This is a genomic window from Hydrogenophaga sp., assembly GCF_019635465.1.
Lineage (GTDB): Bacteria > Pseudomonadota > Gammaproteobacteria > Burkholderiales > Burkholderiaceae_C > Hydrogenophaga.
This window is the reverse complement of sequence record NZ_JAHBZK010000007.1, coordinates 1-55,080: the sequence shown is the minus strand read 5'-3', so window position 1 is coordinate 55,080 and position 55,080 is coordinate 1. Positions and strand designations below refer to the sequence as shown.

The window sequence follows — 55,080 nt, the reverse complement described above, 5'->3', positions numbered from 1 at the left end:
GCGGGTGCGCGAGAGCGATCTGCTGATCGCGCTCGGCCCACGTCTGGGCGAAAGCACCACCGGCGGCTACACGCTCATCGAAGCGCCCCTGCCGCGCCAGAAGCTGGTGCACATCCACGCCAGCGCCGAAGAGCTGGGCCGCGTGTACCAGCCCACGCTGGCCATCCAGGCCAGCATGAACGCCGCGGCCCGCAGCCTGGAGGTGCTGACAGCACCTCCGACGCTGCCTTGGGGCCAGTGGACCGCCGGCTGCCACGCCGACTACCTGGCCAACATCGACCCGGCCAACGGAGGCGTGACGCTGCCCGGCCCGATCGATATGCCGGCCATCATCGCCACGCTGCAGCGCCTGTTGCCCGACGACGCGGTGCTCACCAACGGCGCCGGCAACTTCGCCAGCTGGCTGCATCGCTTCTACCGCTACCCGGGGCTGGCACGCGGCTTCAAGACCCAGCTGGCGCCCACCAACGGCGCCATGGGCTACGGCGTGCCGGCGGGCATTGGCGCTGCCATCGCCACCGGCCGCACCGCCTTCACCATTGCGGGCGACGGCGACTTCCTCATGAACGGGCAGGAGCTGGCCACGGCGGTGCAGCACGGCGCGCGCAGCATCGTGCTGCTGCTCGACAACGGCAGCTACGGCACCATCCGCATGCACCAGGAGCGCGAGTACCCCGCGCGTGTGAGCGGCTCGGCCCTCTCCAACCCCGACTTCTGCGCCCTGGCGCGCGCCTATGGTTACGCCGCCGAGCGTGTGCAGGCCACGGCGGAATTCGAGCCCGCCCTGCAACGCGCGCTGGCCCACGACGGCGGCACCGTCATCGTGGTGCCGCTCGACGCCGAGGTCATCACCACCCGCGGCACCCTGAGCGCCATTCGCGAGGCGGCACTCAAGCGGCGTTGAGCGTTGAGCGGCCAGGCGCGCGATGCCCTCCCGCCCAACGCCGTTGGTGAATAGATCACAAACTGCGCGTCATCACGACACATCGCGTCGCCGCTCAGAGGTGAACACTTCTGTCTCAACAGGAGGTTCACCATGTTGCAGGTTTCAGACAAGGTTTGGTCCAGTGGTCAGTTGGTACACGACGACGTGTCCGGCTTGAGCGAGGCGCATCTGCTGCGCGTGTTCGACGAGATCGACTACGGTCTGCTGCTGCTGGACGCGCAAGGTCGCATCCTGCACGCCAACCACCTGGCGCGCCACGAACTCGCCCAGCGCCGCCTGCTGCGCGCTTGCAGCGGCAGCCTCATGGGCAACACCCCCGAGCACAGCGAGCGCATCCAGCAAGCGCTGGACGCTGCGGTGCGCGGTCAGCGCCGGCTGGTGCTCATGCGCGAGGCCGAGCGCGACCTGTCGATGGCCTTCACCCCGCTGTCGCACCCGCTTGAAGACGACAAGCCCACCGTGCTGGTGGTGCTCTCGCGCCAGAACGTCTGCGACAACCTGGCCGTGCGCATGTTCGCCCGCGCGCTCAGCCTGAGCCCGACCGAAGAGGTGGTGCTGCTGGCGCTGTGCCGCGGCCTGGACATCAACGAGATCGCGCAGGAAAACGGCGTGGCCGTGTCCACCGTGCGCAGCCAGATCAAGACCCTGCGCGAAAAAGCCGGCGCTTCCAGCATCCGCCGTCTGCTGCAGCGGATCAACAGCCTGCCGCCCGTGGTGCCCGCCTTGCGCATCGTCACACCGGTCACGCAGAATTCGGGGTCCTACAACCACCCCTGATCTGCCCGGATGCCCCCAGCCAGCGCTTCCAACCTCGATTCGTACGACACCCAACACATTGAAGCGCTGGCGGCGCAGGGCGTGCACCGCCATTACCGACGTGGCGCCCTGTTGATTCAGGAGGGCGATACGGGCGACACGCTGTTCATCGTGCTCAAGGGCCGGCTTCGCGCCTTCGTGGCCGACGCCAGCGGCAAGGAGCTCACCCTGGGCCTGTACGGTCCGCTGGAATACGTGGGCGAAATGTCGCTCGACGGTGGCCCGCGCTCGGCCAACGTCGAAGCGGTCGACAACACCACCTGCTCGGTGGTCACCCGCCACGGTCTGCTCAGCTACATCGCCGAACACCCCGAGTTCGCGCTCGAACTCATGGCGCGGCTGATCCGCCGTGCCCGGCTGGCCACCGAAAGCGCGCGCAGTGTGGCCTTGATTGATGTTTATGGGCGTCTGGTCAAGCTGCTCACCGAATGGGCACACGAGCCCAACGAGCAGGGCGAGCGTCCGCTGCGTGAGCGCATCACCCACCAGCAGATCGCCCAGCACCTGGCGTGCTCGCGCGAGATGGTGAGCCGCCTGCTCAAGGACCTGGAGACTGGCGGCTTCATCGCCGTGCGCGAGCGCTGGATCTGGTTGATCAAGCCGTTGCCGGCACGCTGGTGAGCCGCGGCGCTATTCGAGCGCGTTGAGGCGGCGCCGCGCCTCCTGCGGGGCGGACGAACTGGTGCCGGCCAGTCGGGCGCTGCTGGCGCTCAAGGTGCCGGTGCTGCGCACACCCCACAAGGCGGGGTTGTCGTCGCTGGGCGCAAGCGTCTCGGGCACCAGTTTCACCCCCGGGCGCTGCGGCCGGGTGGGGTCGGGGTCCGGTCGCTGAGGCGAGTAGCGCGCAAACCGGGCCAGGGCTTGTGGCCCGTCGTCCGTCGCCCGCGTACCGCCCACACTCACCGTGGCCTGCCCGGTGGACAGGCTGTTGAAGGTGCCGCTGCGGCGGATCGGCGTTGGGTTGCTGGCGTGATCCACCCAGCCGTTGAGGTTACCCAGCGTGTCGTAGCTGCGGTCCTCAAAGAACGACTGCTTGGCGCCGGTGTTGACGCCCAGTGCCACGTCGTCGCGCTCCACGTAGGCGTCGAAGGTCACAGGCTGGGTGCCGTGGTTGTGCAGGCTGACGGTCCAGCGGCCAAACGGCGCCAGTGCGTGCCCGGCCTCGCGGTGAAAGCTCGGCTCCAGCGCGATCAGGGCACAGGTGCCGAGGCTGCCGAGTGCGCTCGTGTGCGGGTAGATGGCGCTCCAGCGAGGACGCCCGTCGCCACCCACCCACATGCCCGAAGCGCCCGGCGCCAGCGTCACCGCCTGATCGGGGCGATCGGGCGGCGAGATGCCGATGTTTACCTGCTGCGCGTTGGCCGGCAGCCAGATCTCCAGAAAACTCTGTGTCTGATCGTCGGGCAGGGTGGTCCAGTGCAGGTCGAGCGAGGTTCGCCGCGCCAGCGTGGCGTTGGCGTGGGTGCGGCTCTGGTAGGCATTGCCGGCCGGCACGGTGATCTGCAGTCTCCCGCCCAGCACCTGCACCAGCTCGTCCATGGCGGCTTCGAGCAGCGAGGTGCCGTCGTGCGGCCCGGCCAGCGTGCCCCAGCTGATGTTGGTCACGATGGCGGCGTCATCGGTGCAGCGCGAAACGATGTAGTGCAGGCCGTCGAGCACGCTCACGTTCATCGCACCGCCCGAGGTGTCGAGCACATTGGCCCAGTCGAGCTGCACCGCCACGATGGGGCAGCGGCTGGCGAAGTCGTTGCGCGCCGCATCGAGCAGGCCGCCGGGCGCGGTGGCCAGGCCAGTGACGTGGGTGCCGTGGTTGACCGGGTGCGACAGGTCGGGCAGCTGCAGGTGGCGGTACAGCGCCTCTTCGTTCAAGTGGCCACGCTGGGTGAAGCGGGCGATGTCGCGGTCGATCTGCGTGGCGTGCAGCTCGTGGCCGTAGCCCATGTCGTGCGGCATGGGGCCGGCGCGATGAGGGTCGAGCGGCACGCGGGCGTCGTTGATCGGGCCGGGCCAGACGCCACCGTAGAAGTTGTCCTGGCGCCAGAAGCGCAGGATGCGCGTGCGACCGCGACCGTCGCGAAACGCCGCGTTGGCCAGCGCAAGGCCACCGTCGATGACGCCCAGCACCGGGCCGTGCAGGCGGTCGCGCACCGGGCGCGGTTGCTTGTGCGGGTGGCAGAAGTGCGCCAGGGCGCGGGCATGGTGTTCCACCGGCAGGCCCAGTTCAAAGCGCTCGATGAGCGCGCGCACCGGGTGGTGGCGGCGCCAGGCCTTGAAGAAGTCGCGCGAGACGCGCGCGGTGCAGTGGCGCAGGCCCGGGGTCAGGAGATAGACCGTGGGCACCTGCAACCACTGCGTCGAGCTGGCGTCCACCAGCTGGCGCACATCGGCGCCCTCGCGCAGGCCGATGACGATGGGCAGCCAGTGGGGTTGATCGCGTCGACCAGGGGCGTGATAGCCCACGAAGCCATCGGCCTCGGCCCAGGCGAGGTAGGGGTCCATGCCATCGATGGCACCCGGCGCGGACCAGTCGATGCCGGTGAAACGGCCCTTGGGCAGCGGCCGCCAGCTCATCAGAACACCTCCGTGCTGCGCACTGCGGAACGATGAGCCTTGGGAGCGGCCCGGCGGCTCATGGCCACTCCTTGACGGCTTCGTTCCACAACCACGCCAGCAGCGGCGCTTCGGGCACGGTGCGGCCCTGGCGCGCCCGCGTGTAGGGGTGGCCGCTCGCGTGGTCCATGCTGTCTTCGAGCGAGAAGTCCTTGGGGCCGCCGTCCGGTTCACGGAACAGCTCGGCGTGAAAGCCGCGTTCGTGCACCTTGCCGCCGGTGGCGCGCGCCACGATGTACTCGGCCAGCGCCGTGCCCAGCAATCGGCCGCAGGCGCTGTCGATGGGGTAGTGCACACCGGCGACAGTGCGGTTGACGGCAATGCGCGCGGCCTGGCGTTGCAGCTGCTCGCGGCTGGCGGCGCCGTTGCCAGGGTGGCGCCCACGTGCCGGTGCGGCGGCGTCGAGCAGCTTCTCAAGCAAGGTGGCGATGAGGAAGGCCTCGGTGGCGTGGCCACTGGGCCAGGAGCCATGGCCCGGCGTCGGGATCATGGCCTGGATCTGCGGCGAGAACTCGTCGGCGCGTGTGATCGAGAAGATGAACTTGAAACGCTGCGTGAAGCTGGCGGTGAAGGCATAGGCCAGCTCGATGAGCTCCAGCGTCTTTTTGTGACGGTGCGTCGTCATGCCGATCACCGACGACCAGAACGCCACCGGATAGCCCATCTGGTCGACGATTTCGACGGCGCGGTCGGCGCGCAGGTTGGCATACGCGGCCACCAGGGGCAGTTGCTCCTTGATGAGGCGCTCGTCCGGGCCTTCGAGCATGACCAGGGTGTCGCTGCGGCCCCGGCGATCAAAGTGCAACTCGGCCCGGCGCCGGCGCGCATTGGTGTCGACACGCAGACCTTCCTGCAGCTCGTTGCCGATGGCCAGCAGGCGCGGTGTCGGCGCCCAGCGCTTGAGGTTGGCAGGGTCGTTGACTTGCGGCCACTTCACTTGAAGAACCGGGCCATCAAAGGGGCCAACGATGGCGGCGCGATTGGTGATCAGCGCGTCGGCCGATGCGACGGCGCCGCTGACGCCGCCACTCACCCCGCCGCTGACACCCCCACTCACCCCTCCGCTGACGCCACCGCTGACGCCACCGCTGACGCCACCGCTCACACCTCCGCTCATGATTGACCTCTCTGTTCTTCGGGCTCTCAGGAATCGGGCATGCCAAGAGCCGAAAAGGCATGCACGGCGCGCTTGCGCATCGGGCTGTCGCCCCCGGTCGATCGGTATTTCGCGATCGTGAGATCGGGCTGCACCTGTCGCAACATGTCGAAACTGCCCCGCGCGCCGGTGAGGTCGCCGGACTCGAACTGTGCGATCAGCACGGCGCGGATGGTGGGCGCGTGAAAGCGGTTTTTTTTCATCGATGCCTGGCCCAGCCGGATCGCGTCGCTCAAACGGTGCGTAGCGAGGTAGCAGTTGGCGAGCATCATTTCGAAGTAGTACTTCTGCGGATCCAGCGGCGACAGTCGCAGAGCCGTTTCGGCTTCGGCGACCGAATCGTCGGGCACCCCCCAGAGCGTTGACCACACGCTCAAGTAGAGCCACGCCATTGCATCGTTGGGGTTGATCTCGGTCGACTGAACGAGTAACTGCCTGGACAGATCCACATCGGCACCCAGGTGGCACAGCGCATGTCCCTTGATCGCCATGGCCAGCGAGCTGCTGGGCTCCAGATCGAGCGCGCGATCCGCCACGCCGATCGCTTCGCGGAACTCCCTGGACGGATCGGCCGCCAAGCCCTGCACCACCTGCATGATGTGCCACTTCGCCAGCCAGGCCCACGGTGTGGCCACGCGCTTGTGGCGGTCGACCACCGCCTCCAGCAGTTCGTGGCTGCGCTTGAGGTCGCGCGGCGTGGATCGGTGCATCAGCGTGATGCCGCCTAGCATCAGCGCATTGCTCTCCAGCTGCGGCACCGGCTGCACCAGGGTGCGCTGCACCAGGTGGTGCAGCACCGCGCTGGCGGTGGCTTCGCTCAGGCGGGTGATGAGTTCGCTCTCGGCCTGCAGCAGGTCCAGCGTGTCGCCTGACAGCCGATCGGCCCAGACGACTTCGTTGCGTCGGTTGTCGCTGAGCTCGGCGGTGATGACCACCTTGTCGCCAAAGCTCACGTAGCTGCCGCTGAGCGTGTAGGACGCTTCCAGTCGCTGGCCGATTTCGGCCGGCGTCGAGCCACGACCGCGAAAGGCGCTGGTGGACAGGCGCGAGATCACGCGCAGGTCCTGACTGCGCGAGAGCTGGGTGATCACGCCGTCGGCGATCAGCTCGCCAATGACGAAATGCTCCTGCGCATGCGTACGTGTCTCGAACGGCACCACCGCCACGCCGGGTCGGAAATCGCTCGCCGATTCGGCCGGCGTGGGCAGTCGAACCACCGGGGTGTGTTCATTGACCGGCGTCACCGACCAGGTGCGCACCGGCTCGGGCCAGTGCTTGAGGTAGCTCTCGCCGCGGTCCTGCACGTCGGCGTCCACGCCGATCACCAGCGCGTCGTAGACGCTGGCGGTGACGACCGTCTCACCCGGCGCGGCCAGATCGGCCACGCGCGCGGCCAGGTTAACGCCGTGCCCGTAGACGTCCACGTCGTCCACATACAGCTGCGTGGCGTTGATGCCGGCGCGCAGGTACATCTGCTCGGCGGCGGGCAACTGTCGGTTGGCGGCGTCGAAATGGCGGTGCAGGGCCAGCGCTGCGCGCACCGCTTGCGATGGGTGCTCGAATTCGGCCAGCAGGCCATCGCCCAGACTCTTGACCAGGCGGCCACCCCGTTCGGGCAACACCTCACTGGTGGCGAATTGAACGAAGCTGCGCCAGTGACTCACCACTTGCGCTTCGTTGGCGGCCATCAATCGCACCGACTCGACCAGATCGATCACCAGAACGGTTTTGTGCCGCAATGGCGGCAACGAGTTGCCCGACGCTTCAATGGCGTCGGTGGGCGGTGGCGTGGTCGAGGGACGCGTGTTCATCGGGGTGCGTGACAGGGCGACGCAGTTTCGCACAGTTGGTCACGTGATCAGGTCGCGCGCGGCGATGGACGAGCAGAAACGACAAAGCCGACGGAACGTCGGCTTTGTCGGGAGCAAACGCACCTTGGCGGTGCGTTCGGCGCATCACTTCAGATGGTCGTTGACCAGCTTGGTCATTTCGAACATCGAAGCCTGGGCCTTCTTGAAGATTTCCTTCAGTTTGGCGTCGGCGTTGATCATGCGCTTGTTGACTGCGTCCTGCAGCTTGTTCTTCTTGATGTAGTCCCAGACCTTCTTGGTGACTTCGGTGCGCGGCAGCGGGCTGCTGCCCACGATGGCGGCCAGGGCGGCGCTGGGGGTCAGCGCTTTCATGAAGGCCGCGTTGGGGGTGCGCTTCTTGGCGGGCGCTTTTTTGGCGGCGACCTTCTTGGCCGGAGCCGCCTTCTTCGCCGGCGCGGCCTTCTTGGCCGGTGCCGCTTTCTTCGCCGGGGCGGCCTTCTTCGCCACGACTTTCTTGGCCGGAGCCGCCTTCTTGGCGGGGGCCTTTTTCGCCGGCGCTTTTTTCGCGGCGGCCTTTTTCGCAGTTGCCATGTTGAATTTCCTTCTAGAAGTTGACGTGAACGCCTGCGGAAAACGCGCTTTCACACAAGCGTGTAGATGCTAATGGAGTTGTCACAGGCTTCCAATAAGGTGCTTCGCTTTTCTCGCGTCGCTGTCATTGCAAATCGGGCGTTTGTAGAGGGGAAAACAACACTTTGCGCGCAAGCGAATGCGCGCCAATGCCAATGCGTGCAGGTTTGTCTCCACAATGCCGCGCAAATCAACCTGGCTGGAGCTTCGAGATGACGGCAGATTCCCCCGCAACCTGTGACCTGTGCGACGCCCACAAGGGCGACACCAGCGGCGCGTTTCGCGTGCTGCCACCGGTGTGGCGCCAGTTCGGTGCGCGGCGCCGTTTTGCCGGTCCGGTGAGCACGGTGAAGTGCTTCGAGGACAACACCCAGGTGAAAGCTGCGGTGGAATCGCCGGGCGAGGGTCGGGTGCTGGTGGTGGACGGCGGCGGCTCTTTGCGCCGTGCGCTGCTGGGCGGCAACCTGGGCGCGGCGGCGGCGCGCAACGGTTGGGCCGGCGTGGTGATCGATGGCTGCGTGCGCGACGTCGCCGAACTGATCGAGAGCGACGTCGGCATCTGCGCGCTGGCACCGGTGCCTTTGCCCACCGAGCGGCGCGACGAAGGTCAGCGCGACGTGCCGGTGCTGATTCAGGGTGTGCCGGTGCGCCCGGGCGACTGGCTGTACGCGGACGACGACGGCATCGTGGTGAGCGCCTCGCCGCTCTGACGGGGCAGGCGCCCGGTGCGGCTCAGCGCAGGCCGCGCCAGAGCATGTAGGCCGCGAGCATGTACAGGATGCAGGCGAACACGCGCTTGAGCAGCTTGACCGGCAAAGCGTGCGCGGCTTTCACGCCCACGGGCGCCATCAGCACGCTGACGCTGGCGATCACCACGAGTGCTGGCAGGTAGATGTAGCCGATGGCGCCGTCCGGCAGGTTCTGCGCCGATTGCCCCGAGATGACATAGCCCACGGCGTTGGCCAGCGCGATCGGAAAGCCCAGCGCGGCGCTGGTGGCGACCGCGTTGTGGATGGGCACGTTGCACCAGGTCATGAAGGGCACCGACACAAAGCCACCGCCCGCGCCCACCAGCCCCGACAGAAACCCGATGACACCACCTGCGCCGAACTGGCCCGCCGTGCCCGGCAGCGTGCGCGTGGCCGTGGGCTTTTTGTCGAGCAGCATCTGCGTGGCCGAGAAGCCAACGAAGGCCGCGAAGAACAAGGCCAGCCAGGCGCCCTTGAGCAGCGCGAACACCCCCAGACTGGCTACGGCCGCGCCGGTGACGATGCCGGGGGCCAGGCGTTTGACGATGTCCCAGCGCACGGCGCCGCGCTTGTGGTGGGCGCGCACGCTGGAGATGCTGGTGAAGATGATGGTGGCCATCGAAGTGGCGATGGCCATCTTCACGGCGAGGTCGCCAGCGACGCCCCGGTTGGACAGGATGAAGGTGATGAAGGGCACCATCAGCATGCCGCCGCCAATGCCGAGCAGGCCAGCAAGGAAACCGGTACCCAGGCCGAGCAATGCCAGCTCGGCGATCAACAGGGGTTCGAGGGACATGAATTAGGTGTCTGCAAGTGGGCGCCGGGCCGAAAGCCTGAACCGGGGTTCAGGTGGGCGAGGGCAACGCGGCTTCGGGTTCGTCTGACGCGAGACGCTCGCACCAGCCGCGCAATGTACCAAGCCCGGGCTCGATGAGCATTGGTTCAAGGACATTGAAGCCCGGCACGCACTGCAGACGGGGTGAATTCTAGAAGCACGTGCGGGTGGGTGCTGGCCACCGGTCGGTGAAGCCCTGCACTTAGACGGGCGGCGTTGGTCGAGGTGGCCGCTCAGAGCAGTCGACCGTCGCGATCGAGCGTCTGGTCGAGGCGGCGCATCAGCTCCTCGACGCGCGCCTGGGTTTGCGGGTCAACGGGGTCGGTGTCGAAGCCGCCACCCATCTCGGCCATCGCACTGCCATCGGCGCCGGCAAACGACGAGGCCTGGAACTGCTGCGACTCGGCTTCGCGCTCGGCCTCGCGCTCGGCTTCCTTGCGTTCGATCTGCGACAGCTCGTAGGCCAAGTTCAGCGAGGCCAGCACCGCGATGCGGTCGCGCGCCTTGACCTTGCCGGCGTCGCGGATGCGGCACATGGCGGTGTCGACGCGTTCCACCGCTTCGAGCAGCAGTGCCTCGCCGCCCACGGGGCAGGAGAGCAGGTAGCTCTGGCCCATGATCTGGACCTCCATCTGCTTGTGGCCCGTCTTGTTCATGAGCGCTCCTTGCGTTCGAGTTCGGCCGGCAATCGCTCGAGCAAAGCGTCGATGCGCGCGCGGGCGGCCAGAAGGCGGGACTTGAGCGAATCGCGCTCGGCCTGCAGGGCCTGCACCTGCTCGACGAGCAAGGCGTTGGTGCGCTGCAGCTCTTCGTGACGCAGCAAAAGCCGCTCCACTTTCTCGGTGATCTGATCGAGTTGCTTTGAGGCGGCCATGGTGGTGTCCCGGGTGCGGCGGTCATTGTAGGCGTGGCATCGGCATAGAATCCACGCCGTTGGTGCTCGCGGCGGTCTTCTCTCGCCGCAGTTCAACGGGAAGCAGGAGGGCCAGCCGCTCGCGCGGCGAACCTAACCTGCGCTGCCCCCGCAACGGTAAGCAGACGGGACAACCGGTGGTCACAGGCCGCCGGGAGTTCCACCGCCATCACACAGCCACTGGCTGGCGCCTTCGGGCACCGCTGGGAAGGCGATGGCGGTCGCGCTGTCAGCCCGGATACCGGCCAACGAGGTGGCGGTGCTGCGCAAGCGGTGCCGCTGTGACGCCCAGGCACCGTCGGGGAAGGCGGTGAGGGCTTCTGGCTTTTCTCATCACCATGACAACCCGTGCTTCGTTCTGGCCCCAGGCCGCGCTCTCGCTGAGCCTGTCTGTGGTCGTGCCCGCCTTCGCCCAGGAGGCCGTTCCCACCCTTGCCGACACCGTCGTCACCGCCAACCGCACACCCACCCGGGTGGACAGCCTGGTCAGCGACGTCACCGTGATCGATCGCGCCGACATCGAAAAGATGCCCGGGCAGACGCTCACCGAAATCCTCGTGCGCCTGGGCGGCGTGCAGATGGCCACCAATGGCGGCCGCGGCAAGAGCGGCAACATCTTCATTCGCGGCGCCGAGTCGCGTCACACCATCTTGCTGATCGACGGCGTGCGCTACGGCTCGGCCACCACCGGCACGCCGGTCTGGAGCGGTCTGCCGCTGGAAGCCATCGAGCGCATCGAAGTGCTCAAGGGCCCGGGGTCTTCGCTGTATGGCAGCGACGGCGTGGGCGGCGTGGTGCAGATCTTCACGCGCCGCGGCAGCGAGGGCTTTCACCCCAGCGCTTTCGTGGGCGTCGGCAGCGAACATTTCGCCACCGCCGGGGTGGGGCTGCGTGGCGGCGACGGTCAGGTCAGCTACGCCATCGATGCGTCCACGCTGAATGACCATGGTTTTTCCACCACCAACCCGACGGTGCAGTTCGGCAACTACAACGCCGACCGCGACCCCTTGCGTCAGCGCTCGCTCAATGCGTCGCTGGGGGTGGCCTTTGCCCGCGACTGGCAGCTCGATCTGGGTGTGCTGCACTCTGAAGGCACCAACCACTACGACGACGGCGCCGGCCGCGACACCCGCGACGCCTTCAGCTCCGACGTGGTGCGCGCGGGCGTCAATGGCAAGGTGTTGCGGGGCTGGAAAACGCAGGTGCAGGTGTCGCAGAGCATTGACGACTCGAACACCATCGTCGGCTCGACGCTGCCCAGCTTCTTCAAGACCACGCAGGACCAGTTCCTCTGGCAAAACGACGTGGACACGCCCCTGGGCGTGGCGTTGCTGGGTGTCGAGCGGCTGGCCCAGCGCGTGGACAGCGCGACCGCGTACACCGTGACCCAGCGCAGCGTGAACTCGGTCTTTGCTGGCCTCAACGGCGAAGCCGGCGCCCACAGCTGGCAGTTCAACCTGCGCAATGACCGCAACTCGCAGTTCGGCAACAGCACCACCGGTTTTGCGGGCTATGGCTACCGCTTTGCGCCCGCCTGGCGTGCGCACGTGTCCTACGGCACGAGCTTCGTGGCGCCGTCGTTCAACCAGCTCTATTACCCAGGCTTTGGCAACGCAACCCTGGTGCCCGAGGAGGGCCGCAACACCGATGTGGGGCTGACCTGGAGCCAGGGCGGGCAGACCGCCAAGCTGGTGTATTTCGAGAACCGCATCCGCGGCTTCATTCCGTCGGGGCCGTTGCCGGCCAACGTGCCGCGTGCCCGCATCGATGGCTGGACCCTGAGCTACGACGCCAGCATCGGCAACTGGCTGGTGCGGGCCTCGCTCGACAGCCTGGACCCGCGTAACCTCGTCACGCAAAAGCAACTGGCCCGGCGCAGCAACACGCAGGCCTCGCTGGGGGTGGACCACACCCGCGGCGCCTGGACGGTGGGCGGCACCTTGCTGCACGTGGGCGATCGCTACGACGACACGGCCAACACCTTTTTGCTGGAGCGCTACACCACGCTGGACCTGAACGTGCAATACGCCATCGCCAAGGCGTGGACGCTGCAGGCCCAGCTGCGCAACGTCACCGACGAAGCCTACGAAACCGTGCGTGGCTACAACCAGCCCGGGCGCGGCGTGTTCGTGACGCTGCGCTGGGCGCCCAAGTGATCACCGCCAAGTAAATTCCCCCAATGCCCGCCGACTTCTCCCGCGCCCCGAGCGGCCCGCAACGCATCGTCTGTCTGACCGAGGAGACCACCGAGTGGCTCTATCTGCTGGGTCAGGAGGCGCGCATCGTGGGCATCTCGGGCTACACCGTGCGCCCACGCCGGGCGCGCGAGGAGAAGCCGCGCGTGAGCGCCTTCCTGAGCGCGAAGATCGACAAGATCCTGGCGCTGGAGCCGGACTGCGTGTTCGGGTTCTCCGACCTGCAGGCCGACATCGCATCGGCGCTGGTCCGCGCCGGTGTGCAGGTGACGGTGTTCAACCAACGCAGCGTGGCGCAGATCTTCGACATGCTGCTGCAGGTGGCGGCGCTGGTGGGTGAGGCCGAGCGGGGCATGGCCTGGATCGCGCGCACGCAGGCGCGGCTTGCCGGGATGGCCGCCGCCGCATCGGCCTTGCCGCGGCGGCCGAAGGTGTACTTTGAGGAATGGGACGAGCCCTGCATCAGCGGCATCCGCTGGGTGTCGGAGCTGATGGGCATCGCCGGCGGTGACGATTGTTTCCCCGAGCTGGCGGCCATGCCCATGGGCAAGGACCGCATCATCGGCGAGCCCTTTCGAATCGTCGAACGCGCGCCCGACATCGTCGTCGGCTCCTGGTGCGGCAAGAAGTTCCGCCCCGAGCGGGTGGCGGCGCGCCCGGGCTGGCAGGACGTGCCCGCGGTGCGCGACGGCGAGCTGCACGAGATCAAGTCGGCCGACATCCTGCAGCCCGGGCCGGCCGCGCTCACCGATGGTGTCGAGCAGCTGCACCGCATCGTCATGGCCTGGGGCGCGCGCCATGGCTGAGGCCATCACCACCGAGCTGATTCTGGGCGGCCAGAAAAGCGGCAAGTCACGCCTGGCGGAATCGCGCGCCCAGGCCTGGCTGGCGGCCAGCCCGGCGCACCGGGCAACCTTCGTGGCCACGGCCGTGCCGGGCGACGCCGAAATGGGCGAACGCATCCGCCGTCACCAGCAAGACCGCGCGGCGCGCCTGCCCGGCATCGGCTTGATCGAGGAACCCTTGCGCCTGGCCGACGCCATCGCGCGCGCCAGCCGCGCCGACACGCTGGTGCTGGTGGATTGCCTGACGCTGTGGCTCACGCACCACCTCATGCCGATGCGCTCGGGGCCGTCGACCATGTCGCCGCAAAAGCTCATCGACGGGCTGTGCGACAGCTTGCGCCGCGTCCCCGGGCCGGTGGTGCTGGTGAGCAACGAGATCGGTCTGGGCGTGGTGCCACTGGGCGCCGAGGTGCGCGGCTTCGTGGACACGCTGGGGCGCCTGAACCAGGCAGTGGCTGCCATTTGCCCGCGCGTGACTTTGATGGCCGCCGGCCTGCCCTTGGGTTTGAAAACACCATGAAGCGACTCGTCTGCCTGCTGTTGATGTGCTGCTGCCTGGGCGCGCAGGCCGAGGTGCGCGTGGTCGACGACCGTGGTGCTACGGTGGTGTTGGCGGCGCCGCCGCAACGCATCGTGAGCCTGCTGCCATCGCTGACCGAGACGGTGTGCGCGCTCGACCAGTGCGCGCTCCTGGTTGGGGTGGACCGCTACTCCAACTGGCCTGCCGCCGTGCGCGCCTTGCCCCAGGTGGGCGGCGGCATTGACCCGCAGATCGAAGCCATCGTCGCCTTGCGGCCGGACGTGGTGTTGCTGGCCACGTCGTCTCGCGCGGCGGCGCGTCTTGAAGCGCTGGGGCTGAAGGTGGTGGCGCTTGAGCCCAAAACCCACGCCGACATGCGACGGGTGCTCGAGCGCATGGGCGCGCTGCTGGGCGTGAACGATGCGGGCCAGGTGTGGCGTGCCATCGACGCGGGGGTGTCGGCGGCGGCGCAGTCGTTGCCGCCGGTGCTGCGCAGCACGCGGGTGTATTTCGAAGTCAACAGCGGGCCCTATGGCGCGGGGGCCTCATCTTTCATTGGCGAGACGCTGACGCGGCTGGGGGTGCAGAACATATTGCCGGCCGAGCTCGGGCCGTTTCCCAAGCTCAACCCCGAGTTCGTGGTGCGCGCCAACCCCGACCTGATCATGATCGGCGCGCGCAATGCACAGGCCCTGCAGCAGCGCCCGGGCTGGGGCGCCATTCGCGCGGTGCGCGAGCAGCGGGTGTGTGTGTTCGCGCCGGCACAGGCCGACATCCTGGTGCGCCCCGGCCCCCGCATGGCCGAAGGTGCGCAGCTGATGGCGCGCTGCCTGCGCGAGCACGCGCCAGGGGCTGCCCGATGAGCCTCACGCGTCCGCGTCACCTGGCGCTGTTGTTGGTGCTGCTGAGTGTGGTGCTGTGGGTGCTGGGCGTGGGCGTGGGCAGCACCGGCTTTGACGGCGTGTGGTCCACGCTGATGCAGGCGCAGCACGATCCGGTGACCCGCCAGATCGTGTGGGACATCCGCTTGCCGCGCACGCTGGGTGCCTGGTGCGCGGGCGCCTTGCTGGGCCTGGGTGGCGCGGTGGCGCAAGGTTTGTTTCGCAACCCCCTGGCCGACCCTTACCTGCTGGGCAGCGCGGCCGGCGCATCGCTGGGCGTGTCGCTGGCGCTGGCGCTCATGGGTGGCGCGGCCGGCATGCTGGGCGGGGCCGGCACCGCGGCAGCGGTGTCGGTGTACTCGGGCGATTGGGCGGTGCGCCTGGGCCTCACGGGTGCGGCCTTTCTGGGTGCGGTGGGCGCGGTGCTGCTCACGCTGATGCTGGCGCGCGGTGTGCAGCACACGCTGCGCCTGCTGCTGGCGGGCGTGATCGTGGGCGTGGTGCTGGGCGCGTTCACCTCGCTGGTGCTGATCTTTTCACCCGACTCGCTGCAGGCCATGCAGGCGTTCCTGCTTGGCTCGACCGGCTTCGTCGGTTGGTCGGCCATGGCCTTGATGGCCGTGGTGTGGGGCCTGTGCCTGGCGCTGGCCTGGGCCCTGGCGCGCGTGCTCGATGGCCTGGCGCTGGGCGAATCCACCGCGCTGAGCCTGGGCCTGCCGCTGGCGCCATTGCGCGCCGCGCTGGTGGCGGTGCTGGCCCTGGCCACCGGCACGGCGGTGGCGCAAACCGGTTTGATTGCCTTCGTGGGGCTGGCCGCGCCGCACCTGGTGCGTGCCGCCGTCAAGACCACGCACAGCCGCCTGATGCCCCTGGCCAGCCTGATGGGCGCGGTCTTGCTGGCGGGCGCCGACGTGCTGGCGCGCGGCGTCATCGCGCCGCAGGAGCTGCCGGTGGGTGTGCTCACCGCGGTGCTCGGTGGCGGGTACCTGCTGTACCTGATGCATCGGCGCGTGAGCGGCGGAGGGCTGTCATGACGGCGGCCTTTGCGGTGAGCGGCCTGCATGCCCGCCTGGGCGAGGCCGAGGTGCTGCATGGCATCGACCTCGAGCTGGCACCGGGGCGCTGGACCAGTGTGGTCGGCCCCAATGGCGCGGGCAAGTCGACGCTCTTGCGCGTGCTGGCGGGGCTGCTGGCGCCGTCGGCCGGCACGGTGCAGCTGCGGGGGCGGGCACTGGCGCAATGGCCCCGCCGCGAGCGGGCGCGCCACCTGGCCTGGCTGGGGCAGAACCAGGACGCCGGAGAAGACCTGCGCGTGATCGACGTGGCCATGCTGGGCCGGCTGCCGCAACAGGCCTGGCTGGGTTCGCCGAGTGCGCAGGACCACACCGCCGTGGAACAGGCCTTGCGCGCCACCCAGGCCTGGGACTGGCGCGAGCGCGCCCTCGGGTCGCTCTCGGGCGGCGAGCGCCAGCGGGTGCTGCTGGCGCGTGCGCTGGCGGTGCAGGCGCAGGTGCTGCTGATGGACGAACCGCTGGCCAACCTCGACCCGCCCCACCAGGCCGACTGGCTGCAGCTGGTGCGCGATCTGGTGCAGCACGGGCACACCGTGGTCAGCGTGCTGCACGAGATTGGCCTGGCCCTGCACGCCGACGACGTGGTCGTGATGCGCGAAGGCCGGCTGGCCCACCACGGTGCCAGCGGCGACGCGGCCACCCACGGCGCGCTTGAAGCGGTGTTCGACCACCGCATCCACATCCAGGCCGTGGGCGCGCAATGGACCGCGCTGCCCAGGCTGCAGACCGGAGAAGCCCATGCAGATTGAGACACCGCCGAGCGAGAAGCCTTACGACAAGCCCGAGGGCGAACGCCGCGGCCTGGTGATCGTGCACACCGGTGACGGCAAGGGCAAAAGCACGGCGGCCTTCGGCCTGGCGCTGCGAGCGTTCGGGCGCACGCATGTGCACGGCAAAGGGGTGCGCATCTTCCAGTTCATGAAGGTGCCTACAGCGCGCTTTGGCGAGCACCGCATGTTCGAGCAGCTTGGCCTGCCGATCGAAGGGCTCGGCGATGGCTTCAGCTGGAAGAGCCAGGACCTGGAGCGCTCGGCGCAACTGGCGCGCGACGGCTGGGAGCGGGCGCGCGCGGCCATCCTGAGCGGCGAGCACTTCATGGTGGTGCTCGACGAACTCACCTACCCGCTGATCTATGGCTGGCTGCCGCTGCCATGGGTGATCGACGCCCTGCAGCAACGCCCGCGCGATGTGCACGTGGTGATCACCGGCCGGCGCTGCCCGCCGGAACTGATCGAACTGGCGGACACCGTGACCGAGATGACCAAGGTCAAGCACGCCTTCAACGCGGGCGTGCCGGCCCAGCGCGGCATCGAGGACTGATGGTCGAGGGCCTGCTGAGCGTGGCGGTGGCGCTGGCGATCGACCGCTGCTGGGGTGAGCCGCGGGCCGCGTGGCACCCGGTGGTCTGGATGGGGCGGCTGCTGTCGGCGATGGGCCGTCGGGTGGCGCCGGTGCGTGAACAGGCGCGCGCGGTTTTCGGTCTGCGCGAATGGTTGTCGGGCGTGGTGGCCTGGGCCTTGGGCGCCACGCTGGTGGTGGCGCTGGCCTGGGCCGTGCAATGGCTGGTCGCTCCGCTGGGTAACTGGGGGTCTGCGCTGCTGCTGGGTGTGTGCCTCAAGCCCCTGCTGGCCTGGCGCTGCCTGCGCGAAGAGGTGGCCTCGGTCGAGCAGGCACTGGCGCAGTCGCTGGTCGCCGGGCGCGAGCGTCTGTCCTGGCTGGTGAGCCGCGACACCGCTGCGCTGGACGCGGCGGCGGTGCGCGAAAGCGCCATCGAATCGCTGGCGGAGAACCTCAACGATTCGGTGGTGGCGCCGTTGTTGTGGTTTGCGATCGCGGGCCTGCCGGGCGCGGCCTTGTACCGCTGGGCCAACACGGCGGACGCGATGTGGGGCTACGACGGCCTGCGCCGCGACGCCCAGGGCCTGGCGCGCGACTGGACCTGGGCCGGCCAGTGGGCCGCGCGGGTCGACGACGTGTTGTCGTGGGTGCCGGCGCGTATCACGGCCGTGCTGCTGATGCTGGCCGGCGGCGCCGGGCGAGGGTGGGGCGCCTTGTGGCGCGAGGCGCGCCGCACACCGTCGCCCAACAGCGGCTGGCCCATGGCGGCCCTGGCGCTGGTGCAAGGCCTGCGACTGCGCAAGCCGGGCGTCTACACACTGCACGCGACGGGACGATCGCCCACGGAGGGCGATGTGGCGTTGGCGATTGCACTGGGCTCGCGCGCGCTGTGGCTGGGTGGCGCGCTGTGGGTGGTGGCCGTGTGTTCGTTGGTTGCGGTGGGCGCCTGGCGATGAGCGTGATCGGCCTTGACTCTGTGCACGGTGGCGCCGACGCGCTCGGTGTGCCCATGCACGACTTCTCGACGAATGCGAACGCCTGCGGCCCTTGCCCTGTGGCGCTGGCCATGGTGCGCGACGCCGACCCGACGCACTACCCCGACCCCGCGGCCACCCATCTGCGGACCGCGCTGGCGGCCCTGCACCAGGTGGACCCGCGGCGCGTGCTGCTGCTGGCCAGCGCCAGCGAAGGCATCCAGCGCCTTACCGCCTGGGCCGCACAATCGGCCGGGGCGAGTGTGTGGTTGCCGCCGCACCACTACGGCGATTGCGCGCGCGCGGCCCTGGCCTGGCGTCTGCCGCGTGCTGCGCGGGCCGAGGATGCGCGCCTGATCTGGGCCTGTGAGCCGTCGACGCCGCTGGGGCAAGCTGACGAAGGCCTGGCGCAGCGCGTGCACGGTCTGCGCGACGGGCAGACCCTGGTGCTCGACCGCGCCTACGCACCGCTGCGGCTGCAAGGCGAGTCATCGCTCGCCGCGAGTGTGCTGGATCGGATCTGGCAACTCTGGTCGCCCAACAAGGCGCTTGGCATGACGGGTGTGCGCGGGGCCTATGCCATTGCGCCCACGCAATCGGGCGACGCCTTGGGCGCCTTGCATGCCTTGGCGCCCTCATGGCCGCTCGGCGCGCACGCAGAGGCCATGCTGAGGGCCTGGTCGCTGCCCGAGGTGCAGGCCTGGGTGCACGGCTGCGCCGACTCTCTGCGCGGCTGGAAGCAGCGCCAGCAAGCGGTCTGCGAATCGCTGGGCTGGCAGGTGCTGCCCAGCGAGGCCAACTACTTTGTTGCCCGCTTGCCGGGCGAACAACCAACCCGGCGGCTGGACGCGCTGCGGCGCCACCACGGCGTCAAGCTGCGCGACTGCGCCTCGTTCGGCCTGCCCGGCCATGTGCGGCTGGGCGTGCGTGCGCCGGCCTCGCAAGATGCCCTGCTGGCTGCCTGGAACCACTCACACGAGGGCGACAATGCCCCCGCTCCGGAGACCCGATCACCATGACCACCGACACCCTCAAGGAACAGACCGTCCGCCTGCACACGAGCCGAGCGCCCGACACGCAGGCGCGGCGCTGGCAGGTCGAGGCCATCGAAGCCCTGTTCGACCTGCCGTTTGCCGACCTGCTGCACCGCGCACAGACCGTGCACCGTGAGCACCACAACCCGCAGGAGATCGAGCTCGCCACGCTCTTGTCCGTCAAGACCGGCGGCTGCCCCGAGGACTGCGGTTACTGTCCGCAGTCGGTGCACCACGACACGGGCGTGGCGGCCGCCAAGTTGATGGACGTCGAGGCGGTGCGCACGGCGGTGCGCGCAGCGCGCTCGGCCGGCGCCACGCGCTTTTGCATGGGCGCTGCCTGGCGCGCACCCAAGGACCGCGACGTCGCCGCAGTGGCCGAACTGGTGCGCGTGGTCAAGGCCGAGGGGCTGGAGGCCTGCGCCACCCTGGGCATGCTCGACGAGGGCCACGCCGAACAGCTGCGCGACGCGGGCCTGGACTTCTACAACCACAACCTCGACAGCGACCCCGGCTTCTACGGCGACATCATCAGCACGCGCGACTACCAGGACCGCCTCGACACCCTGCAACGTGTGCGTGGCGCGGGCGTGAAGGTCTGCTGCGGCGGCATCGTCGGCATGGGCGAGTCGCGCCGCCAGCGAGCGGGCCTGGTGGCACAGCTGGCCAACCTGACGCCCGACTACCCGGAGTCGGTGCCCATCAATCACCTGGTCAAGGTCGCGGGCACGCCGCTGGCCGATCAGCCCGATCTCGACCCCTTCGAGTTCGTGCGCACCATCGCGGTGGCGCGCATCACCATGCCGCGCGCCAAGGTGCGCCTGTCGGCTGGGCGGCAGCAGATGGGCGAGGCGGTGCAGGCGCTGTGCTTCCTGGCCGGTGCCAACAGCATCTTCTACGGCGACAAGCTGCTCACCACCGGCAACCCCGACGTGGACGCCGACCGCGCCCTGCTGGCCCGCCTGGGCCTGCGCGCAAGACAGGGCTGACGCCATGGCAGCGGTGTGCGTGATGGTGCTGGGCACCAGCAGCGGGGCCGGCAAGAGCTGGCTGGCCACCGCACTGTGCCGCCATTACGTGCGCCAGGGCCTCAAGGTGGCGCCGTTCAAGGCCCAGAACATGAGCAACAACGCCCGGGTGGTGCAGGGCGGTGAGATCGGCAGTGCGCAGTACTTTCAGGCGCTCGCGGCGCGCGCCATGCCTGAGGTGCGCATGAACCCGGTGCTGCTCAAACCCGAGGCCGACACGCACAGCCAGTACGTGCTGATGGGGCGAGTGGACCCGGCGTTGACCGCCTTGCCCTGGCGCGAGCGCGGTGAACGCGCCTGGCCCACGGTGCGACAGGCGCTGCACGAACTGATGGCCGAGAACGACGTGGTGGTGATCGAGGGCGCGGGCTCGCCCGCCGAGATCAACCTGATGGCCAACGACATCGTCAACCTGCGTGTGGCGCGAGAAGCCAACACCCGTTGCCTGCTGGTCACCGACATCGACCGGGGTGGCGCCTTCGCCCACCTCTACGGCACCTGGGCCTTGCTGGCCGAGTCCGATCGGGCGCGACTGCGGGGCTTCGTGCTCAACAAGTTTCGCGGCGATGCGGCGCTGCTGGCGCCGGGCCCCGAGCAGTTGCAGCAACTCACGGGCGTGCCCACGGTGGCCGTGGTGCCCATGCAGTGGCAGCACAGCCTGCCGGAAGAGGATGGCGTGTTCGACGACCGCGGGCATGCCACCGGCGCGGTGCACACCACGGTGGCGGTGGTGGCCTGGCCGCGCATCAGCAACCTCGACGAGTTTCAGCCACTCAAGAACGTGCCTGGCGTGCGCCTGCAGTGGGTGCGCGCCCCGGGCGACGCGCCGCGGGCGGACGTGATCGTGTTGCCGGGCAGCAAGTCCACCGCGGCCGATCTGGCCTGGTTGCGCGAACAAGGCCTGGACCGCTGGGTGAGCGAGCACGCCGCGCGCGGTGGCCGGGTGCTGGGCATCTGCGGTGGTTTGCAGGTGCTGGGCGAGGCCCTGATCGACACCGAGGGCATCGACGGCAACGCACCGGGCCTGGGTTTGCTGCCGCTGGTGACGAGCTTTGCGCGCGAGAAGACCGTGCGCCACACGGTGGCCAGTTTTTCGCCGCTGCCCGGTGCCTGGTCGGCGCTGTCGGCCGTTGCGGTGGCCGGCTACGAGATTCACCACGGCCAGACGGCACCGCACCCGGCCATGCTCGCGGCCGGTGCTCAGGTGCGGGAGGTCATGCCCGGCCTGGCCTGGTGCAACGGCGCTGGCAACGTGCTTGGCGTGTACCTGCACGGCCTGTTTGAAGATCCCCGGGCGCTGCAGGCCTTGTTCGGCGCCCAAGTGCCGACGCTGGACACCGTGTTCGACCGCCTGGCCGATGCGCTGCAGGCCCACTGTCGGCCGGGCGTGCTCGATGCGTTGGTCGCGCCCTGATATCTGTAGGAGAACCTGATGACCCTCTCGAGCGTGCCCGCCGTCGATGACCTGCACGATGACGCACTGGCCACCGCCTTGCAACGCGCCATGGACAGCAAGACCAAGCCGCTGGGTTCGCTGGGGCAGATCGAGCGGCTGGCCCAACGCCTGGGCGCCATCCTGGGCACGCCCTCGCCCCGACTGCTGCAACCGCAGATGCTGGTGTGCGCGGGCGACCACGGCCTGGCGGCGCGCGGCGTGTCGGCCTACCCCAGCGACGTGACCTGGCAGATGGTGGAGAACTTTCTGGCCGGTGGCGCGGCCGTGAGCGTGCTCGCGCGCCAGCACGGGCTGGCGCTGACCGTGGTGGACTGCGGCGTGCGTCACCCCTTCGCGCCGCGCCCGGGCTTGCTGGTGCGCAAGGTCGCCGAGGGCACGGCCGACGCGCTGGCGCAAGCGGCCATGAGTGCCGAACAGTGCGACACCGCCATCGCCAACGGCATGGCGATCGTGAAGGACCTGCCCGGCAACGCGCTGTTGCTGGGTGAGATGGGCATCGGCAACACCTCGGCGGCATCGCTGCTGCTGGCGCGCCTGGCCGGGCTGGCCGTGGCCGACGTCACCGGCGCTGGCACCGGGCTCGATGCCGAGGCCGTGCAACGCAAGGTCGCCGTGCTGCAAGCGGTGCTTCAACGGCACCCCGATGCGGTGGCGCCCCTGTCGGCACTGGCCGCGTTCGGCGGCTTCGAGATCGCGACGCTGGTGGGCGCCGTGTTGCAGGCCGCGGCCGAACGCCGGGTGATCGTGGTTGACGGCTTCATCGCCAGCAGCGCGGTGCTCGTGGCCGCGCGGCTGCGCCCTCATGTGCTGCAGCGGTGTGTGTTCGCGCACCGCTCGGGCGAGCGCGGCCATGCGCTCATGCTGGCCCACCTGCGTGCCGAGCCGCTGCTTGACCTGGGCCTGCGCCTGGGCGAAGGATCCGGCGCGGCGCTGGCCTGGCCGCTGCTGGTGAGCGCCTGCGCCTTGCTGGGCGAGATGGCCAGCTTTGACAGCGCCGGGGTGTCTGGTGCGACTACCGACGTGGGTGCCCGCGAGAAGGCCTGAACGTGTCCTTGAGCCGCTTTCTGCGCCACTACCTGCTGGCACTGCAGTTCTTCAGCCGTGTGCCGGTGACCGGGCGCCTGGCGGACTGGGTGGGTTTCAGCCCGGCCATGTTGCGCGCCAGTGCGGCGCATTTTCCGGGCGTGGGCTGGCTGGCGGGCGTGTGGATGGGCGGGGTCTTCTTTGCCTTGCAGTGGTGTCTGCCGCCGTTGCCCGCTTCACCCTGGGTGGCGGCGGTGGGCGCCACCATCGCCGGTGTGCTGTTCACGGGCGCCTTCCACGAGGACGGTCTGGCCGACCTGTTCGATGGCCTTGGGGGCAGCGCCGATCGTGCCCGCGCGCTGGAAATCATGAAGGACTCGCGCATCGGCAGTTTCGGTGCCATCGCGCTGGTGCTGGCACTGCTGGCCAAGGTGAGCTTGCTGGTGCTGCTGGCGCAAAGCGACGCCCTGCGCGCAGTGGTCGCGGTGTTTGCGGCGCAGGTGGTGTCCCGCGCGATGCCGCTGCTGGTCATCTACACGCTGCCACACGTGGGCGATGCGGCCGGCTCCAAGAGCAAACCGCTGGCCGACAGCCTGTCGCCGGGCGCGCTGCTGGCCGCCGGCCTGTGGACGGCGCTGGCCATGTGCCTGGTGGTGTGGCTGTACCCGACCACGCCTTGGTGGTCGGCGACACTGGGCGCCTTGCTCGGCACGGCCTGGATGCGGGGCTGGCTGCAACGCCGCCTGCAGGGTTTCACCGGCGATGGCCTGGGGGCGACACAACAGGTGAGCGAACTGCTGTTCTACTTGGCACTTGCACTGAGCCTATGAAACTCTGGTTGATCCGCCATGCCGCCGTGGCCTTGCCTGATGGGCTTTGCTACGGCATCACCGACGCACCGGCCCGCGCCGAGGCGACGGTGGCGGCTGCGCAGGCCGCTGCCGCGGCCTTGCCGCGCTTCGTGCCGCTGTGGGTGTCGGGCCTCACGCGCGCCCAGCAACTGGCTGCGGTGCTGCAACGCGAGCGGCCCGACCTGGGCGCCGCGCGGGTGGATACCCGATTGAACGAAATGGACTTCGGTCGCTGGGAAATGCAGCCCTGGGCGGCGGTGCCGCGCGCGGCCTTCGACGACTGGATGGCCGACTTCGCGCTGCACCGTTTCGGGGGCGAGGAGTGCACGCAGCAGGTGATCGACCGGGTGGCCTCACTGGTGCTGGAACTGCACGGCGCCGGCATTCGCGAGGCGGCCTGGGTGACGCACGCGGGTGTGATCCGCGCCGCCAGCTACCTGAAGGCCCATGGGCCGCGTCGGATCGGATCGGCTTCCGAATGGCCGCGAGAGGCGCCCGCGCAGGGTGAGCTGCAGGTCATCGAGTTCTGAGCCTGAGGTCGCTGTGCCGCGGGTCTCAGGCGGCAGTCTTGGGCGAATAGTCGCAATACGCCGCCACCGAGCAGCGGTGGCACTGCGGCTTGCGCGCCAGGCACACATAGCGCCCGAGCAGGATCAGCCAGTGATGCGAGTCCACGGCGTAGGCTGGCGGCACCCGCTTCATCAACTGCTGCTCCACCGCGAGCGGCGTCTTGCCCGGCGCGAGGCCGGTGCGGTTGCTGACCCGGAAGATGTGCGTGTCCACCGCCATGGTTGGCTCGCCAAAGGCCACGTTGAGCACCACGTTGGCTGTCTTGCGGCCCACGCCGGGCAGGGCTTCCAGCGCTTCGCGCGTGTGCGGCACCTCACCGCCGTGGCGCTCCACCAGGATGCGGCAGGTCTCCATCAGGTGCCTGGCCTTGCTGCGAAAGAGGCCGATGGTCTTGATGTGGTTCTCCAGGCCTTGCAGCCCGAGGTCCAGGATGGCCTGCGGCGTGTTGGCCACGGGGAAGAGCTTGCGCGTTGCCTTGTTGACGCTCACATCGGTGGCCTGGGCCGACAGCAGCACTGCGGCCAGCAATTCGAACACGGTGGTGTATTCGAGCTCGCTCTGTGGGTGGGGGTTGGCCGCGGCCAGGGTGGCGAAGAAGGGGGCTATGTGATCGCGCTTCATGGCGGCGGAGTCTAGGGTGTCGTTCGAGCAGGACGAAACCGCCCGGTTTGGTGACAATGCGGGCTTTGCTCCAACAGGTCGCCTTGCCCATGCCTTTCACCACGCCGTTTGCCGATCGCCTCAACAACGTCGAAACCTCCGCCATCCGCGAGCTGTTCAAGCTGCTGGGCAAGCCCGGAATCATCAGCTTTGCCGGTGGCTTCCCGGACAGCGCGCTGTTCGACGTCGACGGCATCCGCGAGGCGGTCAACGCGGCGCTGAGCGAGGAGCCGGGCGCGGCGCTGCAGTATGGCGCGACCGAAGGGCACGGCCCGCTGCGCGACCAGCTGGCGGCCTTCATGGCCAGCAAGGGCGCGCGTGGCGTAACCGCCAACGACCTGATCGTCACCACCGGCAGCCAGCAGGCGCTGGACCTGCTGGGCAAGACCCTGATCTCGCCCGGCGACAAGGTCATTGTCGAAGGCCCCACCTTCCTCGCCACCATTCAGTGCTTCCGCCTGTACGGCGCCGACCTCATCACCGTGCCAGTGGACGGGCAGGGTGCGCAAACCGACAGGCTGGCCGAGCTGATTGCCGAGCACAAACCCAAGTTCGTCTACCTCATCCCCACCTTCGGCAACCCCAGCGGTGCCCTGATGCCGCTGGCACGCCGCAAGGCGGTGCTGGCAGCGGCGGTCAAGCACCAGACGCTGATCGTGGAAGACGACCCCTATGGCGACCTGTACTTTGGCGAGGCACCGCCGCCCAGCCTGCTGGCGCTGTCGGCCGACGTGCCGGGTGCGCGCGATCTGATCGTGCACTGCGGCTCGCTGAGCAAGGTCCTCAGCCCGGGCCTGCGCGTGGGCTGGATGGTGGCGCCGGCCGAGCTGCTGGCCAAGGCCACCATGTGCAAACAGTTCAGCGACGCGCACACCAGCACCTTTGCCCAGGCCACTGCGGCGCAATACCTCAAGGCCGGTCGCATGCCGGCCACGCTGGACCGCGTACGCCGCGTCTATGCCGAGCGTGCCACCGCCATGACGACCGCCCTGCGGCGCGAGTTGGGCGACGCCATTTCGTTTGTCGATCCGCAAGGCGGCCTGTTCGTCTGGGCCAGCCTGACCGGCGTGGGCGGCAAAGTGGCCGACGGTGCGGCCTTTGCCAAACAGGCCATTGAGCAGGGCGTGGCCTTTGTGCCTGGCGCGCCGTTCTTTGCCAGCCAGCCGGTGAACGCCACGCTGCGCTTGAGTTTTGCCACCGCTCCGATCGACAAGATCGAAGAGGGCATTGCCCGGCTGGGAAGGGCGCTATGACCGAAGCGGCGCCGGCGGACACGCCCGACTCCCCCGACACCGTGCCCGGGCCGGCGCCCGAGCTGGTGATCGACGATGTCGATGTGTTCATCGACGGGCGTGGCGCCGATACCCTGGTGATGTTGCATGGCTGGCCCGACACGCCAGCGCTGTGGGACACCACCGTGGCCTCGTTGGGTGAACACTTTCGCTGCGTGCGGTTTCACTTGCCGGGGTTCGACCTGACCAAGGGGCTGCGGCCAAGCTCGGTGGATGAGGTCTGCGACCTGGTGCTGGCCATCGTTGATGCCGCCAGCCCGGGGGTGCCGGTGACCCTGGTGTTGCACGACTGGGGTTGCGTGTTCGGCTGTGAGTTCGCTGCCCGGCACCGTGATCGCGTGGCGCGCATCGTCTGCGTGGACGTGGGCGATCACAACAGCGGCGAGTACATGCGTGGCCTCGGGGTGCGCGAGAAACTCATGATCGCCGGTTACCAGATCTGGCTGGCGCTGGCCTGGCAGCTGGGCGAGCGCCTTCCCGCACTGGCCAACCGCATGACGCGCTGGATGGCGCGCAGCATTGGCTGTCGCAACGATCCCCAGTCCATGGGCTGGGAAATGAACTACCCCTATGCCATGACCTGGTTCAAGGCGTTTGGCGGTATGCGTGGGCTGGCACCAGTGGACAAGCTCATCGGCGAGCAACTGCCGGGCTTGTACGTGTACGGCCGGCGCAAGCCGTTCATGTTCCATTCGAGCCGCTGGGTGCGCCACCTCAATCGCACTACAGGCTGCGCGGCCAAGTCGCTGGACACCGGCCACTGGGTGATGCGCCAGAAGCCGGCCGAGTTCAACGCGGTCGTGAAGGACTGGTTGCTGGGGCCGACTCAGCCCAAGCCCAAGGCCTGAGCCACTTTGCGGGCCGCCCAGGCGTCATTGGCGGCGTACAGGATCTGCGATTCGCTGAGGGTGCGCGCCGACCAGTTGCTGGTGGCGGCCTTCTTGCTCTTGGCAAAGCGTTGCCCGAACAACACCGCCACCGCCGCTTTCACGCCCATGTCCTTGCGGTAGCCGCGTTCTCGGAACACGGCGTTGAGCTCCAGCACGCCCGCCGCCTCCACGCCCAGCTTGCTGCGGATGCGCAACTGGTCGTCGCGCAAGCCAAAGCCGGCTTTGCGTGTCGTGGGCAAGGCCAGCAGGCGAGCGACTTCAGTGCGGCAGGCGGTGTCGTGCAGCAAAAACACCCAGGCGTGGTTCAGCGTGGCCAACTGCACCACGTGCGGACCGTCCGACACCTGGTCTTTCAGGAAGGTCGGGCGCGACTCGGTGTCGAACCCCCACCAGCCGTCGTCCTGCAGGGCGCGTGCTGCCGCCTGGGCCTGCGCGGCGGTCTGCACCAGCGTGATCGCGGCCAGGTCGAGCGATGGGAACGGAGGCAGGGCGTCGATGGCCTCCTTGCTGGGCGTGGGTTGGGTCTCTCGCTGGGTCATGGCGCGCCAGCATAGCGGGTGGGGGCTTGGCGCAGCCGGCACAATCACGCGATGCCCACGCCCACGCTGCCTGAAGCCACCGCCGAGTCGCCCCCGGAAGGCGAATTCGTCCAGTTCCCCGGCTCGCCCTTTGAGCTGTTCCTGCCGTACCCGCCGGCAGGGGACCAACCCGAAGCCATCGCGCAACTGGTGGAGGGCATTGAGGATGGCGAAGTGTTCCAGACCCTGCTGGGTGTGACCGGCTCGGGCAAGACATTCACCATGGCCAACGTGATCGCGCGCGTGGGCCGCCCGGCGATCGTGTTTGCGCCCAACAAGACGCTGGCGGCGCAGCTCTACAGCGAGTTCCGCGAGTTCTTCCCGAAGAACGCGGTCGAGTACTTCGTCAGCTACTACGACTACTACCAGCCCGAGGCCTATGTGCCGCAGCGCGACCTGTTCATCGAAAAGGACAGCGCGATCAACGAGCACATCGAGCAGATGCGCCTGAGCTGCACCAAGAGCATCCTGGAGCGGCGCGATGTGCTGATCGTGGCGACCGTGTCGGCGATCTACGGTATTGGCAAACCCGAGAGCTACCACCAGATGGTGATGACGCTGCGGGTGGGCGACAAGCTGGGCCAGCGCGATGTCATCGCCCAGCTGGTGCGCATGCAATACACCCGCAACGAGATGGATTTCGGCCGCGGCAAGTTCCGCGTGCGGGGAGACACCATTGACGTTTTTCCGGCCGAGCATTCCGAGATGGCGATCCGCATCGAGTTGTTCGACGACGAGATCGAAAGCCTGCAGTTGTTCGATCCGCTCACCGGCAAGGTGCGCCAGAAGATTCCGCGCTTCACCGTGTTCCCGAGCAGTCACTACGTGACGCCGCGAGAGCAGGTGCTGCAGGCGGTGGAATCGATCAAGCTCGAACTCGACCAGCGCCTGAAGGAGCTGGTGGGCATGGGCAAGCTGGTCGAAGCGCAGCGGCTGGAGCAGCGCACGCGGTTCGATCTGGAAATGCTCAGCGAAGTCGGGCATTGCAAGGGCATCGAGAACTACACGCGACACCTCTCGCAGGCACGACCCGGCGATCCACCTTCGACCCTGACCGACTACCTGCCACGCGATGCGGTCATGTTCCTGGACGAGAGCCACGTGCTCATCGGGCAGTTGGGTGGTATGTACAACGGCGACCGCGCGCGCAAGACCACGCTGGTGGAGTACGGCTTTCGCCTGCCCAGTGCGCTTGACAACCGACCGCTCAAGTTCGATGAATTCGAGCAGCGCATGCGGCAGGTGGTGTTCGTGTCGGCCACGCCAGCCGACTACGAGAAGCAGCACGCAGGCAAGGTGGTCGAACAACTGGTGCGCCCCACCGGGTTGGTTGATCCGGAGCTGGAGGTCCGCCCGGCGACGCACCAGGTGGACGACGTGCTGCAGGAGATCCGTGGGCGCGTCGAGCGCAACGAGCGCGTGCTCATCACCACGCTGACCAAGCGCATGGCCGAGCAGCTCACCGACTACCTCAACGAGAACGGGGTAAAAGTGCGCTATCTGCACAGCGACATCGACACCGTCGAGCGCGTGGAAATCATCCGTGACCTTCGCCTTGGCGCGTTTGATGTGCTGGTCGGTATCAACCTGCTGCGCGAGGGCCTGGACATTCCCGAGGTGTCGCTGGTGGCCATCCTCGACGCCGACAAGGAAGGTTTTTTGCGGTCCGAGCGCAGCCTGATCCAGACGATCGGCCGCGCGGCCCGCAACCTCAACGGCAAGGCCATCCTGTATGCCGACCAGGTCACTGCCTCCATGAAGGCGGCCATGGACGAGACAGAGCGCCGTCGCGCCAAACAATTGGCTCACAACCTGGCCCATGGCATATCGCCGCGCAGCGTCAACAAGCGCATCAAGGACTTGATCGACGGCGTGTACAGCGAGAAGGCGGGCAAGGAGGCCGATCGCCTGGCGGCCGAAAGTGCGGCGCGGGCCGAACTTGACGAGCTCAGCGAAAGGGACGTGGCCCGCGAAATCAAGCGGCTGGAAAAACTCATGCTCGAACATGCCCGCAACCTGGAGTTCGAGCAGGCGGCCCAGGTGCGTGACCAATTGGCGCGGCTCAAGGCCCGTGTCTTTGGAGCAGATGGCCACGATCACGTGACCTGATTCGATTGCCGGACGCTATGCCGGCCTGCTGCACTGCCGCATCCGCGGTACAATGCCGAGCAATTCAGTCAGCTTTTCGGGTATACTCGACGGAAACAGTCGGGAACCTGCAGTCGAAGGGGGCCTCCAAGTGGGGCCGGGGCGGTGGAGAACAGCGTCCGCTACGGCAGGGGCCGACGGACATCAACACGACGGTCAAGCCAACGCTCAAGGAGCTTGAAATGCGCCTCACCACGAAAGGCCGCTTTGCGGTCACCGCCATGATCGATCTGGCCCTGCGCCAGAACAACGGCCCGGTCACGCTGGCAGCCATCAGCCAACGCCAGCAAATTTCTCTGTCCTACCTGGAACAGCTTTTCGGCAAGTTGCGCCGACATGAGCTGGTCGAGTCCACCCGCGGGCCGGGCGGTGGTTACACGCTCGGCCGCAAGGCCGCCGACATCACGGTGGCGGACATCATCGTGTCCGTCGACGAGCCCATCGACGCCACACAATGCGGTGGCAAGGAAAACTGCATGGGCGATGGTCAGCGCTGCATGACGCATGAGCTCTGGGCCCAGCTCAACGCCAAGATGGTCGACTTTCTCGACTCGGTGACCCTGCAGTCACTCGTGGACCAACAACTGGCCAAGGGCGTGGTGGTGGAGAACGCTCCCATGATCAAACGCGCCATCTCCAGTCAGCCGGTGGTCAAGCCCATTCGCGTGAACGCCCCCAACTCGGTGTTCGCCCTTGGAGGCGTGGCGCTGTCAAAGTGACACGGGCGGCGGGCTCTGCCCGCTGCAGCCATGGCAGCGCCAGGGGCATTGAAGCCCGTGCGCGCCGTCGCGTCGATGATCGAACGATTTCCACCAGAACGATTCCCCATGAGCACGCCGCACTTTCCGATTTACATGGACTACAGCGCCACCAACCCCTGCGATCCGCGGGTGGTGGACGCCATGATTCCCTGGTTGCGCGAGCACTTCGGCAATCCGGCGTCACGCAGCCATGCCTGGGGCTGGGAAGCCGAGAAGGCGGTTGAAACCGCGCGCGAGCAGGTCGCCGCCCTGATCAATGCCGATCCGCGCGAGATCGTCTGGACCAGCGGCGCTACCGAGTCAGACAACCTGGCGCTCAAGGGCGCAGCCCATTTCTACAAGGGCAAAGGCAAGCACATCATCACGGTCAAGACCGAACACAAGGCCGTGCTCGATACCTGCCGCGAGCTGGAGCGCCAGGGCTTCGAAGTGACCTACCTGGATGTGATGGCCGATGGCCTGGTTGACCTTGATGTGTTCAAGGCGGCGATCCGACCCGACACCATCCTGGCCTCGGTCATGTTCGTCAACAACGAGATCGGTGTGGTGCAGGACATCGCTGCACTCGGCGCGGCTTGCCGCGAAAAGGGCGTGATCTTCCACGTCGACGCGGCACAGGCGACTGGGCGCGTGGACATCGACATGCAGCAACTGCCGGTCGACCTGATGAGCCTGACCAGCCACAAGACCTATGGCCCCAAGGGCATCGGTGCGCTGTATGTGCGTCGCAAACCGCGCGTGCGCATCGAAGCGCAGATGCACGGCGGCGGTCACGAACGTGGCATGCGTTCGGGCACTCTGCCTACCCACCAGATCGTGGGCATGGGCGAGGCCTATCGGATTGCGAAGGCCGAGATGCACGAAGAGAACAAGCGTATCCAAGCCTTGCATGATCGCTTGCTCGATGGCTTGAAGGGCATCGAAGAGGTGTTCATCAATGGGCACGAGACCCGTCGCGTGCCGCACAACCTGAACATGAGCTTCAACTACGTTGAGGGCGAGTCGTTGATCATGGGTATCAAGGGCATCGCGGTGTCGTCGGGTTCGGCCTGCACATCGGCCAGCCTGGAGCCCAGCTATGTGTTGCGCGCCCTGGGCCGCAGCGATGAGTTGGCCCACAGCAGCCTGCGCATGACGATCGGCCGCTGGACGACCGAGGAAGAGATCGATTTCGCCATCCAGACCATCAAGGAGAACGTCGCGAAGCTGCGCGAGCTCTCGCCCTTGTGGGAGATGTTCAAGGATGGCATCGACCTGTCCACCATCCAGTGGGCAGCGCATTGAAGGAGAACAAGCATGGCCTATTCAGAAAAAGTCGTTGATCACTACGAAAACCCGCGCAACGTTGGCTCCTTTGACAAGGGCGACGAATCGGTTGGCACCGGCATGGTGGGTGCGCCGGCCTGCGGCGACGTGATGAAGCTGCAGATCAAGGTGAACCCCAGCACTGGCGTGATCGAAGACGCACGATTCAAGACCTATGGCTGCGGTTCGGCCATCGCGTCCAGCTCACTCGTGACCGAATGGGTCAAGGGCAAGACGCTTGACGAAGCGGCCGCGCTCAAGAACAGCCAGATTGCGGAAGAGCTGGCCTTGCCGCCGGTGAAGATCCACTGCTCGATCCTGGCCGAAGACGCCATCAAGGCGGCTGTGGACGACTACCGCAAGAAGCACGCGAACTGAGCCCATGGCTGTCACGATTTCGGAATCGGCCGCACGGCACGTCACGCGTTACCTCGCCAAGCGGGGAAAGGGTGTGGGTGTTCGGCTCGGCGTCAAAACCACGGGTTGTTCGGGCCTGGCCTACAAGCTCGAGTACGCCGATGAAGTCGCACCCGAGGATGTGGTCTTCGAGGACAACGGCGTGAAGGTGCTGGTTGATCCCAAGAGCCTGGCCTATATCGACGGCACCCAGCTGGATTTCGTCCGCGAAGGCCTCAATGAGGGCTTCAGGTTCAACAACCCCAACGAGCGGGATCGATGCGGCTGCGGTGAGAGTTTCCGCATCTGATTGATTGCACGAGGGAACGACCGCCCGGCAACAGCCTTGGCGGTTTTTCTTTGCCGATGAATCTTCTGTCCAGCGATTTCGAGATTTTCGGTTTGCCCGAGCGCTTTGACGTTGCGCGTGGCGAACTGGACGCGCGTTGGAAGGCCTTGCAGCAGACGGCACATCCGGACCGCCATGCGAGCGCTGATGCGCAGTCCCAGCGTCAGGCCATGCAGTGGTCTGTGCGCATCAACGAGGCCTACCAGCGGTTGAAGGATCCGGTCCAGCGCGCGGCTTACCTGTGCGAGCGCAGAGGGGCTGCCATCGATGCCGAGCGCAACACGGCCATGCCCGGCGACTTTCTGATGCAGCAGCTGGCCTGGCGCGAGGCACTGGACGAAGCGAATGACGCTGGCTCGCTGGAGCGTCTCGCAGACGAAGTGAGCACGGCGCGACGAGGTCGCCTGCTCGCCCTGCAACAGGCGCTGGACATCAATGACGACGCCCCAGAGGCAGCGCGTCAAGTCAGAGCCCTCATGTTCATTGAGCGCTTTGCGCAAGATGTGGAAGACCGCCTCGACCAACTGGGACAATAGCCGGCTTGCCCTTGTACGACACAAAAACGAACCGATGGCGCTCCTGCAGATTTCCGAACCTGGCCAAAGCCTTGATCCTCACCAACGTCGGGTGGCGGTGGGCATAGATCTGGGCACCACCCACTCCCTGGTTGCGGCGGTGCGGCACGGGGTGGCTGAGTGTCTGCCCGATGCGCAAGGGCGCGTGATTCTGCCGAGTGTGGTGCGCTACCTGGAGTCGGCCCGTGGTGGCAGCGGTCGCCAGATTGGCTGGGATGCGCTGGCTGCTCAGGTGGACGATCCGGCCAATACGGTCAGTTCGGTCAAGCGCCTGATGGGCCGGCGCCGCGAACAGGTGGCCGATGTCGACCGCTTGAGCTACGCCGTCGTCGATGAGCAAGGCATGGCGGTGGTCGATACGGTTGCGGGACCGAAGACGCCCATGGAAGTCAGCGCAGAAATCCTCGCCACGCTGCGCTTTCGGGCCGAGGACAGTTTTGACGACGACCTGTTTGGTGCGGTGATCACCGTGCCGGCGTACTTTGATGATGCCCAACGGCAAGCCACCAAGGATGCGGCGCAGTTGGCGGGCATTCATGTGTTGCGTCTGGTCAATGAACCGACTGCCGCCGCCATCGCCTACGGCCTGGACAACGGCAGCGAAGGTGTCTATGCCGTGTACGACCTGGGCGGTGGCACGTTCGACATTTCCATCCTGCGACTGACCCAAGGCGTGTTTGAAGTGCTGGCCACCGGCGGCGATTCCGCGCTGGGTGGCGACGATTACGACCAGGCGCTGGCGGCTTGGGTCCTGGCGCAGCAAGACGCGATGGGTGCGCTGACCGCTGCAGACCGGGCCCGCCTGCACAAGGAGGCGCGGCGCGCGAAAGAGGCGTTGTCCAGTGAGTCAACGGCGGCCTTTCGGGTTGAGGTCAGCGGCAGAGTGATCGAGCAGCTCGTGACGCGTGCCGAATTCGAAGCCTGCACCGCGGCGCTGACCGCGCGCACCATGGCCGCCGTGCGCAAGGCTTTGCGCGACTCGGGTGTGAGCAAGGAAGAGGTTCAGGGCGTCGTGATGGTGGGTGGATCCACCCGCATGCCGGTCGTTCGCGAGACGGTGGGCACCTTCTTCGGCACCGAGCCATTGATCAACCTCAATCCGGACGAGGTGGTGGCCTTGGGCGCTGCGCTTCAGGCCAATGCGCTGGCCGGCAACAGCCAGGACGGCGACTTGCTGCTGCTCGATGTGATTCCCCTGTCTCTTGGCATTGAGACCATGGGTGGCCTGGTTGAACGGATCGTGCCGCGCAACAGCAGCATTCCGACCGCACGAGGTCAGGACTTCACGACCTACCAGGACGGCCAGACTGCGCTGGCCTTGCATGTGGTGCAAGGCGAACGCGATCTGGTGGCCGACTGCCGCAGCCTGGCGCGATTCACGCTGCGCGGCATACCGCCCATGGCGGCGGGCGCTGCGCGCATTCGGGTGACCTTCACGGTAGATGCTGATGGGCTGTTGTCGGTCGCAGCGAAGGAGCTCACCTCGGGCGTTGAAGCCAGCATCGACGTCAAACCCGCGTATGGCCTGAGTGACGAACAGATCGCGACGATGCTGCAGGACAGCTTTGCCACCGCGCAGCAGGACATGCAGGCACGTGCGCTGGTCGAGGCAAGGGTCGACGCCGAGCGCCTGTTGCTGGCCACGCGCTCGGCACTGGCCGCCGACGGCGACCTGCTGTCGGTCCCCGACCGCGAAGGCCTGGACGGCCTGATGGCCGCGCTGGCGTCGGCGGCACAGGGCGAGGATGCGGCGGCCATCGAAGCGGCCAGCCAGGCACTGGCCAAGGGAACAGAGACATTCGCCGCTGAACGCATGAACCGAGGTATTCAGCAAGCGCTGTCCGGCAAAAGAATTGAAGAAGTCTGAGAGACCTTCTCCCCATGCCCACGATCAAAATCCTTCCCCACGCCGAATACGCCCCGCAAGGCAAGACCATCAGCGCACCCGCTGGCACCTCCATTTGCGAGGCCTTGCTGGAGAACGGCGTCAACATCGAACATGCCTGCGACATGAGTTGCGCCTGCACGACTTGCCACGTCATCGTGCGTGAAGGCGCGGGCAGCCTCAATGAGGCGGACGAAGACGAAGAGGATCTGCTCGACCGCGCCTGGGGCCTGGAGCCCCAGTCGCGTCTGTCCTGCCAGGCCATCCTGGCCCAGCAGGACGTCACGATCGAAATTCCCAAGTACTCCATCAACCACGCCAAAGAGAATCATTGACCCCCACGCTCCGCCGCTATGCGGGTCGCTGCCCCGGAGAGGGCTGACCCGACTTGGAGCGGCCCTGCGGAGGATCGATAGCACTCCGGAGAAATGACCTTGCGCCAGATCGTTCTCGATACCGAAACCACCGGCCTGTCTGCGGAGAACGGTGACCGCATCATCGAGATCGGCTGCGTGGAGCTGCTCAACCGCAAGCTCACCGGCAACAACCTGCATCACTACGTCAACCCGGAGCGCGACAGCCACGAAGACGCGCTCAAGGTGCACGGCATCAGCAACGAGTTTCTGCGCGACAAGCCCAAGTTCGCGGCGATCGCCGAGGAACTGGTTGCCTACCTGCGCGACGCTGAAATCATCATCCACAACGCCCCGTTCGATGTCGGCTTCCTGAACAAGGAGTTCGAACGGCTGGGCCTGCCGGCTGTGAAGTCGCTGGTGGGAGGGGTGCTGGACACGCTGGTGATGGCCAAGGAGATGTTCCCCGGCAAGCGCAACGGTCTGGATGCCTTGTGTGATCGGCTCGGGGTCGACAATTCCGGCCGTACCTTGCACGGCGCGTTGCTGGATGCGGAATTGCTGGCCGACGTGTACATCAACATGACGCGCGGACAGGATGCGCTGCTCATCGAGGTGGCCGAATCGGCGGGCGAGGGCAGTGCCGTGGAACAACTGGATCTGAGCCGGTTCGAGTTGCCTGTGCTCCGAGCCAACGACCAGGAAGCGCAGGCCCATGCAGCGGTGCTGGCCGATCTGGACAAGGCAAGCAAAGGCAAGACAGTGTGGCGGCTGTCCGAATCGGTTTGAATATCAGGCTATAATGCGAGGCTTCCGACGGTGCTGATGTCTTTGGCACGGCGCCGATCGGGCGGTTAGCTCAGTGGTAGAGCACTGCCTTCACACGGCAGGGGTCGCAGGTTCGAACCCTGCACCGCCCACCAGGAAACCCCATACAGGTCAAGCCCCTGCGAGAAATCGCCGGGGCTTTGTCTTTTTGGGCGTGACGCGCCCGGCTCAGTTCATCAGTTCGAGCAGCCGATCCAGCCCACCGCTCTCGATGGACACCATGGCTTGCTCGCGCACCTTGGGCTTGGCGTGGTATGCCACGGACAGCCCGGCGGCGCCCATCATCGGCAGGTCGTTGGCGCCGTCGCCCATGGCAATGCACTGGCTGGGTTCAATGCCCAGCAGGGACGCCACCTCAAGCAGCGTGCGGCGCTTTTCTGCGCCATCGCAGATGTCGCCCCAGCTTTGCGTCACCAAGCCACCAGTGAGTTCACCGCAGTTGGGGCCGCTGGCCACCTCGAGGATGTTGGCGCGAACGAAGTCGATGCCCAGGGTGTCGCGTACGCGATGTGCAAAGAAGGTGAAGCCGCCGGACACCAGCAGCACTTTCATGCCCACGGCTTTGCAGGCGCGAATCAACTCGGCCGCGCCAGGATTCAAGCGCAAGCGCTCCACGTAGACGCGCTCCATGTCGGCGATGGTCACACCCCTGAGCAGGGCCACGCGGCGACGCAGGCTGTCTTTGAAATCGGTGATTTCGCCGCGCATGGCCGCCTCGGTGATGGCGGCGACTTCGGCCTTCTTGCCCACCACGTCTGCAATTTCGTCCACGCACTCGATATTGATGAGCGTGGAATCCATGTCGAAGGCGATGAGCTTGAAGTCGGCAAGCTTCAAGGGGGAGGCGATGCCCCGCGAGATCAGACCAGGGCTGTGTTCGATGGCGGCAGACATGCCGCGATTATTGCGGAGCAGGCTGGAGCACCTGGGTCAGCACCCGGATCTGGGCCCGAAGGTCGGGGCCAACACGCTGTGCGATGGTCTGCCCGGCCTCGCCGGTGGCGCCTGCGGCGACCAGGCGTTGGTTCAGTGTGGCTTCATCCACGCCGGCGACCGCAGCGACGCTGGCTACAGGGGCTTCGGCCAGCGCGTGAATGGGTGCCGCGAATCCAGGCTCGGCCTGATCGGCACCCGCCGGGATGAAGCTGACCGCCAGCACCGCGGCAAACAAGGCGATCACCACGCGCCCGGTGGTCTGGGTGAAGTAGCGTTTGAAGGCGGGCAGGTTGAGCAGGATGTGCAGACCAACGCCCACCACCATCGCCCAGCTCAGCCATTCGTGCGCAGTCTTGTTCAGACCGCTGTCGAGGTGAAAGAACATGAGCACGCCAGTGGTGGCGGACAGCAGGAAAGCGCCGATGACCACGGGCGTGATCCATGGGCGCTGGGCATTGAGATTCATGACAGAGACTCCTGAGCGGTACGTGCTTCAAAGTCTGGAGCACGCAGGTGAAGATATTCGGCGCCTGCGTGAAGCGCCGGTAAACCGGCGGCGCATGTAGCACCGATTTGCCCAGCTCTTGACGCGGATCAAGCGGGGGCGGCCGGCTCGGGGTTTCGGATGGGTTGCCCCAGCGCCTTGAGCACGTCGCGCACCAATTGAACGCGGTCTTTCACGTCAGGCAGCGCACGCTCGATGCGTAGCTTTTCGTTGCCGGCGAGCTTGATGTGCCGGTGCTTCTGGATCAGCTCGATGATGCGCATGGGCTCGATCGGCGGATTTGGCCTGAAGGTGACGTTGATGACGCCCGGCGCCGCGTCCACCTTGGCCACGCCGTACGGCGTGCTCAGCACCCTGAGGCGATGGACATCGATGAGGGTCTGTGCCTGGGGCGGCAGTTTGCCAAAGCGATCGACGATTTCCTCGAGCAAGGCGTCGATCTGGTCTGCGTTCTTGGCCGTGGCCAGTTTCTTGTAGAACGACAGCCGCAGGTGCACATCGCCGCAATAGTCGTTGGGCAGCAGTGCCGGGGCATGCAGGTTGATGTCGGTGGTGGCCGACAGGGGTGACAGCAGGTCTGGCTCCCGACCGGCCTTGAGCGACTTGACCGCTTCAGCCAGCATTTCGTTGTAGAGTTGGAACCCCACCTCCAGCATGTTGCCGCTCTGGTTTTCGCCCAGCACTTCACCGGCGCCCCGGATCTCCAGGTCGTGCATGGCGAGGTAGAAACCGCTGCCCAGTTCCTCCATCTGCTGAATGGCGTCCAGTCGTTGGGCGGCCTGTTTGGTCAGACCGTCGATCTCGGGCACCAGCAGGTAGGCGTAGGCTTGGTGGTGGCTGCGGCCGACTCGTCCGCGCAGTTGGTGCAGCTGCGCCAAGCCGAACTTGTCGGCCCGGCTGATGACGATGGTATTGGCGGTGGGCACGTCGATGCCGGTTTCGATGATGGTCGAGCACAGCAGCAGGTTGAAGCGCTGAGCCACGAAATCGCGCATCACACGCTCCAGCTCGCGTTCCGGCATCTGCCCGTGGGCGATCGCGATGCGAGCCTCGGGCAGGTCTTCCTCAAGCTTGGCTTTCCGGTTTTCGATGGTTTCGACCTCGTTGTGCAGGAAGTACACCTGCCCGCCGCGCTTGAGCTCGCGCAGCACGGCCTCGCGGATGACGCCAGTCCCCTCGTTGCGCACAAATGTCTTGATCGCCAGTCGGCGTTGCGGCGCAGTGGCGATCACGCTGAGGTCGCGCAGGCCTTCGAGCGCCATGCCCAGGGTGCGTGGTATGGGGGTGGCGGTGAGCGTGAGCACGTCGACCTCGGCGCGCAGCTGCTTCATCGCCTCTTTGTGGCGCACACCGAAGCGGTGCTCCTCGTCGATGATCAGCAGGCCCAGGTTCTTGAACTGCGTCTTCTCGGACAACAGCTTGTGCGTGCCGACGACGATGTCTACCGATCCATCGGCGATGCCTTTGAGTGCCGCCGAGATTTCCTTCTGCGAACGAAACCGGCTCATCTCGGCAATCTTGACCGGCCACTTGCCGAAGCGGTCGACCAGCGTCTGGTAGTGCTGCTCGGCGAGCAACGTGGTGGGGGCCAGGAACGCCACCTGTTTGCCACCGGTGACGGCCACAAAGGCCGCGCGCAGGGCGACTTCGGTCTTGCCAAAGCCCACGTCGCCACACACCAGGCGATCCATCGGCTGCGGGCTGATCATGTCCTGGATGACCGCGTGGATGGCAGCGCGCTGATCGGGCGTTTCATCGAAGCCGAAGTCGTTGGCGAAGGCCTCGTAGTCCTGCGGCGAGTAGCGGAAGGGGTGGCCCTGGCGCGCGGCACGGCGCGCGTAGATGTTGAGCAGCTCGGCCGCGGCATCGCGCACCTGCTCGGCAGCTTTGCGCTTGGCCTTTTCCCATTGACCACTGCCCAGCTTGTGCAGCGGGGCTTCGTCCGCGCTCACCCCTGTGTAGCGGCCAATGAGCTGCAACTGGCTCACGGGCACATAGAGCACGGCCTTGTCCGCATATTCCAGGTGCAGAAACTCCTGCAGCGCGGGCGAGCCGTCCGGGTTCTTCTCGCCCATGTCGAGGTTGACCAGGCCGCGGTAGCGCCCGATGCCGTGCTGTGCGTGGACGACCGGGTCGCCCACATTGAGCTCGGACAAGTCCTTGATCAGCGCGTCGACGTCGCTGACCTGTTCCTGCTTGCGGCGTCGGCGCGTCGTGGGCCCGGCGGCGAAGAGTTCGGTCTCGGTGACGAAGTCGATGCCGCCTTGCATCCAGGCGAAGCCAGTGGCCAGTGCGGCGGTGGCGATGCCGGTCTTCTCGCTGCTGCGCTCGAATTCCGCCAGGGCGTCGAAGGCGGGTGGGTTCAGCCCGCTGGCGCGCAGGAAGTCGAGCAGGCTTTCCCGGCGACCATCGCTCTCGGCCAGGATGAGCACGCGCTGGCTGGTGGCTCGCAGGTGTGCCTGCAGGCGGGCGAGCGGATCGTCCGCACCGCGTGCCACGGCGAGGTCGGGCAACGCCTGCGCCAGCGCGCTGTCGGCCACGTCCTCGCTGCCCGGGCGCATGACCACCTGGGCATGCGCCTTGGCGTGGGTGAAAAACTGCTCCGCGTTGAGGAACAGCGCGTCGGGGGCGAGGATGGGGCGCTCGGGGTCGCCTTGCAGCAGGCGATGGCGATCCCGCGTGTCCTGCCAGAAGCGCTGGAAGGCGGGTTCGAGCTCCCCGTGCAACACCAGCGTGGCGTCAGGGCCCAGGTAGTCGAACACCGTGGCGGTGTCGTCGAAGAACAGGGGCAGGTAGTACTCGATGCCGGCGGTGGCCACGCCGTTGCCCATGTCCTTGTAGATGCGGCTCTTGGTGGGGTCGCCTTCGAGCAACTCGCGCCAGCGGTTGCGGAATTTCGCGCGCGCGCCGTCGTCCATGGGGAACTCGCGCCCGGGCAGCAGGCGAACTTCGTTCACGGGGTACAGGCTGCGCTGGCTGTCCGGGTCGAAGGTGCGGATGCTGTCGATCTCGTCGTCGAACAGATCGACGCGGTAGGGCACCGGGCTGCCCATCGGGAACAGATCGATCAGCCCGCCCCGTACCGCGTATTCGCCCGGGCTGACCACCTGGGTCACGTGGCTGTAGCCCGCAAGCGTGAGTTGGGCCTTCAGGCGGGCCTCGTCCAGCTGCTGCCGCACCTTGAACTCGAAGGTGTAGCCCGCCAGAAAAGCGGGCGGCGCCAGCCGATACAGCGCGGTGGTCGCGGGCACCACCACCACGTCCGCGCCCCCGTCGTGCTGGCGCTGCGAGATGCGCCACAGGGTGGCCAGCCGCTCGCTGATCAGGTCCTGGTGAGGCGAAAACGTGTCATAGGGCAGCGTCTCCCAGTCGGGAAACAGCGTCACCCGCAACTCGGGCGCAAAAAAGGCCAGCTCGTCGATCAGCCGCTGCGCGTCGTTGGCGTCGGCTGTGACGATGGCGGTGAGGCGGCCTTGGGCGCGCTCGCGTTGTGCCAGGCTGGCCAGCCAGAGGGCGTCGGCCGAGCCCACCGGGCGGGGCATGGTGTGGCGTTTACCGGGAGACAGGGGCGGCAAGGAGATGGGCATTCGGGGCTACCAATGACAAACACCCCCGGACGCTTGAAGCCGGGGGTGATGCGATGAATTCTAGAATGGCGCCCGCCCATGGCCACGTATTCACCCCCCAATTCCGACACGCCACGTTGTCATGCCTTGTTGCCTTGTGCGGGTACGGGGTCGCGCGCCGGCACCCGGCAACCCAAGCAATACCAGCCCTTGCTGGGCGTACCGATGGTGACCCACACGCTCAGCGCCTTGCAGGCCGTGGCCGCGATCGAGCGTGTGCTGGTGGTGATTGCCGCCGATGACACCTGGTGGACCGACCGCTCAGGTGTGGAGGCCGTTCGCCGGGGCGGCGCCTCGCGCGCAGAAAGCGTCTTCAACGGACTGTGCTTTCTGCGCGAGTCGGGCGTACCAGACCACGACTGGGTGTTGGTGCATGACGCGGCCCGCTGCCTCGTCACGCCGGAGGAGATTGCGGCATTGGTGGCAGCTTGTCGAGATGACGCGGTGGGCGGCCTGCTGGCGTTGCCGCTGGCCGACACCTTGAAGGGCGAGGCGGACGGCCGTGTGGCCGAGACGATCGATCGTCAACACAAGTGGCTGGCCCAGACGCCGCAGATGTTTCGTCTCGGTGCGTTGCATGACGCGCTCAAGGACGCCAGCCTGACGGGGTTCGCGGGGATCACGGACGAGGCCAGTGCCATTGAGCGCACCGGGGCTCGCCCGCGCCTCGTGCCCGGCCGTGCCAGCAACTTCAAGGTCACTTACCCCCACGATTTCACCCTTGCGCAAGCCATTCTCCGGAGCCGCGCATGACCGCATTTCGCATTGGCGAGGGTTGGGACATCCATCGCCTGGTCGAGGGCCGGCCACTGGTGCTGGGTGGCATCACGGTGCCGCACACGCACGGCTTGCTGGGTCACTCCGACGCCGACGCACTGCTGCACGCCATCACGGACGCATTGCTGGGCGCCGCAGCGCTGGGCGACATCGGGCGGCATTTTCCCGACACCGACGAGCGATTCAAGGGGGCCGATTCTGGGGCACTGCTGACCGAGGCAGCCAGGCGCGTGGGCGCAGCCGGCTATGTCATCGGCAATGTCGACAGCACCGTGATTGCCCAGGCGCCTCGCCTGGCGGCTCACATTCCGGCCATGGTGGCGCGCATCGCAGCGTTGCTGGCACTTGACCCCACCCAGGTGAACGTCAAGGCCAAGACTGCGGAAAAGATGGGCCCGGTCGGGCTGGGCGAAGCCATCGAAGCGCGGGCCGTGGCCTTGTTGTTCAAGGCCTGAGGCTCAATGCCCGGCGCGGCGCAGCTTGATGTGCGCCGCCAGGCCGCCCGTGCTGCTGTTGGCCAGCGCAAAACGTCCGCCCATGCGGGCAATGGCACGTTCGACGATGGCCAGGCCCAGGCCGGTGCCGGTGGCGTCTGATCTCGCTGCGTCGCCTCGAAAGAAGGGCTGCGTGAGCTGCTCGAGGATTTCGGGCTTGACGCCCACGCCGTGGTCACGCAGTTTCACCAGCACGGCGTTGTCCTTGGCTTTGGAGGCAACTTCGATCTGCACCACGCCCGAGCTCGGGTTGCGGCCATAGCGGACCGCGTTTTCCATCAGGTTGGTGAACACCCGTTGAAGCTCGACCGCGTCACCCATGACCCGGGTGTTGGGCTCGATCCGCGTCTTCACGATCACGTGTGGGTCGTCGCCCAGTGCGTAAATGGCGGCGTCGATCACCTGGTTGAGGTTGACCTCGGCGGTGCGCAGGTGATCGGGCCGGGCGTAATCGAGAAATTTGTCGATGACGGCGGTGACCTGCTCGATGTCGGCCGACATGTGCTCCCTGGCCTGCGCGTCGGCCACGCTCATCTCAGTCTCCAGGCGCAAGCGGGCCAAGGGCGTGCGCAGGTCGTGCGAGATACCCGCCAGCATCAGCGCGCGGTCCTGCTCAATTTTTGACAGGCGCTGGGCCATGCGGTTGAAGCCGATGTTGACCTCGCGGATCTCGCTGGTGGCCACGGCTTCGTTGAGCTGACTGGCGTTGAAGTCACCTTCGCGCACCCGGCTCGCGGCAAACGAGAGCTTCTTCAGCGGTCGGTTGATCAGGCGGGCAATAAGGGCAGCGCCTGTGAGGGACAACAATGCCGCGGTGCCCAGCCAGATCAACCACGTGATGCCTGCCACCGGGCCGACCCGGGAGGGATCGGTCAGCAGCCAGTACTGGTCACCGTCGATGGTGAAGCCGATCCACAGACCGCCCTGCGCATTGACCTCGCGCGCGACCACGGTGTCCGGGCCGAGGCGGTTCTTCAACTGGTCAGATACGTTGCGGCTGAGCGCGTCGACGTCGTAGAGCTTGAACGTGTCGTTGGGCTCGCGCGGTTTGATGCGCAAACCTTCCTCGGTCGCCAGGGTCTTGATCAGCGACACCCGCGCGATGGCGTCGGAGTGCACGAGCGCCGCGCGACTGAGGTTGACCAGCGACGCCAGCTGCTGCGCACTTTGCAGTGCCCGCGGCTCGTATTCGAGAGCACGAAATGTCTGCAACCAGGCGACGATACAGCCCGTCAGCAGCAGCGTGAGAAAGAAAAACGTGCGCCAGAACAGGCTGACGCCCCGAGGAGGGCGGACCTCCAGCGGGGCAGGGGCCGTCTCCAGCGCAGTGGGCTCGGTTTCGAAAGGAACCCGCGATTCGGTGTCCATCAAGGGTTGCCGTCGGGAACAAATACATAGCCCACGCCCCAGACGGTCTGCAGGTAGCGTGGCGAAGAAGCGTCTTCTTCGATGAGCTTGCGCAGGCGAGAGACCTGCACGTCCAGGCTGCGGTCAAAGGGCTCGAACTCTCTGCCGCGGGCCAACTGGGCCAGTTTCTCCCGGGACAGCGGCTGGCGCGGATGGCGCACAAGGGCCTTCAACATGGCGAACTCGCCGGTGGTCAGCGACAGCTCCTGGCCGTCCTTGCGCAGGGTGCGCAGACTAAGGTCGAACTCATAAGGCCCGAACTTCACGACCTCCTGGTCTTGGGACGGTGCGCCAGGGACTTCGGTCGGCGGGCGCCGGCGCAACACGGCGTGAATGCGTGCCAGCAGTTCGCGCGGATTGAATGGTTTGCCCAGGTAGTCGTCGGCGCCGACTTCCAGGCCCACGATGCGGTCGACGTCTTCGCTCTTTGCCGTGAGCATGATGATGGGCGTGCGGTCGCCATTGGCGCGCAGACGCCGGCAGATGGACAGGCCGTCTTCGCCGGGCATCATCAGGTCGAGCACGATGAGATCGACCGCTTCGCGCTGCAGCACCCGGTTGAGCGCCTTGCCGTCCTCGGCCAGCATCACCTCGAAACCCTCCTGCATGAGGTAGCGACGCAGCAGGTCGCGGATGCGCACGTCGTCGTCGACGACCAGGATTTTGTTGGGGCGGGCGTGGTTCTGTGGCATGAGAGCAACTTCCGTCAAATGTAACAAAGGCGATTGTGGCAGCGCCAAGTGCTTGTCAATGCTCGATTTTTGATTTCCTGACAGCTCGTTACAGATGTTGCCCCATGGCTCATCGCCTTCACCGGGGTGTCACTTGCACAATGCGCGCTCTGGTCATACTCATTTCCACCATGAAGTCCGGTTCGATAGGTTTCTTTGCCATGTTTGCGGTCAGCTGTGCGCTGGCCGGCACCGACCATGCGCAAGACGCGCGTGACGCGGTGCCCGACGTGGCTGGCGTGATGCCGATCTCTATCGACGGGGGTGAGCCGCGCGCGCCCATGCGTTTGCGTGACGCGCTACGGCAACCCTATGACGACGTGGAGGAGGGGGCCAAGCCCTACCGGTTGACCGTGGAGGAGCGTCATCGCCTTCGCGAGCAGCTGCGGGGTCAGCCTTCGTTCGAGTCCAGTCGCAAACCCTGACCAGTCCATGAAACTTGCTTCTTCCGGCCGCCGCGTGGCCATCGCGTGGCGCGGCTTGGCGCTGAGCGCCGTTCTTTTCGCTACGTGTTGGTCGCCTGCGCAGGCCCAAATCAACGAAGTCCCCTCCAACATCGTGAGTCTGCAAGCCAGCGGGCACATGGAAGTGCCGCAAGACTGGCTCACCATCGTGCTCAGCACGACGAAAGAAGGTGCCGACCCGGCGACGGTTCAGAACCAGTTGAAGGTGGCGATGGACGCCGCGTTGGCCACAGCACAAGCCCAAGCGAAGCCCCAGCAGCTGGAAGTGCGATCCGGCAACCTCCGCTTGTATCCCCGCTATGCCAGCGGCGGTCGAATCAGCGGGTGGCAAGGCCAGGCCGAGCTGATCATCGAAGGGCGTGACCTTGCCCGCGTGAGTGAGGTTGCAGGTCGAATTCAGTCGATGACGGTGTCGAACATGGGCTTCTCGCTCTCGCGCGACGCCCGTCGAGCGCTGGAATCACAGGTTCAGGCGCAAGCCATTGAGCGCTTCCGCGCCCGGGCGTCCGAAGTGGCCAAGGGGTTTGGCTTTGCTTCCTACGCGCTGCGGGAGGTCAATGTCAGCTCGGCCGACATGCCAGATCGTGGCCCCGTGCCGCGTGTCATGGCGATGGAAGCCAAAGCCGCGTCCAGCGACATGCCGATCCCCACTGCAGCCGGCACCGCAACGGTCAGCGTCACGGTGTCCGGCTCGATTCAGCTGCGCTGAGGCGAACTCACTGGGCGGTCCAGCCGCCGTCCATGTTCCACGCAACACCGCGCACGTTGTTGCCGGCCGGCGAGCAGAAAAACGCGGCCAGCTCGCCAAGCTCTTCGGGGGTGGTGAACTGCATCGACGGCTCTTTCTCGCCTAGCAGTTGACGGGTAGCGGCTTCGTTGGTCAGTCCCTGGGCCGCCGCCTTGGCATCCACCTGTTTTTGCACCAAGGGTGTCAACACCCAGCCGGGGCAGATCGCGTTGCAGGTCACCCCGGTGGTGGCGGTTTCCAGTGCGGTCACTTTGGTCAGGCCCACGATCCCGTGCTTGGCCGCCACGTAGGCCGATTTTTCGGCGGAGCCCACCAGGCCGTGCACCGATGCCACATTGATGATTCGCCCCCAGTTGGCCGCTCGCATGGCGGGCAATGCCAGGCGCGAGGTATGGAATGCGCTCGACAAATTGATGGCAATGACCGCGTCCCAGCGGTCGACCGGGAAATCCTCGACGCGGGCAACGTGCTGGATGCCAGCGTTGTTCACCAGTATGTCAACGCGGCCGAAAGTGGCCGCTGCATAGGCCATCATCGCCTCGATGTCCGCTGGCTTGCTCATGTCTGCGCCGTGATAGCCCACCTTCACTCCCAGGGCAGCGACTTCCGCCTTCGGGCCTTCGGCATCGCCAAATCCATTGAGGACAATGTTGGCCCCCTGACGGGCCAGCGCCTTGGCGATGCCAAGGCCGATGCCACTGGTGGATCCGGTCACAAGGGCGGTTTTTCCGGCAAGCATGGGTCACTCCAGTTCCATTAGGATTGATTCAAAACGCGTGGGCGCATTATGGTGCGGCGCGCAAACGATCGACTGGCATGACAGAACCTGAACTCAAGCACCTGACGGTCAATGGCGTGGCCGCGCGTACCGGGGCAGCCCGCCAGATCGCTTACTGGGAATGGGCGTGCGCGGACAACTTGTCGCGCGAGCTGGTCATCTGCGTACACGGCCTGTCTCGGCAAGGGCGGGATTTCGACACCCTGGCGCGGGCCATTCAGCCCTTCGCGCGCGTGATTGCGGTCGATGTGGCGGGGCGGGGACGCAGTGATTGGCTGGCAGAGCCCATGCACTATCAGGTCCCGACCTATGTGGGCGACGCGGTGGCGCTTGTCCAGCACCTTCGAGCACAGTCACCGTTGGTTCGGTTGTCCTGGGTGGGAACCAGTATGGGCGGACTGATCGGGATGGGTGTTGCCGCACAGGCAGCGTTGGAAATCACGCGTCTTGTCCTGAATGACGTTGGGCCCGTCATTCAATGGGAAGCCTTGCAACGCATAGCCACCTACGTGGGCAATGACCCGAAATTTGACACGGAGCAACAGGCGTTGGACTACCTGGCCAGCATCTCGGTCGGATTCGGGCCACATACGCCGGCCCAGTGGCGCGAGCTCAATGGTCCCATGCTCAAAGTCAACGGTGGGCGCTACGGACTGCACTACGACCCCGCCATTGCGCAGCCTTTCAAGGCCATGGTGGTGGGCGCAAGCCAGGAAACGCTTCAGCGGGCGGCGCTAGAAGGAGAAGCCGCGCTGTGGGATCTCTACGATGCCATTGCCTGCCCGACCCTGGTTCTGCGCGGGGCCGATTCCGACTTGCTGAGCGCGGCCACCGCGGAGGCCATGTCCAGAAGAGGTCCACGCGCGAAGTGTGTTGCCTTTGCGGGCGTTGGACATGCGCCAACCCTGATGGCCGGTGATCAAGTACAGGCGGTGATCGACTTCCTGTTCAAGCGATGAAGCGCTTTCCTGCATCGACCGAGGCGACCGAAGCAGCACCTGCGGCCATCGTGGCCGCAACCGCCGCGGAGCTTCCTGCGCAGGCCAATGCGCTGGGCAAGGCGCGGGCCTTTGCCGAGCCCTTGCTGGAATCGGAGACCCTGGACACCGGCGAGAACACGCTGGCACACGCCCACGCGGTCGCTCGAATCCTGTCCGACATCGGCGGGTCAGAAGCCATGCAGGCCGCGGCCTATCTGGTGTATGCCTGCCAGCACCTCAATCGACCCCAGGAGGTCATCGCCAAAGCCTTTGGCGAACAACACGCCGCGCTGGCGGTCGAGACAACCAAGCTGGTGCAACTGCAACGACAGGCCCGGCTCAAGGCGGCTGAGGTGCTGCGCCGCAAGCACGAAGAGCGGCAGGCTGCGTCCGATGTCGCCCAGCCCGCAGCGGGATTGTCCAAGGCGCCCCTGTCCGATCTGGCGGCCAGTCAGACCGAGAACGTTCGCAAGATGTTGTTGGCTTTCTCGCGCGATCTGCGTGTCGTCATGCTAAGACTGGCGTCGCGGTTGCAGACACTGCGGTACTTTGCCGCCTGCAAGGGCGAGCCAGGCGATGCCTTGGCCAGCGAGTCTCTGAATGTGTTCGCTCCCTTGGCCAACCGGCTGGGTATCTGGCAAATCAAGTGGGAGATGGAGGACCTGGCCTTTCGTTTCCTGGAGCCGCAGACCTACAAGGAAGTGGCGCACCTGCTGGACGAGAAGCGCGCCGAACGAGAGGCGCACGTGGAGCAGGTCCGGGATCAGCTGCAGAACGAACTGCGCGCGAGCGGCATTCACGCCACGGTCCAGGGGCGGCCAAAGCACATCTACAGCATCGTGCGAAAGATGCGCGGCAAGGCGCTGGACTTTGAGCAGGTGTTCGATATCCGCGCATTGCGCGTCGTGGTGCCCGACACAGCGGATTGCTATGCCGTGCTGGCCCATGTCAACGCGCGCTTTGCGCCCGTACCCGAGGAGTTCGACGACTACATTGCCAAGCCCAAGGCCAATGGCTACCAGTCACTGCACACCGTGGTGCGCGACGCGCAGGGCAGAGCGTTCGAAATCCAGATCCGGACCCAGGCCATGCACGATCACGCGGAACATGGCGTTGCCGCGCATTGGGCCTACAAAGAGGCCGGCAGCAAGGGATACGCCGGTGTTTCGGCCAACTCGGAGTACGACGCCAAGATCGCCGTGCTGCGGCAACTGCTGGCTTGGGAGCGCGACCTTAGCGGCACGGCCCAGGGTCTCTTTGACGATCGCATTTATGTGCTGACGCCCAACGCCGCCATCGTCGAGTTGCCCCAAGGGGCGACGCCTGTGGACTTCGCCTACACGGTGCACACCGATCTTGGTCACCGTTGTCGTGGCGCCAAGGTCGACGGTGCCATGGTGCCCTTGAACACGGCGCTACAGAACGGGCAGACGGTGGAGATCACTGCTGCCAAGGAGGGCGGTCCGTCACGCGACTGGCTCAATGGCGAATTGGGCTATCTGGTGAGCCATCGCGCCAAGAGCAAGGTGCGCGCCTGGTTCAACGCCCAGGCCATGGCGGAAACCGTTGCGCGTGGCAGGGACGCCGTGGAAAAGCTGCTCCAGCGCGAGGGACGCACCGCCGTCAAGTTTGATGACCTGGCCAGCGACCTGGGCCTGTCAGGCGCGGATGAGATGTTCGAGTTGGTTGGCAAGGACGAGCTCTCACTGCGAGCGATCGAAGCCCAGCTGCGGCCCCCGGAGCCTCAGGCGCCATCCGAGCCGCCGGCCAATTGGGCGCGCGTCCCGCGGCGTGGTGGCGACGCACCCAAAGGCGACGTGCTGGTGGTGGGCGTGGGCGCCTTGATGACGCAACTTGCCAAATGCTGCAGGCCGGCACCACCAGACGACATCCGTGGCTTTGTGACGCGCGGGAAGGGTGTCAGCATCCACCGCGCTGACTGCGCCGATTTCGCACACCTGGTTCGCAAGAGCCCGGACCGGGTGATCGATGTCGAATGGAGTGGCGATTCTGGCAGCGGCAAAGACGGGAAGTCGTCTATGTATCCCGTGGATGTGGCCATCGAGGCCAATGACCGTCAGGGCTTGTTGCGCGATATTTCGGACGTATTCGCTCGCGAAAAGATGAATGTGATCGGCGTTCAGACCCAGACGGTAAAGGGTGTGGCGTGGATGACATTCACGATCGAGGTCAATGACGCACGCCAGGTCAGCCGCGCCATGGCTGTTGTGGGCGACGTGGAGGGTGTTCGCATGGTGCGGCGCAAATAGAGTGTGATAGTCCTGCTATACTGCGAGGCTTCGAGCAGTTTCAGGCGCGTAGCTCAGCTGGTTAGAGCACCACCTTGACATGGTGGGGGTCAGGGGTTCGAGTCCCTTCGCGCCTACCAGATTCAACCCCTGCAGGCCTTTGCCTGCAGGGGTTTTCCGTTTTGTCGGCCATAAAGGGAAAACCATGCCCGGGGTATCCGGCGGTGTTTCTAGAATGCCGGGATGGCAACCAAACCCAAGACTGACTCAGGTGGCACACCGGGCGTGCGCGTCATCAAGAAGTACCCCAATCGCCGGCTGTACGACACCGACACCTCGTCCTACATCACGCTGGCGGAGGTGAAGGCGCTGGTGATGGACAGCGAACCCTTCGTGGTGCGCGATGCCAAGTCCAACGAGGACCTGACGCGTAGCATCCTGCTGCAGATCATCCTGGAGGAGGAGACGGCGGGTGTGCCGATCTTCACTGAGCAAGTGCTGGCGAACATCATTCGCTTCTATGGCCACTCGATGCAGGACTTCATGGGCGCGTACCTTGAAAAGAACGTCCAGATTTTCATGGACTTGCAGCAGAAGATGGCGGAGCAGGCTGGAGGAGGCCTTAATCCGGAGGCTTGGCAGCAGTTCATGAACGTGCAGTCGCCCATGATGCAGGGCATGATGGGTGCCTACCTTGAACAGTCCCGCACTGCGTTCACGCAGATGCAGGAACAAATGCAGAAGAACAGCGAGCAGATGTTGGCGGCATTGGGCCTCAAGCGGTGATGTGCCGGCACCGGCGCGGTCTGAGACAATCGCGCCCTCATGTCCGACGCCATCTCCCCAGCCGCGCTCAGCAGCGCGCCAGCCCCCAAAGTGGGCTTCGTCAGTCTTGGTTGTCCCAAAGCCCTCACGGACGCCGAACTCATACTCACCCAGCTCAGTGCCGAGGGCTACCAGACCTCAAAGTCCTACGACGGCGCCGATTTGGTGATCGTCAACACGTGCGGCTTCATTGACGACGCGGTCAAGGAAAGCCTGGACGCCATCGGCGAGGCGTTGGCCGAGAACGGCAAGGTGATCGTGACAGGTTGTCTGGGGGCGCGTGAAGGTGATCAGGGTGGCAATCTGGTGCGTCAGATGCATCCCAGCGTCCTGGCGGTCACCGGGCCGCATGCGACGCACGAGGTGATGGAGGCAGTGCATTCGCATTTGCCGAAGCCGCACGATCCTTTCGTGGATCTCGTGCCACCGCAGGGAATCAAGCTCACGCCGCGCCACTACGCGTACTTGAAGATCAGCGAGGGGTGCAATCACCGGTGCACTTTCTGCATCATTCCCTCGATGCGAGGTGACTTGGTCAGTCGCCCGATTGGCGATGTGTTGGGCGAGGCGCACAAGCTGTTCGAGGCCGGTGTGAAGGAGTTGCTGGTCGTCAGTCAAGACACCTCGGCCTACGGGGTGGACGTCAAGTACCGCACTGGCTTCTGGAATGGGCAACCGGTCAAGACGCGTCTGCTCGATCTGGTGCGCCGCCTGGGCGAGCTCGCCCGACCGTACGGCGCCTGGGTGCGTCTGCACTATGTCTATCCGTACCCCCATGTGGACGAGGTCATTCCTCTGATGGCCGAAGGGCTTGTATTGCCCTATCTGGATGTGCCCTTGCAGCACAGCCACCCGGATGTTTTGCGACGCATGAAGCGACCCGCGAGTGGCGAGAAGAACCTCGAACGCATTGCTCGCTGGCGGGAGCTGTGTCCCGAGATCGTGGTGCGCAGCACGTTCATCGCCGGATTCCCGGGCGAGTCGGACGCCGAGTTCGAGGATCTGCTGGCCTTTGTCAGAGAGGCGCGCATCGATCGGGCTGGCTGTTTTGCCTACTCGCCAGTGACGGGCGCGGCGGCCAATGGTCTGCCTGATCCGGTGCCGGACGCGCTGCGCGAGGAACGCCGCGTGCGCTTCATGGCCGTGGCGGAAGAAGTTTCCACGCAGAAGCTGCGCTCGCGTATCGGTGCGGACATGCAAGTGCTGGTGGACCATGCACCCGCCTTGGGTCGCAAAGGGGGTGTCGGACGGTCCTATGCCGACGCACCTGAGATCGATGGCGTGGTGCGTTTGTTGGCCCCGCAAAAAATCAGCAAGACCTTGAAAGTGGGCGAGTTCACGCGCGCACGCATTGTGGATACCGATGGCCACGATCTGGTGGCTTTGCCGATCTGACGCACATCCGCAATCGACCGATTCGCGCAAAAGAAAAGGGCTTGCAGCCATTCAGCATGCAAGCCCTTATATGATTGGTGCCCAAGAGAGGACTCGAACCTCCACGCCTCTCGGCGCTAGTACCTGAAACTAGTGCGTCTACCAATTCCGCCACCTGGGCATCTCAGGAAACCGGCAGTATAGCAGAGAAAAAGTGACCGAAAAAAGCAGCCTGTTGGCCGAATTTGAGGGCGTCGTCTCGGGTCACCGCGACGGCCATGGATTTGTGGTCCGCGATGACGGACAACCTGACATCTATCTCCCCTCCAACGAGATGCGCGCTGTTCTGCACAAGGACCGCGTCAAGGCCCGCATCGTGCGACTTGATAGAAAGGGTCGACCGGAGGGGCGGGTTACCGAAATCATTGAGCGCTCGAACGCGCCCATCATCGGGCGCTTGCTCCAGGAAAGTGGCGTTTGGTTGGTGGCACCTGAAGACAAGCGCTATGGACAGGACGTGCTGATCCCCAAAGGAGCGACGGGCGCGGCCAAACCGGGCCAGGTTGTGGTTGTCGAACTGACTGAACCGCCGGCGCTGTACGGTCAACCGGTTGGTCGGGTCAAGGAAGTGCTGGGTGAGATCGATGACCCCGGCATGGAAATCGAGATCGCTGTGCGCAAGTACGGCGTTCCGCACGAGTTTTCGGAAGCGGCCATGGCGCAGGCGCGCGCGCTGCCCGACCATGTGCGTCCCACCGATGCGCGCCACCGTGTGGACTTGAGGGACGTCGCGCTGGTGACCATTGACGGAGAAGACGCCAGGGACTTCGATGACGCCGTCTATTGCGAGCCTGCAAAAGTTGGCAAGGGCAAAGGCTGGCGCCTGTTGGTGGCGATCGCCGATGTGAGCCACTACGTGCAGACGGGCTCTCCCATCGATGTGGATGCCTACGACCGAGCGACCTCGGTGTATTTCCCGCGCAGGGTGATTCCGATGCTGCCGGAGAAGCTCTCCAATGGTCTGTGCTCGCTCAATCCCGATGTCGATCGCCTTTGCATGGTCTGTGACATGCTCATCGATGGTTCAGGCGCACTGCATGCCTATCAGTTCTTTCCAGCGGTGATGCACAGCCACGCGCGATTTACCTACACAGAGGTCGCTGCCATTCTTCAGAACACTCGCGGTCCCGAAGCGCAGCAGCGAAAGGCGCTGGTGCCCAGTCTGCTCAATCTTCATGACGTCTACAGGGCCTTGCTAAGTGCTCGCAACGGTCGTGGCGCGGTCGATCTTGAGACCGTGGAGACCCAGATTGTTTGCGACGAGTCTGGACGGATCGAAAAGATCGTGGCCCGCACGCGCAACGATGCACACCGCCTGATCGAAGAGGCCATGCTGGCCGCCAACGTCTGTGCAGCAGACTTCATCGCGCAAAGCAAGCACCCCGGATTGTTCCGTGTTCACGAAGGCCCGACACCGGAGAAGCAGGAGGTGCTGCGCAACTACCTGAAGTCGATGGGCGTGGGAACGACCATCAGCGAAGAGCCACACCCTCGCGAGTTTCAGCAGATCGCTGCGCTGACCAAGGATCGGCCCGATGCGCAGCAGATTCACACGATGTTGCTGCGCTCGATGCAGCAGGCGATCTACACGCCGATCAACAGCGGCCACTTTGGGCTTGCGTTCGAGGCATACACCCACTTCACCAGTCCGATCCGACGCTATCCGGATTTGCTGGTCCATCGGGTGATCAAGTCGATACTGCATCGCCAGAAGTACCAACTGCCGGCATTGCCGACGCCGGGTGAAGCGCACGCCAAGCTCAGCAAGCGCTTGGCCAGCCGGGCCAAACCGCCCACCCAGCCGGTGCGCAAGCCTTCAGCCGATACCTTGGCCTGGCAGGCGGCGGGCCTGCATTGCAGTGCCAACGAGCGCCGGGCCGATGAGGCGAGTCGGGATGTTGAGGCGTGGCTCAAGTGCAAGTACATGCGTGAGCATCTGGGCGAGGTGTTCAGCGGTGTCGTCAGCGCAGTCACGAGCTTCGGCATTTTTGTGACGCTGGATGCCATGTACGTCGAAGGCCTGGTGCATATCACCGAGCTTGGTGGCGAGTACTTCCGATTCGATGAGGCGCGCCAGGAGCTTCGTGGAGAACGCACTGGGATTCGCTATGCCCTGGGTTCGCGCGTTCAGGTTCAGGTCAGTCGCGTCGATCTGGACGGTCGACGCATCGATTTCCGTCTCGTGACCGGTGACGATGTGGTGTCGCGCGCGTTGAAGGACAAATCGGGTGCAAGCGATCGCGAAGCGGCGCCCGTGCGCAAGGGAGCGCGGGGGAGCGGGCGCAACCGTGAACCAGCCGCCAATTCAGCCGGTGAGCTCAAGCAGGCCGTTCGGAAGGCTGCTGGCAAGAAGGCAGGCGCTCGGCAGGTCACTCCAAAGGTGCGAAGAGGACGACGCACATGACTGCCGCTGCCAAGGGCGTACGCAAACCGGCTCGTATGTCCGCGGGATCCGCCGCGCGTGCCTCACAAGAGCGCCCGTTGCGCATTGGCATGTCCGCCCGGCTGATGCATCAGGTCCCCCCGGAGCTGGGCTTTCGAAACAAGAGCCTGCAATACATAGAGGCCTCGCTGGCCCACTGGATCATGGCGCACGGGGCAGTGGCCTTCATGGTGCCCGCCGTTACGCACGACAGCCAGCACGCCGCGCGGCATCTGAAGGTCGAGCAGGTCGTCCAGGAGCTGGATGCCCTGGTGCTGCAGGGGGGAACCGACGTGGCGCCAGAGACCTATGGGCAAGAACCGCTCAAGGACGCATGGCGAGGTGATGTGGTGCGAGATCGCTATGAGCTCGCACTCCTGCGGTGTTTTCTGGCGCAGAAGAAACCGGTACTGGGCGTGTGCCGTGGGGC

General features: G+C 66.2%; 54 protein-coding genes, 3 tRNA genes and 1 riboswitch (1 of these 58 only partly in view). Of the genes, 41 read left to right on the top strand and 16 right to left on the bottom strand.

Going from position 1 to position 55,080, the window contains the following annotated elements:
- The 3 genes from KF871_RS07905 to KF871_RS07895 all read left to right on the top strand — a co-directional run.
- On the top strand, positions 1 to 904 hold the 3' portion of the coding sequence (locus KF871_RS07905; RefSeq protein WP_291140372.1) for a thiamine pyrophosphate-binding protein. The gene continues 803 nt to the left of window position 1, outside the view; 904 of the gene's 1,707 nt are visible here — the last part of the coding sequence; its start codon lies beyond the left edge, outside the window; its stop codon occupies positions 902 to 904.
- A 132-nt stretch (positions 905 to 1,036) separates the two neighbouring features.
- Complete coding sequence (locus tag KF871_RS07900) at positions 1,037 to 1,723, top strand: LuxR C-terminal-related transcriptional regulator (protein WP_291140371.1); 687 nt, start codon at positions 1,037 to 1,039, stop codon at positions 1,721 to 1,723.
- Between the two features lie 9 nt (positions 1,724 to 1,732).
- Entirely contained in the window at positions 1,733 to 2,383 is a 651-nt protein-coding gene (locus KF871_RS07895; protein ID WP_291140370.1) for a Crp/Fnr family transcriptional regulator, read from the top strand.
- A gap of 9 nt (positions 2,384 to 2,392) precedes the next feature.
- On the opposite strand, the gene KF871_RS07890 is transcribed toward KF871_RS07895, so the two are convergent.
- The 4 genes from KF871_RS07890 to KF871_RS07875 all read right to left on the bottom strand — a co-directional run bounded on the left by KF871_RS07890 (position 2,393) and on the right by KF871_RS07875 (position 7,930).
- Positions 2,393 to 4,333 (bottom strand): hypothetical protein, encoded by a 1,941-nt coding sequence (locus KF871_RS07890; RefSeq protein ID WP_291140368.1) that lies wholly within the window; start codon positions 4,331 to 4,333, stop codon positions 2,393 to 2,395.
- A gap of 58 nt (positions 4,334 to 4,391) precedes the next feature.
- Positions 4,392 to 5,489 carry a phosphatase PAP2 family protein gene (locus KF871_RS07885; RefSeq protein ID WP_291140366.1) on the bottom strand — a complete coding sequence of 366 codons (1,098 nt, stop codon included), beginning with the start codon at positions 5,487 to 5,489 and terminating at the stop codon, positions 4,392 to 4,394.
- Positions 5,490 to 5,515: 26 nt separating this feature from the next.
- Complete coding sequence (locus KF871_RS07880; protein WP_291140364.1) at positions 5,516 to 7,339, bottom strand: adenylate/guanylate cyclase domain-containing protein; 1,824 nt, start codon at positions 7,337 to 7,339, stop codon at positions 5,516 to 5,518.
- A 144-nt stretch (positions 7,340 to 7,483) separates the two neighbouring features.
- Complete coding sequence (locus tag KF871_RS07875; protein ID WP_291140362.1) at positions 7,484 to 7,930, bottom strand: SWIB/MDM2 domain-containing protein; 447 nt, start codon at positions 7,928 to 7,930, stop codon at positions 7,484 to 7,486.
- A 251-nt stretch (positions 7,931 to 8,181) separates the two neighbouring features.
- Between KF871_RS07875 and rraA the strand changes: the two genes are divergently transcribed.
- Entirely contained in the window at positions 8,182 to 8,679 is a 498-nt protein-coding gene (gene rraA, locus KF871_RS07870; protein WP_291140360.1) for a ribonuclease E activity regulator RraA, read from the top strand.
- A 22-nt stretch (positions 8,680 to 8,701) separates the two neighbouring features.
- Here rraA and KF871_RS07865 read toward each other — a convergent pair whose 3' ends face one another.
- The 3 genes from KF871_RS07865 to KF871_RS07855 form a co-directional block, all read right to left on the bottom strand.
- Positions 8,702 to 9,514 (bottom strand): sulfite exporter TauE/SafE family protein, encoded by an 813-nt coding sequence (locus KF871_RS07865; protein WP_291140358.1) that lies wholly within the window; start codon positions 9,512 to 9,514, stop codon positions 8,702 to 8,704.
- Between the two features lie 272 nt (positions 9,515 to 9,786).
- Complete coding sequence (locus KF871_RS07860; RefSeq protein WP_291140357.1) at positions 9,787 to 10,209, bottom strand: cell division protein ZapA; 423 nt, start codon at positions 10,207 to 10,209, stop codon at positions 9,787 to 9,789.
- Complete coding sequence (locus KF871_RS07855; RefSeq protein ID WP_291140355.1) at positions 10,206 to 10,427, bottom strand: DUF904 domain-containing protein; 222 nt, start codon at positions 10,425 to 10,427, stop codon at positions 10,206 to 10,208. The genes KF871_RS07860 and KF871_RS07855 overlap by 4 nt, the downstream gene beginning before the upstream one ends.
- A 43-nt stretch (positions 10,428 to 10,470) precedes the next feature.
- Positions 10,471 to 10,731: riboswitch (cobalamin riboswitch) on the top strand.
- A 73-nt stretch (positions 10,732 to 10,804) separates the two neighbouring features.
- Here KF871_RS07855 and KF871_RS07850 point away from each other — a divergent pair.
- Genes KF871_RS07850 through KF871_RS07785 form a run of 14 tightly spaced genes read left to right on the top strand, consistent with a single transcriptional unit; the run spans position 10,805 to position 24,214 of the window.
- A complete protein-coding gene (locus tag KF871_RS07850) occupies positions 10,805 to 12,622 on the top strand; it encodes a TonB-dependent receptor (RefSeq protein ID WP_291140353.1) in 1,818 nt (605 codons plus the stop codon).
- A gap of 23 nt (positions 12,623 to 12,645) precedes the next feature.
- Positions 12,646 to 13,467: an ABC transporter substrate-binding protein gene (locus KF871_RS07845; protein WP_291140351.1), complete on the top strand. Its 822-nt coding sequence runs from the start codon at positions 12,646 to 12,648 to the stop codon at positions 13,465 to 13,467.
- Positions 13,460 to 14,026 carry a bifunctional adenosylcobinamide kinase/adenosylcobinamide-phosphate guanylyltransferase gene (locus KF871_RS07840; protein WP_291140349.1) on the top strand — a complete coding sequence of 189 codons (567 nt, stop codon included), beginning with the start codon at positions 13,460 to 13,462 and terminating at the stop codon, positions 14,024 to 14,026. Before KF871_RS07845 ends, KF871_RS07840 begins: the two co-directional genes overlap by 8 nt.
- A complete protein-coding gene (locus tag KF871_RS07835) occupies positions 14,023 to 14,889 on the top strand; it encodes an ABC transporter substrate-binding protein (RefSeq protein WP_291140347.1) in 867 nt (288 codons plus the stop codon). The genes KF871_RS07840 and KF871_RS07835 overlap by 4 nt, the downstream gene beginning before the upstream one ends.
- A complete protein-coding gene (locus KF871_RS07830) occupies positions 14,886 to 15,941 on the top strand; it encodes an iron ABC transporter permease (protein WP_291140345.1) in 1,056 nt (351 codons plus the stop codon). The genes KF871_RS07835 and KF871_RS07830 overlap by 4 nt, the downstream gene beginning before the upstream one ends.
- Positions 15,938 to 16,729 (top strand): ABC transporter ATP-binding protein, encoded by a 792-nt coding sequence (locus KF871_RS07825; protein ID WP_291140343.1) that lies wholly within the window; start codon positions 15,938 to 15,940, stop codon positions 16,727 to 16,729. The genes KF871_RS07830 and KF871_RS07825 overlap by 4 nt, the downstream gene beginning before the upstream one ends.
- On the top strand, positions 16,719 to 17,300 hold the full coding sequence (cobO, locus tag KF871_RS07820; RefSeq protein WP_291140341.1) for a cob(I)yrinic acid a,c-diamide adenosyltransferase: 582 nt from the start codon (positions 16,719 to 16,721) through the stop codon (positions 17,298 to 17,300). Before KF871_RS07825 ends, cobO begins: the two co-directional genes overlap by 11 nt.
- Positions 17,300 to 18,274 carry an adenosylcobinamide-phosphate synthase CbiB gene (cbiB, locus tag KF871_RS07815; protein ID WP_291140339.1) on the top strand — a complete coding sequence of 325 codons (975 nt, stop codon included), beginning with the start codon at positions 17,300 to 17,302 and terminating at the stop codon, positions 18,272 to 18,274. The genes cobO and cbiB overlap by 1 nt, the downstream gene beginning before the upstream one ends.
- Positions 18,271 to 19,311, top strand: coding sequence for an aminotransferase class I/II-fold pyridoxal phosphate-dependent enzyme (locus KF871_RS07810; RefSeq protein ID WP_291140337.1), 1,041 nt, complete (start codon positions 18,271 to 18,273; stop codon positions 19,309 to 19,311). The genes cbiB and KF871_RS07810 overlap by 4 nt, the downstream gene beginning before the upstream one ends.
- Positions 19,308 to 20,315 carry a biotin synthase BioB gene (gene bioB, locus KF871_RS07805; RefSeq protein WP_291140335.1) on the top strand — a complete coding sequence of 336 codons (1,008 nt, stop codon included), beginning with the start codon at positions 19,308 to 19,310 and terminating at the stop codon, positions 20,313 to 20,315. Before KF871_RS07810 ends, bioB begins: the two co-directional genes overlap by 4 nt.
- Before the next feature lie 4 nt (positions 20,316 to 20,319).
- On the top strand, positions 20,320 to 21,768 hold the full coding sequence (locus KF871_RS07800) for a cobyric acid synthase (RefSeq protein ID WP_291140333.1): 1,449 nt from the start codon (positions 20,320 to 20,322) through the stop codon (positions 21,766 to 21,768).
- A gap of 18 nt (positions 21,769 to 21,786) precedes the next feature.
- Positions 21,787 to 22,854: a nicotinate-nucleotide--dimethylbenzimidazole phosphoribosyltransferase gene (gene cobT / locus KF871_RS07795; protein ID WP_291140331.1), complete on the top strand. Its 1,068-nt coding sequence runs from the start codon at positions 21,787 to 21,789 to the stop codon at positions 22,852 to 22,854.
- 8 nt (positions 22,855 to 22,862) lie between these two features.
- Entirely contained in the window at positions 22,863 to 23,663 is an 801-nt protein-coding gene (locus KF871_RS07790; RefSeq protein WP_291140715.1) for an adenosylcobinamide-GDP ribazoletransferase, read from the top strand.
- Positions 23,660 to 24,214 carry a histidine phosphatase family protein gene (locus KF871_RS07785; protein ID WP_291140329.1) on the top strand — a complete coding sequence of 185 codons (555 nt, stop codon included), beginning with the start codon at positions 23,660 to 23,662 and terminating at the stop codon, positions 24,212 to 24,214. The genes KF871_RS07790 and KF871_RS07785 overlap by 4 nt, the downstream gene beginning before the upstream one ends.
- Positions 24,215 to 24,239: 25 nt before the next feature.
- Here KF871_RS07785 and nth read toward each other — a convergent pair whose 3' ends face one another.
- Positions 24,240 to 24,875 (bottom strand): endonuclease III, encoded by a 636-nt coding sequence (nth, locus tag KF871_RS07780; RefSeq protein WP_291140327.1) that lies wholly within the window; start codon positions 24,873 to 24,875, stop codon positions 24,240 to 24,242.
- A gap of 89 nt (positions 24,876 to 24,964) precedes the next feature.
- Between nth and KF871_RS07775 the strand changes: the two genes are divergently transcribed.
- Together KF871_RS07775 and KF871_RS07770 are read left to right on the top strand one after the other, a co-directional pair.
- Entirely contained in the window at positions 24,965 to 26,167 is a 1,203-nt protein-coding gene (locus KF871_RS07775) for a PLP-dependent aminotransferase family protein (RefSeq protein ID WP_291140325.1), read from the top strand.
- Positions 26,164 to 27,054: an alpha/beta hydrolase gene (locus KF871_RS07770; RefSeq protein WP_291140323.1), complete on the top strand. Its 891-nt coding sequence runs from the start codon at positions 26,164 to 26,166 to the stop codon at positions 27,052 to 27,054. Before KF871_RS07775 ends, KF871_RS07770 begins: the two co-directional genes overlap by 4 nt.
- Here the strand turns inward: KF871_RS07770 and KF871_RS07765 are convergent.
- Entirely contained in the window at positions 27,033 to 27,635 is a 603-nt protein-coding gene (locus tag KF871_RS07765; RefSeq protein ID WP_291140321.1) for a 3'-5' exonuclease, read from the bottom strand. The genes KF871_RS07770 and KF871_RS07765 overlap by 22 nt on opposite strands.
- Positions 27,636 to 27,686: 51 nt before the next feature.
- On the opposite strand from KF871_RS07765, the gene uvrB reads away from it, so the two are divergent.
- From uvrB to KF871_RS07715, 10 genes are all read left to right on the top strand, one after another.
- Positions 27,687 to 29,783 (top strand): excinuclease ABC subunit UvrB, encoded by a 2,097-nt coding sequence (gene uvrB, locus KF871_RS07760; protein WP_291140319.1) that lies wholly within the window; start codon positions 27,687 to 27,689, stop codon positions 29,781 to 29,783.
- A gap of 221 nt (positions 29,784 to 30,004) precedes the next feature.
- Positions 30,005 to 30,541 (top strand): Fe-S cluster assembly transcriptional regulator IscR, encoded by a 537-nt coding sequence (gene iscR, locus KF871_RS07755; protein WP_291140317.1) that lies wholly within the window; start codon positions 30,005 to 30,007, stop codon positions 30,539 to 30,541.
- 108 nt (positions 30,542 to 30,649) lie between these two features.
- Complete coding sequence (locus tag KF871_RS07750; protein ID WP_291140315.1) at positions 30,650 to 31,867, top strand: IscS subfamily cysteine desulfurase; 1,218 nt, start codon at positions 30,650 to 30,652, stop codon at positions 31,865 to 31,867.
- A 12-nt stretch (positions 31,868 to 31,879) separates the two neighbouring features.
- A complete protein-coding gene (gene iscU / locus KF871_RS07745; protein WP_291140309.1) occupies positions 31,880 to 32,266 on the top strand; it encodes a Fe-S cluster assembly scaffold IscU in 387 nt (128 codons plus the stop codon).
- A gap of 4 nt (positions 32,267 to 32,270) precedes the next feature.
- Positions 32,271 to 32,594: an iron-sulfur cluster assembly protein IscA gene (gene iscA / locus KF871_RS07740; protein ID WP_291140307.1), complete on the top strand. Its 324-nt coding sequence runs from the start codon at positions 32,271 to 32,273 to the stop codon at positions 32,592 to 32,594.
- A gap of 56 nt (positions 32,595 to 32,650) precedes the next feature.
- Positions 32,651 to 33,169, top strand: a complete 519-nt coding sequence (hscB, locus tag KF871_RS07735) for a Fe-S protein assembly co-chaperone HscB (protein WP_291140305.1) — start codon at positions 32,651 to 32,653, stop codon at positions 33,167 to 33,169.
- Between the two features lie 34 nt (positions 33,170 to 33,203).
- Complete coding sequence (gene hscA, locus KF871_RS07730) at positions 33,204 to 35,075, top strand: Fe-S protein assembly chaperone HscA (RefSeq protein ID WP_291140303.1); 1,872 nt, start codon at positions 33,204 to 33,206, stop codon at positions 35,073 to 35,075.
- A gap of 14 nt (positions 35,076 to 35,089) precedes the next feature.
- Entirely contained in the window at positions 35,090 to 35,428 is a 339-nt protein-coding gene (gene fdx, locus KF871_RS07725) for an ISC system 2Fe-2S type ferredoxin (RefSeq protein ID WP_291140301.1), read from the top strand.
- A gap of 93 nt (positions 35,429 to 35,521) precedes the next feature.
- Complete coding sequence (gene dnaQ, locus KF871_RS07720) at positions 35,522 to 36,235, top strand: DNA polymerase III subunit epsilon (protein WP_291140299.1); 714 nt, start codon at positions 35,522 to 35,524, stop codon at positions 36,233 to 36,235.
- Between the two features lie 59 nt (positions 36,236 to 36,294).
- Positions 36,295 to 36,369: transfer RNA gene (locus KF871_RS07715), tRNA-Val, on the top strand.
- A 73-nt stretch (positions 36,370 to 36,442) separates the two neighbouring features.
- On the opposite strand, the gene serB is transcribed toward KF871_RS07715, so the two are convergent.
- The 3 genes from serB to mfd form a co-directional block, all read right to left on the bottom strand.
- Complete coding sequence (serB, locus tag KF871_RS07710; protein WP_291140297.1) at positions 36,443 to 37,168, bottom strand: phosphoserine phosphatase SerB; 726 nt, start codon at positions 37,166 to 37,168, stop codon at positions 36,443 to 36,445.
- A gap of 7 nt (positions 37,169 to 37,175) precedes the next feature.
- Positions 37,176 to 37,676, bottom strand: a complete 501-nt coding sequence (locus tag KF871_RS07705) for a DUF4405 domain-containing protein (protein ID WP_291140296.1) — start codon at positions 37,674 to 37,676, stop codon at positions 37,176 to 37,178.
- A gap of 128 nt (positions 37,677 to 37,804) precedes the next feature.
- Complete coding sequence (gene mfd, locus KF871_RS07700; protein WP_291140712.1) at positions 37,805 to 41,296, bottom strand: transcription-repair coupling factor; 3,492 nt, start codon at positions 41,294 to 41,296, stop codon at positions 37,805 to 37,807.
- An 84-nt stretch (positions 41,297 to 41,380) separates the two neighbouring features.
- Between mfd and ispD the strand changes: the two genes are divergently transcribed.
- Both ispD and ispF read left to right on the top strand, forming a co-directional pair.
- The gene (gene ispD, locus KF871_RS07695; RefSeq protein WP_291140294.1) at positions 41,381 to 42,094 is read left to right on the top strand and encodes a 2-C-methyl-D-erythritol 4-phosphate cytidylyltransferase; all 714 of its coding nucleotides are present in this window, start codon (positions 41,381 to 41,383) and stop codon (positions 42,092 to 42,094) included.
- Positions 42,091 to 42,573 (top strand): 2-C-methyl-D-erythritol 2,4-cyclodiphosphate synthase, encoded by a 483-nt coding sequence (ispF, locus tag KF871_RS07690; protein WP_291140292.1) that lies wholly within the window; start codon positions 42,091 to 42,093, stop codon positions 42,571 to 42,573. Before ispD ends, ispF begins: the two co-directional genes overlap by 4 nt.
- Positions 42,574 to 42,576: 3 nt before the next feature.
- On the opposite strand, the gene KF871_RS07685 is transcribed toward ispF, so the two are convergent.
- Both KF871_RS07685 and ompR read right to left on the bottom strand, forming a co-directional pair.
- Positions 42,577 to 43,980, bottom strand: coding sequence for a sensor histidine kinase (locus KF871_RS07685; protein WP_291140290.1), 1,404 nt, complete (start codon positions 43,978 to 43,980; stop codon positions 42,577 to 42,579).
- A complete protein-coding gene (ompR, locus tag KF871_RS07680) occupies positions 43,980 to 44,711 on the bottom strand; it encodes a two-component system response regulator OmpR (protein WP_291140288.1) in 732 nt (243 codons plus the stop codon). The genes KF871_RS07685 and ompR overlap by 1 nt, the downstream gene beginning before the upstream one ends.
- Before the next feature lie 200 nt (positions 44,712 to 44,911).
- Between ompR and KF871_RS07675 the strand changes: the two genes are divergently transcribed.
- The gene (locus KF871_RS07675; RefSeq protein ID WP_291140286.1) at positions 44,912 to 45,175 is read left to right on the top strand and encodes a hypothetical protein; all 264 of its coding nucleotides are present in this window, start codon (positions 44,912 to 44,914) and stop codon (positions 45,173 to 45,175) included.
- A 7-nt stretch (positions 45,176 to 45,182) separates the two neighbouring features.
- A complete protein-coding gene (locus KF871_RS07670; protein WP_291140284.1) occupies positions 45,183 to 45,923 on the top strand; it encodes an SIMPL domain-containing protein in 741 nt (246 codons plus the stop codon).
- Between the two features lie 7 nt (positions 45,924 to 45,930).
- On the opposite strand, the gene KF871_RS07665 is transcribed toward KF871_RS07670, so the two are convergent.
- The gene (locus KF871_RS07665) at positions 45,931 to 46,701 is read right to left on the bottom strand and encodes a 3-hydroxybutyrate dehydrogenase (RefSeq protein ID WP_291140282.1); all 771 of its coding nucleotides are present in this window, start codon (positions 46,699 to 46,701) and stop codon (positions 45,931 to 45,933) included.
- A 77-nt stretch (positions 46,702 to 46,778) separates the two neighbouring features.
- Here KF871_RS07665 and KF871_RS07660 point away from each other — a divergent pair, with 77 nt between their 5' ends.
- The 5 genes from KF871_RS07660 to rimO all read left to right on the top strand — a co-directional run bounded on the left by KF871_RS07660 (position 46,779) and on the right by rimO (position 52,189).
- On the top strand, positions 46,779 to 47,699 hold the full coding sequence (locus KF871_RS07660; RefSeq protein WP_291140280.1) for an alpha/beta hydrolase: 921 nt from the start codon (positions 46,779 to 46,781) through the stop codon (positions 47,697 to 47,699).
- Positions 47,696 to 49,990, top strand: coding sequence for a bifunctional (p)ppGpp synthetase/guanosine-3',5'-bis(diphosphate) 3'-pyrophosphohydrolase (locus KF871_RS07655; RefSeq protein ID WP_291140278.1), 2,295 nt, complete (start codon positions 47,696 to 47,698; stop codon positions 49,988 to 49,990). Before KF871_RS07660 ends, KF871_RS07655 begins: the two co-directional genes overlap by 4 nt.
- Before the next feature lie 42 nt (positions 49,991 to 50,032).
- Positions 50,033 to 50,109 (top strand) — tRNA-Val (locus tag KF871_RS07650).
- 103 nt (positions 50,110 to 50,212) lie between these two features.
- On the top strand, positions 50,213 to 50,755 hold the full coding sequence (phaR, locus tag KF871_RS07645; protein WP_291140276.1) for a polyhydroxyalkanoate synthesis repressor PhaR: 543 nt from the start codon (positions 50,213 to 50,215) through the stop codon (positions 50,753 to 50,755).
- A 39-nt stretch (positions 50,756 to 50,794) separates the two neighbouring features.
- On the top strand, positions 50,795 to 52,189 hold the full coding sequence (gene rimO, locus KF871_RS07640; RefSeq protein WP_291140274.1) for a 30S ribosomal protein S12 methylthiotransferase RimO: 1,395 nt from the start codon (positions 50,795 to 50,797) through the stop codon (positions 52,187 to 52,189).
- Positions 52,190 to 52,264: 75 nt separating this feature from the next.
- On the opposite strand, the gene KF871_RS07635 is transcribed toward rimO, so the two are convergent.
- Positions 52,265 to 52,349: transfer RNA gene (locus KF871_RS07635), tRNA-Leu, on the bottom strand.
- A 33-nt stretch (positions 52,350 to 52,382) separates the two neighbouring features.
- Between KF871_RS07635 and rnr the strand changes: the two genes are divergently transcribed.
- Both rnr and KF871_RS07625 read left to right on the top strand, forming a co-directional pair.
- Entirely contained in the window at positions 52,383 to 54,632 is a 2,250-nt protein-coding gene (rnr, locus tag KF871_RS07630; RefSeq protein WP_291140272.1) for a ribonuclease R, read from the top strand.
- Positions 54,629 to 55,080, top strand: a 452-nt coding sequence (locus KF871_RS07625; RefSeq protein ID WP_291140270.1) for a gamma-glutamyl-gamma-aminobutyrate hydrolase family protein, incomplete at its 3' end; no start/stop codon positions are given. The genes rnr and KF871_RS07625, both read left to right, overlap by 4 nt.

Excerpts from the sequence above, each read along its gene's own strand:
- nth (WP_291140327.1), bottom strand. The coding sequence starts at position 24,875 with ATGAAGCGCGATCACATAGCCCCCTTCTTCGCCACCCTGGCCGCGGCC.
- KF871_RS07880 (WP_291140364.1), bottom strand. The coding sequence starts at position 7,339 with ATGAACACGCGTCCCTCGACCACGCCACCGCCCACCGACGCCATTGAA.
- hscB (WP_291140305.1), top strand. The coding sequence starts at position 32,651 with ATGAATCTTCTGTCCAGCGATTTCGAGATTTTCGGTTTGCCCGAGCGC.
- KF871_RS07845 (WP_291140351.1), top strand. The coding sequence starts at position 12,646 with ATGCCCGCCGACTTCTCCCGCGCCCCGAGCGGCCCGCAACGCATCGTC.
- bioB (WP_291140335.1), top strand. The coding sequence starts at position 19,308 with ATGACCACCGACACCCTCAAGGAACAGACCGTCCGCCTGCACACGAGC.
- KF871_RS07825 (WP_291140343.1), top strand. The coding sequence starts at position 15,938 with ATGACGGCGGCCTTTGCGGTGAGCGGCCTGCATGCCCGCCTGGGCGAG.
- KF871_RS07895 (WP_291140370.1), top strand. The coding sequence starts at position 1,733 with ATGCCCCCAGCCAGCGCTTCCAACCTCGATTCGTACGACACCCAACAC.
- KF871_RS07835 (WP_291140347.1), top strand. The coding sequence starts at position 14,023 with ATGAAGCGACTCGTCTGCCTGCTGTTGATGTGCTGCTGCCTGGGCGCG.
- KF871_RS07770 (WP_291140323.1), top strand. The coding sequence starts at position 26,164 with ATGACCGAAGCGGCGCCGGCGGACACGCCCGACTCCCCCGACACCGTG.
- KF871_RS07890 (WP_291140368.1), bottom strand. The coding sequence starts at position 4,333 with ATGAGCTGGCGGCCGCTGCCCAAGGGCCGTTTCACCGGCATCGACTGG.
- KF871_RS07830 (WP_291140345.1), top strand. The coding sequence starts at position 14,886 with ATGAGCCTCACGCGTCCGCGTCACCTGGCGCTGTTGTTGGTGCTGCTG.
- iscR (WP_291140317.1), top strand. The coding sequence starts at position 30,005 with ATGCGCCTCACCACGAAAGGCCGCTTTGCGGTCACCGCCATGATCGAT.
- KF871_RS07685 (WP_291140290.1), bottom strand. The coding sequence starts at position 43,980 with ATGGACACCGAATCGCGGGTTCCTTTCGAAACCGAGCCCACTGCGCTG.
- KF871_RS07855 (WP_291140355.1), bottom strand. The coding sequence starts at position 10,427 with ATGGCCGCCTCAAAGCAACTCGATCAGATCACCGAGAAAGTGGAGCGG.
- KF871_RS07810 (WP_291140337.1), top strand. The coding sequence starts at position 18,271 with ATGAGCGTGATCGGCCTTGACTCTGTGCACGGTGGCGCCGACGCGCTC.
- KF871_RS07660 (WP_291140280.1), top strand. The coding sequence starts at position 46,779 with ATGACAGAACCTGAACTCAAGCACCTGACGGTCAATGGCGTGGCCGCG.
- KF871_RS07665 (WP_291140282.1), bottom strand. The coding sequence starts at position 46,701 with ATGCTTGCCGGAAAAACCGCCCTTGTGACCGGATCCACCAGTGGCATC.
- fdx (WP_291140301.1), top strand. The coding sequence starts at position 35,090 with ATGCCCACGATCAAAATCCTTCCCCACGCCGAATACGCCCCGCAAGGC.
- KF871_RS07765 (WP_291140321.1), bottom strand. The coding sequence starts at position 27,635 with ATGACCCAGCGAGAGACCCAACCCACGCCCAGCAAGGAGGCCATCGAC.
- hscA (WP_291140303.1), top strand. The coding sequence starts at position 33,204 with ATGGCGCTCCTGCAGATTTCCGAACCTGGCCAAAGCCTTGATCCTCAC.
- ispD (WP_291140294.1), top strand. The coding sequence starts at position 41,381 with ATGGCCACGTATTCACCCCCCAATTCCGACACGCCACGTTGTCATGCC.
- iscU (WP_291140309.1), top strand. The coding sequence starts at position 31,880 with ATGGCCTATTCAGAAAAAGTCGTTGATCACTACGAAAACCCGCGCAAC.
- KF871_RS07705 (WP_291140296.1), bottom strand. The coding sequence starts at position 37,676 with ATGAATCTCAATGCCCAGCGCCCATGGATCACGCCCGTGGTCATCGGC.
- ompR (WP_291140288.1), bottom strand. The coding sequence starts at position 44,711 with ATGCCACAGAACCACGCCCGCCCCAACAAAATCCTGGTCGTCGACGAC.
- phaR (WP_291140276.1), top strand. The coding sequence starts at position 50,213 with ATGGCAACCAAACCCAAGACTGACTCAGGTGGCACACCGGGCGTGCGC.
- cobO (WP_291140341.1), top strand. The coding sequence starts at position 16,719 with ATGCAGATTGAGACACCGCCGAGCGAGAAGCCTTACGACAAGCCCGAG.
- KF871_RS07850 (WP_291140353.1), top strand. The coding sequence starts at position 10,805 with ATGACAACCCGTGCTTCGTTCTGGCCCCAGGCCGCGCTCTCGCTGAGC.
- KF871_RS07750 (WP_291140315.1), top strand. The coding sequence starts at position 30,650 with ATGAGCACGCCGCACTTTCCGATTTACATGGACTACAGCGCCACCAAC.
- ispF (WP_291140292.1), top strand. The coding sequence starts at position 42,091 with ATGACCGCATTTCGCATTGGCGAGGGTTGGGACATCCATCGCCTGGTC.
- rimO (WP_291140274.1), top strand. The coding sequence starts at position 50,795 with ATGTCCGACGCCATCTCCCCAGCCGCGCTCAGCAGCGCGCCAGCCCCC.
- KF871_RS07900 (WP_291140371.1), top strand. The coding sequence starts at position 1,037 with ATGTTGCAGGTTTCAGACAAGGTTTGGTCCAGTGGTCAGTTGGTACAC.
- rraA (WP_291140360.1), top strand. The coding sequence starts at position 8,182 with ATGACGGCAGATTCCCCCGCAACCTGTGACCTGTGCGACGCCCACAAG.
- KF871_RS07785 (WP_291140329.1), top strand. The coding sequence starts at position 23,660 with ATGAAACTCTGGTTGATCCGCCATGCCGCCGTGGCCTTGCCTGATGGG.
- serB (WP_291140297.1), bottom strand. The coding sequence starts at position 37,168 with ATGTCTGCCGCCATCGAACACAGCCCTGGTCTGATCTCGCGGGGCATC.
- KF871_RS07840 (WP_291140349.1), top strand. The coding sequence starts at position 13,460 with ATGGCTGAGGCCATCACCACCGAGCTGATTCTGGGCGGCCAGAAAAGC.
- KF871_RS07655 (WP_291140278.1), top strand. The coding sequence starts at position 47,696 with ATGAAGCGCTTTCCTGCATCGACCGAGGCGACCGAAGCAGCACCTGCG.
- KF871_RS07675 (WP_291140286.1), top strand. The coding sequence starts at position 44,912 with ATGTTTGCGGTCAGCTGTGCGCTGGCCGGCACCGACCATGCGCAAGAC.
- uvrB (WP_291140319.1), top strand. The coding sequence starts at position 27,687 with ATGCCCACGCCCACGCTGCCTGAAGCCACCGCCGAGTCGCCCCCGGAA.
- cobT (WP_291140331.1), top strand. The coding sequence starts at position 21,787 with ATGACCCTCTCGAGCGTGCCCGCCGTCGATGACCTGCACGATGACGCA.
- KF871_RS07775 (WP_291140325.1), top strand. The coding sequence starts at position 24,965 with ATGCCTTTCACCACGCCGTTTGCCGATCGCCTCAACAACGTCGAAACC.
- KF871_RS07865 (WP_291140358.1), bottom strand. The coding sequence starts at position 9,514 with ATGTCCCTCGAACCCCTGTTGATCGCCGAGCTGGCATTGCTCGGCCTG.
- iscA (WP_291140307.1), top strand. The coding sequence starts at position 32,271 with ATGGCTGTCACGATTTCGGAATCGGCCGCACGGCACGTCACGCGTTAC.
- cbiB (WP_291140339.1), top strand. The coding sequence starts at position 17,300 with ATGGTCGAGGGCCTGCTGAGCGTGGCGGTGGCGCTGGCGATCGACCGC.
- KF871_RS07875 (WP_291140362.1), bottom strand. The coding sequence starts at position 7,930 with ATGGCAACTGCGAAAAAGGCCGCCGCGAAAAAAGCGCCGGCGAAAAAG.
- KF871_RS07860 (WP_291140357.1), bottom strand. The coding sequence starts at position 10,209 with ATGAACAAGACGGGCCACAAGCAGATGGAGGTCCAGATCATGGGCCAG.
- KF871_RS07670 (WP_291140284.1), top strand. The coding sequence starts at position 45,183 with ATGAAACTTGCTTCTTCCGGCCGCCGCGTGGCCATCGCGTGGCGCGGC.
- dnaQ (WP_291140299.1), top strand. The coding sequence starts at position 35,522 with ATGACCTTGCGCCAGATCGTTCTCGATACCGAAACCACCGGCCTGTCT.
- KF871_RS07800 (WP_291140333.1), top strand. The coding sequence starts at position 20,320 with ATGGCAGCGGTGTGCGTGATGGTGCTGGGCACCAGCAGCGGGGCCGGC.
- KF871_RS07885 (WP_291140366.1), bottom strand. The coding sequence starts at position 5,489 with ATGAGCGGAGGTGTGAGCGGTGGCGTCAGCGGTGGCGTCAGCGGTGGC.